A 51863-nucleotide genomic window follows, 5' to 3' on the forward strand; every position below is an offset into this window, starting at 1 on the left:
GGAAAAACCCTAATCGGGTGCGAGCGCTCTATGGCGCTTTTAGTCAGCGAAACCCTAAGCAGTTTCACCGGGCAGATGGTAAGGGCTATCAATGCCTGGCACAGGTAATTTTAACCTTGGATCCGATTAACCCGCAGTTAGCATCCCGATTAATCACGCCGTTGTTGTCTTTTAAAAGGTTTAGCCCACAACGGGCTAAACTGATGCAACAGCAGCTGAGTATGCTTGCTGCGCAGCAAGGAGTATCAGATGATTTATTTGAAAAGTTGCAAAAAGCCTTAGCATGAGCCAGCTATATTTTTTTCGTGCTTTTGTCAGTGTAGAAGATTGTGAACGCTATTATCAGGGGCAAGTGATACAGGTCATTGTTACGACTGAACAAGGACTGCGTATTCAACTGCCCTTTAAGTATTTTCGGCCTTTTATCAGTAAAGTGGGGATCCGCGGTTATTTTCGGTTAAGCCTGGACTCTAATGGCCGCTTACAGCGCTTAGAGAAAATTAGTTAGAGTATTTACTTTAAACAGAAGATTAAAACATTTACTTGCATATCTATCTGGTTTGACCTTTAATTTCATTAGCTTACAACAGGTCAGATGATTAAGGCTTATGCTGGTTAAACTTTTATTCTGCTTCAGATGAGTATCAAGACAATGTTTTTACAAAAAATGAATACAAATCAACAGATTTACGCAGCAGCAAGCCTTGCTTACACCTTAAAATGATGTAATTATTTTAGTGATGCAAGCTGAGCTCCGAGCAGTTGGCTTAGCCTTATAATTAAAAAGACACATAAAATACCTGCAGGGACAGGGGGGGAGATAACAAGATGAATAAAAGGTCTGATACCTTTAGAAAAAGTCCGTTAGCTTTAGGAGTTGCCTCAGCATTGCTGGCTTTATCAATAGCCCCAGTGCAGGCAGCAACGTTTAATCTTGGTGATGTCGAAATTATCTTCGATTCCACCTTTTCTTATGGCGCCAGCTGGCGTACCGAAGAGCGCAACTGGGATACTATCGCCAAAGTAAACCATCCTCGTTTTGATTGGAATGGTTACAACGCTGCCACTAACGTAATTTACCCGCCATCAGATATCTGGGCTCAGCCTGGCGGTTATTCCAGTAACGGTGATGCCGGTAACCTTAACTTTGATCGTGGCGACATGTTCTCCAGCCTGTTTAAAGGCCTGCACGAGTTATCAATTAAAAAAGATAATATCGGCTTTTTTGGCCGCTTTATGTATTTTTATGATTTCACCATGAATGACGGTAAATTTGCTTATAGCAATCCGCTAAGTGGTGAGAAAGTTGATCCTTGTGCTGATCGCGGCTCGCGCGAGCTGGCCTGTAAAGATTTCAGGGTGCTGGATGCTTACCTCTATGGTAATTTTGCTTTCAATGATGGTATGAATCCGGTCGCTATCCGGGTAGGTAATCAGGTACTAAGTTGGGGTGAAAGCACCTTTATTCCACATGGTATTAATATCACTCCGGTGGACGTCGGTATTTTACGCGCTCCAGGCTCAGACTTAAAAGAAGCCTTTATTCCGACAGGGATGGTGACATTAGCTGTTGGTTTAACAGACAACCTGTCAACTGAGCTGTTTTATCAGTATTCCTGGCAAGAAAGTTATTTACCTCCTCCTGGGACTTATTTTTCGACGAATGACTTTGCCGGACGTGGCGGCTATGCCCAAAATATTCAGCTAGGTTTTTCTGGCAACCCGGATATTGATTTGGCCTTTTTATTACAAAACTTAAATGGCATTGGTCAAGCTGTAGCAGCAGGTCAGTTACCGGCAGCTACTGCCGCGCAATTGTATCTGGCATACCCAACCAAAGTTGCTTTGCGCCCCTTTGGTGATGCAGGTGAAATTAAACCGCGTGATGGTGGTCAGTACGGTATCAAATTGGAGTATTTTGCACCAAATCTGAATGATACAGAATTTGCATTGTATTATATGAACTACCATAGTCGGGTACCGGTGATTTCTGGTATAGCATCTGATTTCCGTTCAGCAGCAGTGCAGCAGGATATTGGCTATCTGGTGCAAAACGCTGGCAACTTAACTAAAGAAAACGTGCAAAACTTACGGGCGTTCTCTAAAGGGCAGCTGGAATACCCTGAAGACATCAAACTTTATGGCTTTAGTTTCAACACGACTATTGGTACCACTTCAGTAGCGGGTGAGATTGCTTATCGTCAGGACGAGCCGCTGCAAATTGATGACGTGGAAATTCTGTATGCAGGTATGCCTGAGCAGCTGGCTATTGCCGGTATTCGTCCAGACTTAGCCGGTATTTCGCAAATTGGCCGTGAAATTGGCGTAAAAGTACAACCGGGCCAACCCGCTCAAGGTTTTATTTTACGTGACACCATCCAAGGTCAGGTAACTTTTACCCACTTGTTTGGTCCAACAGCCTGGTTAGCAGCAGATAACTTTTCTATGCTAGCTGAAGTTGGCGGTGTGCGTATTAACAATATGCCGGCTGAAGATGTGCTGCGTTTAAACGGCCCGGGAACAGACCGTAGTGGTGCGCCTCTGGTGGGTGTAAATGGTCCTTCACCAGGTTTACACACCGGATTATCTAATGGCGCTGAGCCTAACCCATTTCCAACAGCATCCGCCTGGGGTTATCGGATTCTTGCAAAGGCCGATTATAATAACGTCTTTGCTGGTGTAAACTTGTCACAACGTATTGTATTTGCACATGATGTTAACGGTATTACACCGGATCCGCTATTTATGTTCGTTAAAGATCGTAAATCAGCGTCTTATTCGGTAAGTTTTGATTACCTTAACAAGTGGTCAGGCGAATTAAGTTATAACTGGTTTTGGGGCGGGGTGGGTACAACAAATAATATAGCCGACCGCGATTTTGTTTCTTTTAACATTAAATACTCTATTTAAGGGACGAGAGCTTACTATGAAAAAACTCACCCTGTTATCTACTGCAATTGCTTTGATTATCAGTACCAGTGTGTTAGCAAAAATCACACCGGAGCAAGCAGCTCGATTAGGTCAGGATTTAACTCCGGTTGGTGCAGAGCGTGCAGCTAATGCCGACGGTTCAATACCTGAGTGGACCGGCGGTATTACTGCTGCGCCTGCAGGTTATAAGCCTGGGGATCACCATCCCAACCCTTTTGCTGATGATCAAATTTTATTTACAATTGATAAAGGCAATGTTGATCAGTATCGCAATTTTTTAAGCCCTGGCCAGATACAGTTGTTTGATATATATCCTGAAACTTTCAAGATGAATGTCTATCCAACACGTCGCTCAGCGTCTTATCCACAATATTTTTATGACGCAATCAAAGAAATTGCGACTAAAACTGAGCTGGTACAAGGTGGTAATGGCTTAATCAATGCTGCTATTGGTATTCCCTTTCCAATTCCTGCCAATGGTTTAGAAGCGATATGGAACCACATCGTCCGTTACCGTGGTGTTGCGGCTAGCCGTAATGGTGGTCAGGCAGCACCTACTGCAAACGGCGCTTTTACTGTAATCGGCTTCGATGAGCAGATTATGTTTAAGTATTCTCATCCGGATGCGACACCTGAAGCTTTACAAGCTGAAAACATTCTATTCCGTTTTAAACAAGCAGTAACGTCTCCAGCGCGTCTTGCGGGTACGGCACTACTGGTTCATGAGACGATGGATCAGGTTGCTACTCCTCGTCAGGCATGGACTTATAACACAGGTCAACGCCGTGTGCGTCGTGCGCCTAATGTTGCTTATGATGCGCCAGGAACTGCTTCAGATGGTTTAAGAACCACTGATGACTTTGATATGTTCAATGGTTCTCCGGATCGTTACAATTGGCAATTAAAAGGTAAGCAAGAAATGTTTATTGCTTACAATGATTACAAATTGCACAGCAAAGACGTGAAATATGCCGACTTATTAATGGCAGGTCATATCAACCCTGACTATGTACGCTGGGAGAAGCACCGCGTTTGGGTAGTTGAAGCGACGTTAAAAGACGGTATGCGTCATGTGTATGGTAAGCGGGTGTTTTTTATCGATGAAGACAGCTGGCAAATCCATGTTGCCGATCTGTACGATAACCGCGGCGATATGTACCGGGTGGCCTTTGCACATGGCCTGAACTATTATGAAGTACCTACCCACTGGAGTACTCTGGAAGTATATCATGATCTGAATTCACGCCGTTATATTGCCATTGGCTTGGATAATGAAGACAGAATGTATGATTTCTCAGTGGTATTATCGGATAACGATTTTACACCTGCCGCCTTACGGCGCGAAGGTACCCGCTAAGGGGCTGAGCTTTAAAGGGCTGGCTTTGGCCAGCCTTTTTACTTTTAGGTGCAGACACTAATACCTTAGCCGGTCTGATGTTTGCCGCTGTATCCTGATAACCTAACCTAGAGTAGTAAGACGATTTATGCGTAAAAGTCACTTAACCCTAAGCAGTGTATGTTTGCTGCTGCCAATGATACTGCTGGCTGATACCGAACAGCCAACCGTTTCAGAACACCCGCAAGCTAAAGCGGCTTATATGGTGCCATTAGCGCAACATTCGCTGTTAACCGACGTATTCAAAGTGTCTGATAATTTTTTTGCAGTAGTCGGAGAACGGGGCCATATATTGACCAGTCAGGATGCGGTTAACTGGCAACAGGCGACAGTGCCTTCCCAATCTAATTTAACTGCGCTGTATTTTATTGATCGTGAGCGAGGTTGGGCGGTGGGCCATGACGCCAGTATTCTCGCAACAACAGATGCCGGTGTCAGTTGGCATTTACAGCAATTTAAACCTGAAACAGATAAACCCTTATTAGATATCTATTTCAGGAATGCACAGCAAGGAATAGCCATAGGTGCCTATGGTATGTTCTATCAGACTGAAGATGGTGGTCAGCACTGGCATAAAGTGTTTCATCTGGATTTAGTGTCAGAAGATGATAAAGAATTTCTGGAAGAGTTAGCCGAAACGGATCCAGAGAGTTATCAATTAGAAACCGAATCCGTGTTGCCTCATTTCAATCGACTGTTGGCTGACGGTAAAACCCTTTATATCGTCGGCGAATCAGGCTTTATAGCTAAAAGTAATGATTTTGGCGAGTCCTGGCAGCTGTTAGAGGCGTTTTATAACGGCTCTTTATTTGATATTCATCGTACTCCAGAAATGAGTTTACTGGCGGTAGGCTTGCGCGGCCATGCATTCAGAAGCACTGATAATGGTTTGAGCTGGTCGGAAATTTCGTTACCAGTCAATGCCACTCTGAACAGCGTATTTAGTGATCAGCAAGGCCGCATTTATATCACAGGAAATGCCGGAACCTTACTGATCAGCAGCGATGATGGCCAAAGCTTTCAGGATGGATCTCTATCTGATGGCCTGGCCATTCTTAATGGTACCGTACTGGCCAATCAGTTATTACTGGTGACAGAGGCTGGTGTCTCAATACAACCTATAAGTAAGTCTAAATAATATGAGCGTAAACTGGCTGGTTAATAAATTTGAATATGCGCTGTTCCGGCATCGTATGACGGTATTGGTACTCTTTGTACTGACCACTTTATTTTTGTTGTTCAAAGCAACTGACATCAAACTTGATGCGGCTTTTAGTAAAAATATCCCGCTAAAACATGAGTATATGCAAACATATTTAAAGCATGCCGATGATTTTGGTGGTGCTAATAATATTTTAATTGCTATGTGTGATGCGACTGGTGATATTTTTAACCCGACGTTTTTTGAGTCATTTCGTCAGGCGCATGATGATGTGCTTTATACCTCAGGCATAAATCGGGTCTTGGTTGCTTCTTTGTTTAGCCCCAGCACTCGTTTTATTGAAGTCGTTGAGGATGGGTTTGCTGGTGGGCCGGTTATTCCAGCTGACTTTGTTGCCGATCGTCAGGGCCTGTCCCGGGTAAAAGAGAATATAGAAAAAGCGGGTATTGTTGGCCGGATGGTTGCTGACGATTACAGCTGTGCCATGATTACCGCTCAGTTACTGGATATAGACCCGGAAACTGGTCAGCCCATAGACACCATTGCCTTTGCCGCGACTCTGGAACGTGATATCCGCGACAAACATCAGTCTGAGCAAATCTCATTACACATTATTGGTTTTGCTAAGATGGTGGGTGATGTAGCTGACGGGGCGAAAGGGGTTATTACCTTCTTTGCCATTGCTATCGCCATTACCTCGGTTATGGTGTTCTTGTTTTCTAAATCACTGATGTTAACAGTATTGCCTATTGCTTGTTCGCTAATAGCGGTTATCTGGCAAATGGGCCTGCTGACGGTGCTCGGTTTTGGCATAGATCCGATGTCGATATTAGTGCCGTTTCTGGTGTTTGCTATAGGCGTCAGTCATGGTGTGCAGATGATTAATTCCACCGGCAAGCGCGTGGCCGCCGGAATGGATGCTAAATCTGCTGCTCAGTCCAGTTTCCGCAAATTGATGGTGCCGGGTGGTGTGGCCTTACTTTCTGATACGGTAGGCTTTTTAACACTGTTAATCATTGAAATTGGCGTGATCCGCGAATTAGCCATTACTGCAAGCTTAGGTGTAGCAGTGATTATTCTAACTAATCTGATTTTACTGCCGGTATTGATGTCCTATGTGAAATTCAGTGACGCTTACAAACAACGTGCGGCGGCGCCTTCAGTTAAAACTGACAAAATTTGGTACGCTTTATCAGCTTTTGCCACTAAACCTTATGCTACCGTGATATTACTGGCCACAGCGATATTGTTTGCGCTGGGGTATTGGCAAAGCCAGCAGTTAAAAATCGGCGATTTACATGCGGGTGCTCCGGCGCTGCATGAGGATTCACGCTACAACCAGGATACTTTTTTAATCACTGACCGTTTTGCCATCTCGGTGGATTTTATTAATATCATGGTGGAATCTGTACCCAGTGCCTGTACTGAGCATGACATTATGAACCGTATTGATCAGTTCCAGTGGCTAATGCTCAATGTCCCAGGTGTGCAATCAACTGTATCTTTAGCGTCAGTCTCTAAAAACATCAATGCTGCTTATAATGAAGGCAATCCGAAATGGCGGGTACTACCACGTAATACGCAAAGCCTGGTGCAGGCGTCTTCCAGGGTGGAAACCAGCACTGGCCTGCTGAATGCCGATTGTTCAGTGATGCCGGTGATGCTGTTCTTAGAAGATCACAAGGCTGAGACTATTGAGCGGGTAGTATCAGCAGCGAAGCAATATGGTGCAGAGCTGGGTGATGATTTAACCCGCTTTAAACTGGCTACAGGTCCGGCAGGAGTAATGGCTGCCACCAACGAAGCGGTTGCGGCGGCACAACAACCCATGATGTGGTATGTCTATGGTGCGGTGATTATCCTCTGCTTATTGAGCTTCCGCTCGCTGCGGGCGACGGTGTCGGTTGTAGTGCCTTTATACGTAGTGTCGGTTCTTGCCACTGCCTTGATGACTAAACTGCAAATTGGTCTGACAGTGTCGACCTTACCCGTCATTGCGTTGGGGGTAGGTATAGGTGTCGACTATGGCATTTATATTCTTTCAAGCATGAGTCAACAGTTACGCGATGGTATGCCGCTGCGTCAGGCGTATTTTGAAGCGTTAAAAGAGCGGGGCAGTGCTGTGCTCTTTACCGGTATTACCTTAGCGATTGGTGTTAGTACCTGGGTCTTCTCGGCCCTGAAGTTTCAGGTGGACATGGGTATATTGTTAACCTTTATGTTTATCGTCAATATGCTGGGTGCCATAGTGGTGTTACCTGCGCTGGCAGCCTTTTTCTGGCGAAAAAATAAATAAACTGCAAATTATTTTTTTGCATGTTTAAACACGAAAATGGCCGAAAGGCCATTTTCTATTTAGGGCAACTGAATAAGTTGTCAAAAGCCTTAAAAACCACTGGTTTAACCAGCATAAAAGCCAGAAATATCGCTTCAAAAGCGCTACAATAGTCACTACACTGCGCAGCTGACAAGACCTTGTATGTTAGCTAGATCCAGCTGTAATGCTGTGCTCTGAAAAAGGATACAATAATGGCACTGATAGATGGTCAACCCTCTGTTCTACTACAAAACGTCAGCAAACTGATAAAACAAAAAGTTAAAGATCAGGTCAACCTGGTTGAAAAGTTTGCTTTTACTCTCTATGGCAACATGTCTAATGAAGATCTGGTCGGTCGTAATGACAGCGATCTCTATGGCGCTGCACTCAGTTTATGGCAAACCCTGAACCAACATGCTGAGCCTGCGGCGCGGATCCGGGTTTTTAACCCTGAAATTGCCCGTCATGGCTGGGAATCAAAGCACACTATTGTAGAAATAGTCGTGCAGGATATGCCGTTTTTAGTTGATTCAGTGCGGATGGCCTTAAATCGGCAAAGCATTACCGCGCATTTATTACTTCATTATCCGTTGCAAACGCTTCGTAATGCTCAGGGCGCGATCACTGAGTTTTACAAATTAGGGGCTATTGATAATGCCACCACGCAGCAGACAGTATTTCATATTGAAATTGATCGACTGACCGATGAATCTGCCATAGCTGCCCTTAAAGCTGAATTATTGTCGGTGATGGAGGATGTGTCGCTGGCAGTGCAAGATTGGCAACCCGCACGCGATAAGTTGAAAGCGGTAATTGCAGCCTTACCTAATCAAGCCGGCAAAGCCAGTGCTGAGGAAGTCACTGAAGCTTTGGAGTTTTTAAACTGGTTAGTAAAAGACAACTTTACACTTCTTGGTTATCGTGAATATAAAATAACCCCGGTAAAAGGCGATTATAAAATTGTTGGTAATACCGACAGCGCACTGGGCTTAATGCGGCGTAGTGAGTCACGTGACTTATTGTTGTCTGATTTACCTGAATCGGGACGTAAACAAGCGCTGAGTGAGCGGTTGTTAATCCTGACTAAAACTAATAACAAATCGACTGTGCATCGCCCGGCTTATGTTGATTACATTGGTATCAAAAAGTTTGATAAAGACGGTAAAGTCATAGGCGAAGATCGTTTTATTGGGTTGTATTCTTCTTCGCTATATAACAACAGCGCTGCCGATATCCCCTTATTAAAAAGCAAGTTAAGCCGTGTTATGGCGATGTCAGAGTTTGCTGCCGGTACTCATGCTTATAAAGCCTTACTGAATATTCTGGAAACCTATCCGCGCGATGAGCTGCTGCAAGCTACGGTAGATGACTTACTGCATGTCGCCATGGGTGTGTTACAGATGCAAGAGCGAGACATGACGCGCTTGTTTATGCGTAAAGATGCCTTTGGTCGTTTTGTTACGGCCATGGTGTATGTGCCGCGTGAGCGCTATAACACCCAACTGCGTAAAGACACTCAGCATATTTTACAACAAGCGCTGGGTACTACTGAGCCGGTAGAGTTTACTACCTATTTTTCTGAATCTGTGTTGGCACGTACGCATTATCTGGTGCGGGTCAGCGATAGCCATGTCGAGTATAAAGTGAAAGATATTGAACGTAATCTGGTTGAAGCGGCCCGTACCTGGGAAGACAAATTAGAAACGGCTTTAATCGGCGTTTATGGTGAAGCCCGGGGGCGTGAGCTGGGTCGTAAATACGTTAATGCGTTTGCCCGTGCTTATAAAGAAGATATGTTACCTAATGATGCGCTGGTCGACATTGGTAAGCTGGAATCATTAAACGATGAACACCGGCTGGAAATGTTATTTTACCGGCCACAGGAAGAGGGTAAAGACAGTAAAGCGGTGCGCTTAAACCTGTTTCACAAAGGTCACCCCATCCATTTGTCTGATGTACTGCCCATTTTGGAAAACTTTGGCTTGCGGGTTATTGGTGAAACGCCTTATGCAGTTAAATGCCCCGATGGCAGTGTCAGTTGGATTTTAAACTTTGCCATGGAATTAAATGGTGAGGTACCACAGGATTTTGTTGCGGCTCAGCAAAGCTTTCAGGAGTCATTTGCTAAGGTATGGCAAGGGCAACTTGAAGATGACGGCTTTAACCGACTTATTTTAGGCGCGGGTTTATCTGGCCGCGAAGCCTCCATTTTACGTGCATATGCCAAATATAAACGGCAAATTGGCGGTACCTTTAGTCAGAGCTACATAGAGAGTACCTTTGCCCGTTACGCTGAATTGGCCGGCTTGTTGGTACAGTTATTTACTAAAAAATTCTCGCCTAAGTCACGCGCAACAGCCAAGGTGATTGAGAAACTGGAGGAGCAAATCATTGCTCAACTAGAAAATGTGGCGAACCTGGATGATGACAGAATTATCCGCCGCTTTGTCGATATGATTAACGCGACCTTGCGAACTAACTATTATCAGAAAGATCAGCACGGTAATGATAAGAGTTATATCTCGTTTAAGATTAAACCTGCTCTGATCCCTGAAATGCCGCTTCCCATGCCGATGTTTGAAATTTTTGTCTACTCGCCAAGAGTAGAAGGTGTGCATCTGCGTTTTGGTAAGGTAGCCCGCGGTGGTTTACGTTGGTCAGACCGTCGTGAAGACTTCCGTACTGAAGTACTGGGTCTGGTAAAAGCACAACAAGTTAAAAACACAGTAATTGTTCCCTCCGGTGCTAAAGGTGGTTTTGTTTGTAAAAAGTTGCCTGAAACAGGTGGTCGTGAAGCCTTTATCAATGAAGGCAAAGAATGTTACCGCACCTTTATTCGTGGTTTACTGGATATTACCGATAACATTGTTAAAGGCGACATTTTGCCGCCTGCTGATGTTGTTCGGTTGGATGAAGATGACCCATATCTGGTTGTTGCGGCAGATAAAGGGACTGCCACCTTCTCTGATATTTCCAACGGTATCTCTGAAGAATACGAGTTCTGGTTAGGTGATGCTTTTGCCTCTGGTGGCTCAAATGGATATGACCATAAGAAAATGGGTATTACTGCCCGTGGTGGCTGGGAGTCGGTTAAACGACATTTCCGCGAAATGGGCATTGATTGTCAGACTACCGATTTCACCTGTGTTGGCATTGGTGATATGGCCGGAGATGTATTTGGTAATGGCATGTTGCTGTCAAAGCATATTCGCTTACAGGTAGCCTTTAACCATATGCATATATTTGTTGATCCCAACCCACACGCCGCCAACAGTTTTGTTGAGCGTGAAAGGTTATTTAACTTACCCACCTCAACTTGGGATGACTATGATAAAGCGCTAATTTCTGATGGCGGCGGTATTTTCTCGCGCAGCGCCAAAGCAATTAAGCTGTCTCCGCAAATGAAGGAGATGTTGGGTACGACTAAAGCCAGCATGACGCCAAATGAATTGATCCGTGAAGCGCTGATGATGCCGGTAGATTTAATCTGGAACGGTGGTATCGGCACCTACCTTAAAGCCAGTACCGAGACCCATGCCGAAGTGGGCGACCGTGGCTCTGAAGCCCTGCGTATTAATGGTAAAGAAGTACGGGCGCGGATTTTTGGTGAAGGCGGGAACCTGGGCGCAACGCAACGTGGTCGTATTGAATATGCTGCAGCCGGTGGCCGCATTAACACCGACTTTGTCGATAACGTGGGTGGCGTAACCTGTTCAGATAATGAAGTTAACATTAAGATTCTGCTGAATGCGCTGGTCACCAGTGGTGATATGACTATTAAGCAACGTAATAGTTTGCTGAACGACATGACGGATGATGTGGCAGATTTGGTTATTAAAGATTGTTACCGGCAAACTCAGAGCATCACCTTGTCTTCGTTGCTGGGTGCTGAACAAATTAAAGAATATACCCGCTTTATCCACGCGCTGGAAAAAGATGGCAAGCTCAACCGCGAGCTGGAGTTTTTACCGTCAGACGATGAGCTGGCAGAGCGTATGGTTAAAGGTATTGGTTTAACTCGCCCAGAGCTGTCTATATTGACAGCCTATGGCAAGATGGTGTTAAAAGAGCAGTTGGTATTACCTGAAGTATTTGATAACAGCTATTTTAAACGCCAATTGGTTAATGCTTTCCCTAAGGTATTGCAGCAGCAATATTTAGCTCAGATGGAAACGCACCCGCTAAAAGCAGAAATTATCGCCACTAAATTAGCCAATATGCTGGTTAATGAAATGGGCCCTAATTTTGCGCAGCGCATGCAGGAAGAAACCGGTGGCAATATTGCTGAAGTTGCGCAAAGCTATGCTATTGTACGCGACTTGTTCGATGTATCTTCAGTCTGGCAACAACTGGAATCCTTGGATAACCAGATTTCTGCCGCACTGCAAAGCCGCTTGCTGTTTCAGTTACGTCGCACCATGCGTCGTGCCACCCGTTGGTTCCTGCGTCACCGTAACAAAGCGCTGGATATTCAGCAAACCGTGGCCTTTTTCAAACCGGCTTATCAGCAAATTTCAGCCGATTTGGGCAAATACCTGGCAGAAGCGGAACTGACTGACATTCGTAACAACGAACAAGAGTTGGTTGAGCAAGGTATAGGTCAGCCACTGGCGCGTTATTTAACACAGCTGTCTACTGTATTCTCGGTAATGGACTTAGCTCAGGTGGCTGATGCACAGCAGGTGCCATTAGCCATGGTGGCCGAAATTTACTTTAAATTGGGCGACAAGCTGGATTTACACTGGTTCTTACAGCAAATTACTCAGCAACCGGTAGCCAACCACTGGCAAGCATTGGCGCGGGCTTCTTACCGTGAAGAGCTGGACTGGCAACAACGCTCATTAACCTCTGTCGTGGTTCATAGTTGTGGCAGTAGTTGCAGTGCCGATGAGGTGATAGGTAGTTGGTTGTCACAGCATGATACCCTGGTCGCTCGCTGGCGTTTAATGCTGGCCGAGTTTAAAACGACTAAGAGTCATGAGTTTGCCAAGTTCTCAGTGGCCATGCGTGAATTAATGTTACTTAGTCAGTCTGTCTGATACTGTAAATTCAATGCTGAACTGTTTACACTAGTTTAGTCTAAGCACTGCCCCGGTTTATCCGGGGTAGTTTTATTTAAGGGCTTGCTATGTTCTATTCATTATCCAAGAAAATCTTGTTTGCCTGTGATGCGGAACGTTCTCATGATCTGGCGCTGGGCACTTTAAAACGTCTGGCGCATAGCCCGCTAGCCGCCTTGTGGTCTCAGCAAATTCCAGCTAAGCCTAAAACTGTTGCTGGTATCTTGTTCGAAAATCCGCTTGGTTTGGCGGCAGGTCTGGATAAAAATGCCGATTGTATTGATGCCTTTGGTCAAATGGGGTTTGGCTTTATTGAAGTCGGCACCGTGACGCCAAAGCCTCAGTTAGGTAATGACAAGCCAAGGCTTTTTCGTCTTCCTGAGGCTGAAGCCATTATTAATCGAATGGGCTTTAACAATAAAGGCGTTGATTATCTGGTAAACAATGTACGGCAGTCACGCTTTAAGGGGGTGTTGGGTATTAATATCGGTAAAAATAAAGATACGCCTAATGAGCAAGGTAAAGATGACTATGTCTATTGCATGCGTAAGGTCTATCCTTATGCCAGTTACATTACCGTGAATATTTCATCTCCGAATACACCAGGCTTACGTGATCTGCAATTTGGTTCAGCCTTACTGGACTTGCTGCAAACAGTTAAAAATGAGCAGTTAGATTTGCAGGCGCAATATGATAAATATGTGCCAATTTTTGTGAAAATAGCGCCAGATATGGATGCGTTAGCTGTGCAACAGGTGGCAGACACGCTAATGCAAAGTAAGATGGATGGGGCTATTGCTACTAATACCACTTTAGATCGCAGCCTGGTGCAAGGTTTAGCGCATGCCAGCGAAGCGGGGGGCTTAAGTGGTGTACCCTTGCAACAAAGCAGCACCCAGGTGTTGTCGCAGTTAAGAGCAGCGGTAGGGCCTGGCTTTCCCATTATTGGTGTCGGCGGTATTAACTGTGCTGAATCCGCTAAGGCAAAATTAGCGGCAGGCGCAGATTTATTGCAGCTGTATACTGGCTTTATTTATCACGGACCGCGCTTGTTAAAATCGATCTCCTCGGCCTTATAAGGATCTTGTCGCGATCCTGCATGCTTATGCGTAAATAATCTTTCATAATGTGATCAGCGTGCTATATTGAGTCGAAGTTTGAAGTTTATCAATAAGTTGAACGCAATCAGCCGTATGGCAAGGAAGAAACAATGTTAACGCCGACAGAGCATTGGAGCTGGCAATACTGCCCCGTGAGAGACCGCTTACTATTAGATATCAGTGAGCAACTACAGTTTTGTTCTGTTCTCAATGGCAGGCAGTTACGCGAAAAGCCAACAAAACAGCTTTTTTCAATGGCTGATGCTGCGGCTTATTGGGATTATCATGACAGCCTTGCTTTACTAAATTTACCGGCAGCAGAACAACTTGAGCTATGTTTACATGCTCTTGCAGCTCGTTATGCTCAGCAAGGCGCACACAAAAGCTGGTATTTTGCTGAGCAACCGGCTAGTGCTGTTACCGAAAACCAATTGATTGAAGTGGTAGGCGCACAAGGTGCTATTCCTGCGTTGGTGCTGGCAGCGGAGGCTGATTGTGTGACCTGTATATTACTTGATGCTGGAAACAGTTTAAGCGGAAAGCCGTTAGCACGTTGCACAGTGTTGCGCTTGTTGCGAAGCAGAGTTAGGCCTTTATTGCTAAATAACAGTTTTGCTCGTAGTGCCTGAAGTCAGCAATGGGCAGATGACCATAGCTCACTGCAATTAGCTGTTTCTTATGGTATGCTGTAGCCTGTTTTATGCCAACAACAGGCGCACATGTTTAAAATAAAATCCCTTTTGCAACAAGTCTTTACCAGTGAACGTTCTACTACTGTCACTGTGCCGCCTGTGCTGGGTAAACGTCGTCGGTTTTTAATCCTGCTGCTGGCGTTGTTTCACACGCTAGGAGCTATTTCGTCATTAGATGCCTTGATGTCATCCCGAACATCTCAGGGCAGTATTGCCTGGATTATCTCACTCAACACCTTTCCTTATGCTGCGGTGCCGGCATACTGGATTTTTGGTCGCAGCCGTTTCCAGGGTTATGTCATATCCCGACAGGAAACCGCTAATGAATTGTATAATAAGCATAAAATTAAAGCCGCTGGCGTTGAGCCCTTTGCGCTGCAGTCAGATCGGATCCGCGGTAGTATTCAGGCTATTGAGCAACTGGCGAAAATGCCTTTTTTAACCGGCAACCAGGCTGAATTACTGATTGATGGAGAACAAACTTTCAATAGTATTTTTGAGGGCATCCGTCAGGCGAAGGATTATGTGTTTGTACAATTTTACATAGTGCGGGACGACAATCTGGGCCAGCAATTACAGCAGCTGTTGATTGAAAAAGCACAGCAGGGTGTCGCGGTGTATTTTTTATATGATGAAATTGGCAGCTATCGTCTGAGTAAGCGCTATATTCGTCGCCTGGCAGAGGCGGGGGTTATGGTAAGACCATTTCATTCCACTAAAGGAGCCGGCAATCGATTTCAACTGAATTTTCGTAATCACCGTAAAATTGTTATTACTGATGGTTTGCATGGCTGGCTAGGTGGACTGAATGTTGGTGATGAATACTTGGGCCTTAATCCGCGTTTTGGCCAATGGCGCGATACCCATTTAAAGCTGACGGGGCCCGCTGTAATGGGTATGCAACTGTCATTTGTCGAAGATTGGTACTGGAGTAGTGATGATATACCTTTGTTACATTGGCAGGCAGTGGCCAGTGAGCAGGATATTCCGGTTTTAATTGTACCTTCTGGCCCGGCAGATCGCTTTGAAACAGCCAGTCTGATGATACAACATGCTTTACACAGTGCAGTTGAGCGAATATGGATTGCCAGCCCTTATTTTGTTCCTGATGAAGGCACTCTAGCTGCGCTAAAACTGGCAGCCTTGCGCGGGGTGGATGTTCGGGTGCTAATCCCGGAACGAACAGATAATATATTAGTGAGTTTAGCGGCTTACGCCTTTATTGGTCCGCTATTGGATGCCGGTGTTAATATTTATCGCTACGATCGTGGTTTTTTGCATGCTAAAACCTTTATTTTAGACCACCATATCAGTGCTGTTGGCACAGTGAATCTGGACAACCGATCATTTCGGTTAAATTTTGAAGTGACGGCTTTGCTGGCAGATGAACAACTTAACCAGCAAATGGCGACACAGTTTATTGAAGATTTTAGCCATGCTCGTGAGATGAACTATGCCGATGTGCTGAATCGTGCCTGGTATTTGCGAGCAGCCTCTCGTGCGGCAAACCTAATGGCACCAGTATTATAAATAGGAGATACGCATTGTTACAGGTGAATGCAGCAGCGGTGATATCGCCGGCCGATCGTTTTTGTACTGTGCTAGAAAACAGTATCCGCTTACATCAATTCAGCCGTTTGCTGCTAACTAAATACTTGGGTTCTGAGCCATTACAACGCATTGAAATAACACCTGTTGAAATAAGACAACAAATACAATTGCGTTTTGTTTATTGCTATCAGACAAATCATCAAACTAAAAATATGGCATTTACCGAGGGGATGCAGCTTATTACACAGTTGTTGGGTACTCAGTTTAAACATGCTCATCTCGAAACTTTGCTTGAAAAATGTCAGTTAAGTTTCAGTAAGAAAGGTAAGCCTTTGTTCAGCAGTCAAACACTACCACCAGGTAAGGTACAGACAGAGACGCATTCACATAACCGGCAAAAACACCGGTTTATTGAACAAAGCCGCCCCTTTTTACAGGCTTTAGGCGTCACAGACAGTAATGGCGTTGTGATCCCTAAAATGTCAGATAAATGGAAGCAAATAAATAAATTCATTGAAGTTTTAGCCGCAGCAGTGAAAGAAACTGGCCTGACCGAGCGGCAGGTGTTGCATGTTGCCGATTTTGGATCTGGTAAAGCTTATCTGACTTTTGCCATGCATGATTATTTTTGCCAGACTCTGGGGTTAAATGCCAGTATTACCGGTGTAGAATTACGGCCAACGCTGGTGGATTTATGTAATGACGTCGCTGCTAAACTGCAGTTTACTCAACTGCAATTTGAACAAGGTGATGTACAGCATTTTAAAGCGCGTGGCATCAATGTCATGGTGGCCTTACACGCCTGTGACACGGCAACAGATCATGCCATTCATATGGGTATTCGCACTGGTGCTGAAATTATAATGTGCTCACCTTGTTGTCATAAAGAGTTACGGCCACAACTGCAACTACCACAGATTCTGGCACCTATGCTGGTACATGGTATTCATTTAGGTCAGCAAGCTGAGATGTTGACCGATAGTTTAAGGGCACTATTTCTGGAAGCACATGGTTATCAGACTAAAGTGTTTGAGTTTATTTCACTGGAACACACCAGTAAAAATAAAATGATCCTGGCCACCAAAAGACGTCATCCTAAAGACCCGCAAGGGGTGTTGGCACAGATTGCACAGCTTAAACAGTTTTATGGTGTTAAACAGCATACTTTGGAACGATTACTGCAGCAGTCTGTGGATGCTTTGTAATGATATCTGGCGCTTAGATTGCTTTGTTGTAAATATTATATTCATAATGTACACAAGGCAACCTTGATATTTACGGATACTTTGCTATTGTAATTAAAGTAATATTTACAATAACAGGTGTAATGGTGTTTAAAGCGCTGTCGGTGTTTGATTATACTTTCAGTAAGGTCATATCTCTGACCTTTGTGCAAGATGGTAGTTCAATGACAGCCTGGTACAGCCATTTTTCTGGCAAAGAAAAACTTTTTATAAATCATAAACTCATAAGCTGCAGTCGAAACTATGGTTATTTTTCAAGGCAGTATTTTGAACATTATGGCCATCAATACATTATCAGACTGGAAAACACTGTACTTTCTGGTGCTGAGCTATATTGTACTCTGAGTAAAAATGGTCAAGACGTGCAACGAAAAAGAGTAAAGCTTGAGCAACATCTTCCAGTGTTAAATTGGTATTGTTATAGCCTGTTACAGTTAGCAGCGATCAGTGCTTTAATACTGACTCTATGTTTAGCAGTTGGCGTATTGGCTGCGTACTTTCAATGGAGTAGCTGGCTTAGTTATTCTCTGGTGCTGACCATTATCGGCTTTGGTCTGAGCCAGCTGTGTCTCAATATATACCGGCAACAACTATTAAAGGCAAATATTGAAGATGATACGCTGAGATAACACATTTATTTATGCCTATGGTCAACTAAAATGTTTTATTTCACTGTTTACACAACCTTTTTTTTATCCTCTGCTAAACTTTTATCAGCTAGCTATACTCAGTTAAATGCCTCTCCTGCATTTGACTTCGGTTCAGCTATTCATGCTAAGTGTGCTAACTTCGTTCGAAGAGAGGTTCTATATGAACAAACGCTGTATTCCTATACTGTTGCTTACCGGTCTTGTCAGTTTTTCAGCACTGGCTGATTTAACCATTAATGGTTTCGCCTCAATCAAAGCCGGTATGACGACCAAGAGTGATCGTACCCTTTATGGTTATGACGATAAAATAGATTTTAAAAATGAAAGTTTAATAGCATTACAAATTCGCTCAGATCTTGGAGATAAATTGTCTGTGACCGCTCAGTTACTTGGTCGCGGACAAGAAGATTTTGATGTCGGTTTTGAATGGGCGTTTATCAGTTATCAGCTTAGTGACAATATGACAATTAATGCTGGTCGTTTGCGCACTCCATTTTATAAATATTCTGACTTTAAAGATGTAGGTTACGCTTACGATTGGTTAAGAGTGCCACAAGGAGTGTATGGGCTTGGGTTTGACAATATAGAAGGTATTAGCTTTTATCGTACTGCACAATTAGGTGGAATGGAATCCAGTTTACAATTAGTGGCAGGTGGATATAGCGGAACGACCAGTTTTAGTGGCACTGAGGTCAATGCTACTATTGACAGCATTGCCGGTATTACCTGGGAGTTATCGGCTCAGGCTCTGAGTATGCGGTTAGCTTACTTAACAGGAAAAACCAGTATTGACGTATCCCCCATTGTACTAGCACCAGGGTTTAACGTAGGTAACCTTTTCACCACCTTGGATTCAGTAGGTGTCAGCGCCTTAAGACGAGACATTGATATTGTAAATGAAAGTGCACAGTTTTTGGGCGGTGGCCTAACTTATGATGATGGCGACTGGATAGCGGTTACTGAACTGACTCAGGTAAAAGTGAATAACAGTTTTATCGCGACACAGCGAAATTACTATTTATCTGTAGGTAAGCGTTTCAACAGTTTTACCCCTTACATATCTTTTGAACGTGAAGATAACAAAAGTAAAAATGAAATCTACCAGCCATACGCTTCAGCCTTACCACCTGCGCTTTTTCAACCCGTTGTTGGCTTGGTCACTAGTCAGGCTCGTAAAGCTGATACTATGAATCTAGGGTTGCGTTATGATTTTCATCCATCTGCAGCCTTTAAATTACAATATAGCTCAGAGGACAATAAACGCTTGAACCGTCAAAGTGATTTAATTGCCTTGGGCATCGATTTAGTATTTTAGGGGGTGTTTATGCTAAGAATATTGAGTATGTTAATGGTATTAGGCTGGACCAATCTGGCATGCGCCGATATAGTGGTGATAGTTAACCCCGCTTTCACGGGCTCAGTCACCACGGATGAACTGGCCAGACTTTATACTGGCCGATCCAGTAGTTTAACGGCAGTTAACTTAGCTGAATCGCAAGCTATTAGAGCTGAGTTTGACCAAAAAGGAGTGGGACGCTCTTCGGCGCAACTAAAAGCTTATTGGTCAAAATTGGTGTTTACCGGTAAGGGGTCTCCTCCAAAAGAGCTGACATCTGAAGCGGAAATGCTGACGTTGATTGCCAGCGATCCACAGGCGATTGGCTATGTAAGCAGCGCTAATGTGAATGACTCAGTGAAAGTCATCCTGACACTGAATTAGTATTAGTTATTGTGGGGCAGCCTTCAGGTTGCTCTGCTGAGGTTAGCAATGAACAGCTTGTCTATTATTCAAAAAATCTGGAGCATCATTGCTCTGGCACTCTTAGCTTTTGCAGCAGTGGTAACGGTTAGTGTCAATTTTACCAGTAAGAATAACTCCACTATAGAGTCTATGCGCGACTATATGTATGAGTCGTCTAAACTGGCAACCCAGGTGAGGGTGGGGTTTGAGTCGCTAGATGAGTTTTTCACTCAGGCCGTGACCTTATCCGATCCGGATATCCTTTCAACGGCACAACAGCACCTGGCCTCGTTGCAGCGGAATTTACAACGATTACTGCAATTAAATCCGGAACAACAATCGCTATTGCAGCAGTTGGCGAGGGGAGTAGAGCAATATGCCAATACTTCTAGCGAGATTGCCGGTGAATTTATTGAGGGCACAGCTGATTTTGCGGTCATCTCAGATAAAATTAGCAGTAAAACCCAACAATTTGAATCTTTAAAACAGCAATTTACAGTCTTTGAGCAACAGTCTGATCAGCGTTTCACTACTGCTGTACAGGATGTCTACGAAAATATGCAATTTTCTTTGCAATTCATTTTGTTACTCGGCGGAGTACTCATGCTGATCTTGGCCGGGCTAGGTCACTATATAGCGCGACAAATTAGTCTGTCGGCCAGGCAGTTAGGTGAATCTATGGCCGAATTAGCCAGTGGAAAAGGCAACTTATCTAGTCGGCTAGAGGTAGTGTCTAAAGATGAGCTTGGTACAGTTGCTACAGAATTTAATGCATTTATCAGTACCTTACAGGCTTCATTTGCCGAAGTAACCCGTATCATTGAACCTTTGACCAATAGCTCGCGGCAACTGGCTGAAGGCATGTCTCAATTGGAGTCTCTAACGAAGGATCAAACAAATGATTCGTCTACGGTGACCCGAAGCATGACCGAGTTACAACAGTCGGTTCAGGAAATAAGCTCTTCGGCGGGTTATGCTGCTGATAGTGCCAATAAAGCTAATGAGTTGGCCAAAAATGGCTTTAGTAAAACTCGTGACGCGGTCAATTACTCTCAAGGCCTGGCAGATGAAATTAAGCAGGCGCAGCATGTAATTACTGAATTAGAAGAGAAAACCCGTAATGTCACAGCAATATTGCAAAGTATTAATGATATTGCTGATCAAACCAATTTACTGGCATTGAATGCTGCCATTGAAGCGGCTCGTGCCGGAGAACATGGTCGGGGCTTTTCGGTGGTTGCTGATGAAGTACGAAATTTATCTACTAAAACCGCAGAGTCAGTCACTACTGTGCAACGTGTGTTAGGGCAATTGAATGCTAATGTCAGTAATGCTGTTCAAATTATGAAAACCGCTGTGGGCAATGCAGAGCATTCTGCCAGTCTGGCAACGGATGCTGGCTCAGCTATTGCCAGTATTAGCGAGGAGATAGAACAAATCAATCAGTTAAACTCGCAAATAGCCGCAGCTACTGGCGAGCAAAGACAAGTCGCCGATCGTATAGCCGCTAACACTGAAAAAATGGCGTTATCTTTTGAACATACCAAGGGTGTACAAGAGAGTGTGCATGACATTTCGGATGGTCTACGTGGGTTATCGGTAGATTTAAGCAAGGTGAGTGCTAAGTTTAAAACCTGATGCAACTCATTTTGCATTTTGCTACCAAGGATAAGATAAATATTCCAGATAACGGGCACTGTCCAGCGTTTTTGGCAGTGCCTGCCACAAGGCCTCTGCCTGTTCGGGATATTGCTGATAAAACTGCTGACTGAACATTAAATAACCGATGGCATGGTATATAGGTGGACGTAATAACACCACGGGCATCAAATCCAGCTCTTTAGGATGAGCGGGCACACCATTTATTTCACAGAGGCTGGTGGTAGCATCAACCCTACCTAAAACCACTAACTCCATGGCTTGCTGAATCGAAAACACATCAACCTGAATATTATTTAGCGTTAAGGGCAAAAGTCTGTAACCTACCGGGCGAGCTAGCGTCACTGTTTTATCTTCTGCCAATTTACTGCTTAAATCATTATCATGCCGGTGTAACAGACACAACGCATTGCGGTTAATCGCCCTGCCTGTATCTGGTTGGCCTGATGTGTCTTTCGGGTAAATAGTGTAATGAGCACGTTCCGGACTGTATGCGGCGACTAAAGCATCCGTTTCATTACTTTCCAAAAGTTGCAAACACCGTAACCAGGGTAAACGTTGTAGTTTTAGGTTGATGCCTACAGCAGCAGTAGCAGCTTGTAAATGCTCTATTGTTGCTCCCGGTTCAGATGGTATTTCACTAGTATTGCCAGCATAGTAGGGCAACAATTGTTTGTCTTCATAACAAAAACGCAAAATAATGGCCGAGTTGTCTTGCCGTTGGGGGGCCGCCATAGCTATAGAGGACGACATGGCCAGTATCATTGCCAATGGCAATTGAAGAGTACCGATGCATAATAAACATCGTCTAAAACAGTGTGAGGTATTAACCATAACTGTACCCTAACCCCTGACAGCTTCAAAGTCTAGAAAAGTCTGCAGAAAAAGCGACACAGAGCATCTTAGATAAAAAGATTAATCTGTTGCCCCAATCTTGATTGATCCGTTGGAATTAACGCAGTATTTTGTTGCCCGCTTGGGCTGAAAAACGTATCAAACCCTATAATATTGTCAGTTTGTACAGGGTTTTTGTTTTGTTCAGCAGCAGGTGCGGTCTTGTTTTGAATAGCCTCAAATAAATTGTTACGATTTTGTGCAGTACCTTGCTCAAGGCGTTCTGCGGCCGTTAAATTCGTTCTGAGGTTGTTAGCCTGACTATCAGCCTGGCGAGCTTCGCTATCAAAACGCTTTGCTTCTTCGTTAGCTTGTCTAGCTTCGCGGCGTTTGGCTGAGGCCTGATTCTCCAAGGCCTTCGCCTGTTGCTCAGCTTGCTCCGCCCGTCGCTCAGTTTGTTGGCGGGTAAAGGCGTTCAGCGCAGGTGCTGAAACTGATAAGAGACTAGTCATCATTACCTTCTTGCTAAAATGGCTGGTTAGCTTTAGGGGCAACTGTAAATATAGCGTTATTTGCTTAATTTTCAATATCAAGCAGCCTGGCTGCAAAGATTAAGCATAATTAAAACAAATTTTCTCGGAAGCAGATTTTTAGGTCATACTGATAATGTTTCATTTCGTCGGAGCTATATTTTGTTTGCTGCTTTTTTAACTAACAACGGCCATTTTACAGTGACCGATCCTAACTACCGCAGAGTGTACCTTATAAATAGTATGCTGCTGGGTATAGCGCTGATCTGCAGCATTTTTTTTGTAATAAATCTGGCCTTTTTTCAGTTGTACAGTGTGGCACTGGTGGATTTTATTGGCGCTTTATGTGCGGTACTGGTATGGCGACGATTTCAGCAACAACCTGAGGTAGATAGCTCTGCCTGGCAAACGGTCATTTTACTTGCACTAGTGTTGTTAGCTTATCTGGCGGTTACTGCTGCTGAGTTTTACTCGCTCAGCTGGGCAATGGTGTTTCCGCCAGTGGCATTTTTTTTATTAGGTCGGCAAAAAGGGTTAATTCTAACAGTGGCTTTTTTTGTACTGGCCTGGTTATTGTTAAGGTTAGTGAAGGTCAGTTTGCCGGTCGAGGCCTGGTTTAATATTGGGGTCAGCAGTATTTGCCTGGTTTTCCTCATTCGTTATTTTGAAGTAAGTCGCAATGAAGCATTTAAAGCTTTAGCCCGCGAGCATCGTAAAAGTCAGCAATTATCTATTACAGACAGCCTAACGGGTATTTATAACAGGGCGAAATTAGATGCCTTACTCGAAAGTGAAATCAACCGGGCCGTGCGACATCATAGCCGTTTTAGTGTGATCCTCTGCGATCTGGATTTTTTTAAAAGGGTTAATGATCAATTTGGTCATATGGTGGGTGATCAGGTATTAATTCAGTTTGCTGCCATACTGACTGAGAGTTGTCGGGATCTTGATATTGCCGGGCGCTGGGGCGGTGAAGAATTTTTAGTGTTATGCCCTCATACCAATTTAGCCGGCGCGGTGCAGCTGGCTGAGCGTATCCGCAGCAGTGTAGAAAATGCCCGTTTTGAGCATCAGCAACGTATTACCCTAAGTCTGGGGATTGCCGAACTTAGCGCTAATGAAGATAGTAGCAGTTTGTTAAAACGCGCTGACGATGCCTTATATCGCGCTAAAGCAAAAGGCCGCAATAGGGCTGAGTATTAATCTGTATGCTGAAGAGTATAATTGGCATGCAATTGTTGCCGGGTGTATAAAAAAACAGTACCTTAGCATTATGTTTATTTTTTCTGCGCTAAAAGCGTAATATAATGGACTCTATGCAGGTTTCAGCCAATTTACTTTCAAGTGTTTTTCCATATTCCACTGTCACACTATTACTACTATTGGTCGGTTTTATTGCTTATTGGCTGGTGACTAACCGTAAGCATAGCGCTGCCGTTTTACAACAAGCATTACTCGAGCAACGCCTGGCTCAGCTTATAGCTGATAAACAACAGTTATTACAGCTGCAGCAGCAACTGCAGGGTGATTATCAGCAATTACAGCAGCGCCATGTGCAATTACAAACCAGCCTGCAAGAAAAACAACAGCATTTTACGGAACAGTTAAGCCTGATCCAGCAGAGTAAACAGCAACTCAAGCAAGAGTTTGAGCTTTTAGCCAATGAAATATTAGAGCGCAAAGGTAAAGCCTTTAACCAGTTAAACCGTGACAGCATGACTCAGCTGCTAACGCCGCTGCAGCAGGAGATGCTGGGCTTTAAACAAAAAATTGACCACTTGCATACCGAAGATACAAAGCAGCGCAGTGAATTAAAAGCGGAATTAAAGCTGCTACAACAGCTCAATGCCAAAATAACCGATGAAGCCAGTCAGTTAAGCCGGGCCTTGCTGGGGCAGCGTAAAGTTCAGGGTAACTGGGGCGAGTTAATGCTGGAAAACGTGCTGGACAATAGCGGCCTGCGCCTGAATATCGATTATCGGCGAGAGGCCAGTTTTAATGCTGAGCATGGCCGGCAACGCCCAGATGCCGTAGTGTTTTTACCCCAGGGCAAGCATCTGATTATTGATGCTAAAACTTCACTCTCGGCTTACACCCGTTTTGTCAATGCCGAGCATGAGCCTGAACGCCAGCTGGCACTGAAGGCTCATGTCGCCGCGGTTAAAGAACGCATTACCGAGCTGTCTGATAAAGCCTATTTTGATATTGCCGAATTAAACTCGCCAGAAGTGGTTTTTATGTTTATTCCGATTGAATCCGCCTATGTGTTAGCCTTACAACACGACGCAGCGTTGTTTCAGCAAGCTTTAGAGCGTAATGTACTGGTTACAACGCCCACTACTTTACTCACCAGCTTAAATATTGTGCGCCAGCTATGGCGTTTTGAAGATCAGAATAAGCATACCGCAGAACTAGCCAATCGGGCAGAGCGGTTTTATCAGAAATTGAAAACCTTTGTCGATAGCATGCAGGGCGTAGGACGCCAGTTAGACAAGGCGCGTGAAAGTTATGATAAAGCGCTGGGGCAACTGGTCAGCGGCAAGGGCAACTTAATAAAACAAGCGGCTGAATTTAAAGAGCTTGGTGTAGCGGTTAAAACTGAGCTGGATCCTGAGTTGGTTGAGCGGGCCCGATTGGAGCTCGGCACGGATCAGTTACCCGTTGAATAATAAATTAATAACTAAAGAGGTGTTACATGAAAGCGATTTTTTGCAGTGTGCTGCTATTGGCATTTAATTTGCCAGCGCTGGCTGCCCATCCCATTGGTATAGTGATTCACGGTGGGGCCGGTACAATAAATCAGGCACAGATGACAGCTCAGCAACAACAAGCCTATGAGGCCACATTGCGACATGCGGTCGACCAGGGCTATCTGGTACTGGAACAAGGCGGTAGCAGCCTGGATGCGGTGACGAAAGCCGTGACCATCTTAGAAGACTCACCCTTGTTTAATGCTGGTAAAGGTGCGGTCTATACCTGGGATGAAACCCATGAGCTGGATGCTTCTATTATGCTGGGTCAGGATAGAAATGCTGGCGCTGTTGCCGGAGTCACTAACGTGAAAAACCCGATTTTACTAGCCCGGGCAGTGATGGAGCATTCTGCTCATGTAATGCTGGCTGGCTCCGGCGCCGAGTTGTTTGCCAAGCAACAACAATTAGAGCTGGTTGAAAACCAGTATTTTAATACCGAGTTTCGCCATGAAGCGCTAAAACGTATGAAACAATCGCAGCAAGCGTTGCCGCATCAGGCGGCGGTATTGCAAGATCCGAACTGGAAAATGGGGACTGTGGGCGCGGTAGCGATAGATAAAGCCGGTAACCTGACGGCGGCTACCTCTACCGGCGGGATGACGGGTAAACGTTTTGGCCGTATTGGTGATGTGCCGGTACTGGGGGCCGGTAACTTTGCCGATAACACTAGCTGTGCGGTATCAGCAACGGGCCATGGTGAGTACTTTATTCGTTATCAGGTGGCCTCAGATATTTGTGCAAGAGTGAAATATAAAGGCATAACTGCAAAGTTAGCCGCTGAGCAAGTATTGGCGGAATTAGCTTACGTAGGCGGTTTAGGGGGCGTTATAGTGGTAGATAAAGCCGGCACACTAAGCTGGGCATTTAATACCGAGGGCATGTATCGCGCTATGCGTGGCGCAAACACACCGACACTTGTGGAAATTTTCCAATCGACTAAAAATTGAACAGCAAACTCAGGCTAATAGGCTAATCTTAAACAGGATGACAAAGCTGATTAAGACGTGGCAGCTTTTTGCAGGGGGAAACATGGATTTACTAAAAGTAGCAGATTATATGAACCGGCACCCGGTGACCTTTAGTGTCGAAATGCCGGTAGAAATGGCCGTAGACAGACTAATAAAAGGGCATCAAACCGGCGGGCCAGTGGTGGATGCGGATAAAAAAATTATCGGCTTTTTATCAGAGCAGGATTGCCTGGCACGCATGCTGATGTCAACCTATCATGATCAGCAATCTGCAAGAGTAGGCGATCTGATGCAAACCGTGGTACTTACAGTTAAGCCCTATGATGGCATTATCGATTTGGCGCAAACCATGTTGCATGCTAAACCTAAACTTTATCCGGTAGTGGATGATGATGGTTACTTACAGGGGATTATTACCCGCTCGGACGTATTGGGCGCGATTGATAAAGAATTGCACTCGCACTACGGTAAAGTCGGCTAACGCTAAAGCTGGATTTATACCCCGCTAACTTGATAGCATGGCGCCCTCTGAATGTTGAGGGCGTTATTTTGTCTGTTGAGACTGTTATTTCTGCTGCATCTTTATATGCGTTATTAACTGATTGCCTGTTACAGGACAGATTTCGGCTGCGCCGAAAACTGACTAACAGCAAGCAGATCGCCGAGCCAGATAAGCTACAGCAGGCATTAGAGTACATTGCTAAAGAGATCGCGCGCTCGAAAGCGTTACGCGATACCCGATTGGCTGCCATGCCAAAGATAAGTTACCCGCCAGAATTGCCGGTTGCCGCAAAACGAGAGCAAATCAAATCGGCAATAGCCGAGCATCAGGTGGTGATTATTGCCGGTGAAACTGGCTCGGGTAAAACCACACAAATTCCGAAGATTTGCTTAGAGTTAGGCCGTGGTATCACTGGCACTATTGGTCATACTCAGCCGCGAAGGCTGGCTGCGCGCAGTGTGGCTGATCGTATTGCTCAGGAGCTTAACTGTCAGCTGGGGCAACAAGTCGGATATAAAATTCGCTTTGGTGATCACACCAGCGAGCAAACCCTGGTGAAACTAATGACAGATGGTGTCTTGCTGGCGGAAATGCAGCAGGATCGTTTTTTAAACCAGTACGATACCCTGATCATCGATGAAGCACACGAACGCAGCCTGAATATCGACTTTTTGCTGGGATATTTAAAGCAGCTGCTCCCCAAGCGGCCTGATCTAAAACTGATTATTACCTCGGCCACTATTGATCCCCAAAGGTTTTCACAGCATTTTTTTAATGCGCCAATCATTGAAGTCTCTGGCCGTACTTTTCCGGTTGAAACCCGCTATCGGCCTTACAGTGAACAAATTGATAAAGATGCTGATCAACTGCAGGGTATTTTTGATGCGGTAGAGGAGCTGTACCGCGAGCCACCGGGTGATATTTTAATTTTTTTAAATGGTGAGCGTGAAATTCGCGACACTGCTGAAGCGCTGGACAAACTCAAGCTGCCCCATACCGAAGTGTTGCCACTGTATGCCAGACTCAGTGCCGCTGAGCAAAATCGCATTTTTCAAGGGCACAGTGGCCGGCGCATCGTGCTGGCCACTAATGTGGCGGAAACCTCGTTAACAGTGCCAGGTATCCGTTATGTCATTGACCCGGGTACAGCACGCTTATCGCGTTATAGTTACCGCTCTAAAGTGCAACAACTGCCAATAGAAGCAATAAGTCAGGCCAGTGCCAATCAGCGGCAGGGCCGTTGTGGTCGGGTAGCTGCGGGTATTTGTATCCGGCTGTATAGCGAAGAAGATTTTAACGGCCGGCCAGAATTTACTGATCCGGAGATTTTGCGCACTAATTTAGCCTCGGTCATTATGCAAATGCTGGCACTGGGGCTGGGCGATATTGATGCTTTTGACTTTCTACAAAAGCCAGACAGCCGCTTTGTTAACGATGGTATTAAATTACTCGAAGAGCTGGGCGCTATTGAACCCCAGCGGGGCCGCCAGCAACTGCGTTTAACGGCGCTGGGTAAGCAACTGGCGCGTTTACCGATAGACCCTCGCCTGGCACGGATGGTGGTTGCAGCGGCTGACAATAATGCCTTGCAACAGGTATTGGTCATAGTGTCGGCATTGTCTATTCAGGATCCGCGGGAGCGACCCTTAGATAAGCAGCAAAAAGCCGATGAAAGCCATGGCCGCTTTGTCGATACCGATTCTGATTTTAGTAGCTGGCTGAAGCTCTGGGCTTACTTACAACAACAGCAAGAAGCCCTGAGTAACAATCAGTTCCGACGTTTATGCCGCCTGGAGTTTTTAAATTACCTGCGGGTACGTGAGTGGCAGGATTTAGTCAGCCAGTTAACCCAGTTATGCAAAGAGCAGGGTCTGACGCTCAATAGCAGTACACCCGACTATCAACAGTTACACAGTGCCTTGCTGACGGGTTTACTGGGACAGGTGGGGGTAAGAGACAGTGATGCTGACTATTTAGGCCCCAGACAAACCCGTTTTTATGCATTCCCGGGTAGCCATTTATTTAAACGCAAGCCCAAATGGGTGATGGCGGCAGAGTGGGTGGAAACCAGCCGCTTATATGCCCGTAGTTTGGCCAAAATTGAGCCGGAATGGATAGAGCCCTTAGCCGGGCATTTGCTTAGCCGCAGTTATCATGAACCGCACTGGGAGAAAAAACACGGGGCAGTGATAGCCTACGAACAAGTGAGTTTGTATGGGCTGGTGATCGTCGCGAAACGCGCTGTGCTGTACAGCAAAATTGATGCTGCTGTTTGTCATCAGCTATTTATCCGCGAAGCCCTGGTTAATCAACAACTGGGCAAAGAGGAAGCTTTTTTAGCCTATAACCAACGCCTGATCGACGAGGTTATTGCTTTAGAAGAGAAATCGCGCCGGCGCGATATTCTGGTGGATGAAGACAGCCTGGCCGCATTCTATGCTGAAAAAATTCCACTCTGGGCCAATAACCGCATCGATTTTGCTAAGTGGTGGAAAAAACAGCGGGCCTTAGATGCACAGTATTTACATTTTGATCCGCAAAGCCTGCTTAACCGTGATACCAGTGATATTACCGCCGATAAGTTTCCCGGTAGCTGGGCTCAGGGCAATCTGACGTTGCCGTTAAGTTATCACTTCGCACCTGGCGAGAGTGATGATGGTGTCAGTGTCATTATTCCGCTGGCACTGCTTAATCAGGTAGAAGACAGCGGCTTTGACTGGCTCATACCGGCACTACGGCATGAGTTATTAGTGGCCCTGATTAAATCGCTGCCCAAGCAATATCGGCGCAACTTTGTGCCTGCACCCAATTATGCGGATGCATTGATGCAACTGATAGCACCAGAGCAAGGCCCGTTACTTGAGGTGGTCACTCAGCGTTTAAAGCGCATGTCGGGTATCACTATTGCTGAAGATGCCTGGGATCTGAACAGTATTGCCCCGCATTTAAAAATGAATTTTAAAGTGGTGGATGAACATGGCACAACGTTGCAGCAGGGCCGTTCATTATCCTTATTAAAACAAGGCTTACAGGGTCAGGTGCAGCATAGTTTAAGTCAGGTAGCTGAGCAGGGCATTGAGCAACAGCAGTTAACCGACTGGAGCTTTGGCCACTTGCCTGCTGAGTATGTCAAATTACAGGCTGGCTATGAAATTAAAGCTTTCCCGGCTTTGATAGATGAGGGCAGCTCAGTGGCGATTAAGCTGTTAGATAATCCACAGCAAGCGCAGCTGAGCAGCCGACAGGGCTTAAGACGTTTATTACTGCTAAATGTGCCTTCACCGGTAAAATATTTGCAGGATTCCCTCCCAAATAAAGCCAAGCTTGGCCTGTATTTTAACCCTTTTGGCCGTGTGATGGAGTTGATTGATGACTGTATTGCTGCCGGTGTCGATGCATTGATTGCAGCTGCCGCCATACCGCAAAATCAACAGCAGTTTACTGCGCTGCGCGAAACCGTCCGTGCTGATTTGGCCGAGACAGTGCTGCAGATTGCGCTTAAGGTAGAGCAAATATTAACGCTAAGCCATGACATTCAAAAGCGCTTAAAAGGCAAAGTTGATTTAGCACATTTTCAGGCGCAGGGAGATATAAAACAGCAATTATCTGAGCTGGTATTTAAGGGCTTTGTCAGTCAACATGGTGCCGCCAGGCTTGATGATCTGCAGCGCTATCTTACTGCAATGCAAAAGCGCTTAGATAAATTGCCTGTAGATCCACAACGCGACCGCTTATTGATGCACGAGTATCAAAAAGCAGCCGATGCCTATGATAATCTGTTAGGTAAATTTGCCGGTGCTAAGTTGCTACCAGAGCCGGTTCTGGCTATTTACTGGATGTTGCAAGAGCTTAAAGTGTCATTACATGCTCAGCAATTGGGTACACCTTATCCTATATCAGTGAAACGTGTGCTGCATGCGGTTGCCGAGAGTAAAGGTAGCGGCAATTGATTCGCTGAAGCTATGTTTGATGCGGCTTTACACAGCGTGTGGAAAGTTCTATAACTAGTGCACAGGCTTTAATAAAAAACGACGTAGTTTTGACAGGGGAGTGTTATGTTAACTAAAGGCGATGGTCGGCATTATTACCGGATGATGGTCAATGCAGATGTGAAACTGATGATCAATGATCCGGAGGCGGGTCGGTCAATTGATGGCATTTGCCGTGATCTGAGTGCTTCAGGAATGTCGGTTGAAATTGACGAGCCACTGGAGATGGGCACGTTAATTAAAGTACGTTTGGAGTCCGCCAATAGCAGTGTACCACCATTGGATGCCACGGCTAAAGTGATGCGTTGTGCCCAGGAAAGCGAAGATTGTTACCAGTTGGGCCTGGCCTTTATGGAACTGAATTAACCGATTGGCAGCTCATCTGGTAAAGGCCGTCCCGCGGCCTACCAAATTTTACACACCAGGCCTTTTAAGTAATAGCCTTCCGGGAAAAAGCTGGCCACCGGGTGATCACTGTCTTGTTGCAGTTTTTCAATAAACAAGCAATCACGATTGGCATCGAGCGCTGCATCTGCCACCACTTTTTGAAATAAACTGTCTTCCATCAGGCCAGAGCAGGAAAAAGTAAATAACAAACCGCCAGGTTTAACTAATTGCATTGCCAGGCGGTTTATATCTTTATAGCCACGACAGGCGCCCATTAGCTGTGATTTACTCTCGGCAAATTTCGGTGGGTCCAGGATGATAATGTCAAACAGCTCACCTTGTTCATGGTACTGGCGTAATAACTTAAATACATCTGCTTTAACATTGGTCAGTTTGCTGAGATCTAACTGGTTCAGTTCAGCGTTACGGCTGGCGGTGCTTAGTGCCAGTTCAGACATATCGGCATTAATCACTTCACTGGCGCCTCCTTGCAGTGCGGCCACAGCAAAGGTACCAGTATAGCTAAAACAGTTTAATACTCTGGCGCCACTGGCCAGACGTTTAACGGCAGCACGACTGGCACGCTGATCCAGATAAAAGCCGGTTTTATGGCCTTGTATCACATCAACCAGCAACGTCATGCCATGTTCTTTAATCAATACTTCGCCATGTTCACGCTCTGCAGCCAGCCAGCCTGTTACGGGTTTTAAACCCTCTTTTTTACGCACATCCACATCAGAGCGTTCGTAAATGCTATGCGATGGAAACAACTGTATTAACGCCGCCAACAGATTTTTACGTTGCGCGTCAGCGCCAGCGGACACTAATTGCAATACCAGCACATCGGCATATTTATCAATAGTAATACCGGGCAGGCCATCAGATTCGGCCGCAATCAGCCTGATGCCATCCGTGCTTTGGTCAAAAAGGCTTTGGCGTAAGGCCCAGGCGCGGCTTAAGCGGCGGCTGAAAAATGCCACATCAATGGCTTCATCCTGTTGGAATGTCCAAATACGGGCGCGAATTTGCGAGGAAGGCGAATAAGCTGCCCGCGCCAGCCACTGGCCACTACTGCTGTAAACCTCAACGGTATCACCGCGGTTTGGGGTGTTGATCACTTGCTTAATGGCATTGGAGAACAACCACGGATGACGGCGATTCAAAGCTTTGTCGCGACCATCTTGCAGGATAATGGCAGGGGATTTGGTATCAATATTCATCAGGAGTCTTACGCTTATTGGCTAAAGCAGGCATTTTAGAGAAGCACCGACCAAAAGAGAAGCGCTACGCCAGATTAACGCGATGATTAACCATGATTTACGCTATTAGTGATACCGTCTGACATTTATTCGTGATAAAAACGGCTTTAGTAAATGAGTTTTCAGCCGTTAATGGAGTAATGATGACAACCCTGCCTGATACTATGGCTGCCGCCATACTTGAATCTTCTGCAGATGGCGGTACTGCATTACAATGGCAACAGATCGCTGTGCCACAACCAGCTGCGGGTCAATTATTGTTGCAAGTCGCTGCCGCGGGTATTAATCGTGCAGATTTAATGCAGCGGCGTGGACAATACCCGCCACCCGCCTCAGACAGTAACATTTTAGGCTTAGAGGTCTCTGGTGTTGTGGTGGCCGTGGGCAGCAATGCTGATCATCATTGGTTGGGTAAAAAGGTGTTTGGCCTGGTTAATGGCGGCGGCTACGCCGCTTATGCATTGATGCCATCAGCTCAGGCGATGCTTGTACCTGATAGCTGGAGCCTGACAGAGGCGGCCGGTTGTGCTGAAACCTTTTTAACTGCCTACCAATTATTGTTTAGTTTGGGTCAGTTGCACCTAAGCAAAGCGCATTTAACCTCTGTCCTAAGCGGTCAAAAAGTATTAATTCATGCCGGCGCCAGCGGGGTAGGCACTGCGGCTATTTGTTTAGCTTCGCTCGCCGGAGCAGAGGTCGCCGTAACGGCATCGTCAGACGAGAAGTTGGCGGTGTGCCACTCGCTGGGAGCTCGCCATGGCTTTAATTATCAGCAGCAGGATTTTGTCAGTGTCTTAAAACAGCTCTGGCCTCCGGGCTGCCAGCTTATTTTGGATCCGGTGGCCGGCGATTACATCGCAAAAAATATACAGTGTCTGGCCATAGACGGAAAAATAGTGGTTTATGCGTTGATGGGAGGACGGCGATTGGCTGAGCTGGATTTAGCTCCGTTATTTCAAAAACGTGGTCAAATACTTTGCAGCACCTTGCGTAATCGCAGCCCAGACTATAAAGCAGAGCTGAGTGCCGCCTTTTATCGGCGTTTTGCTGCAGAAATGCAGCAGCGGCGTCTGATCCCACTGATACATCGGGTGTTTTCATATGAAGAGGTTGAGCAAGCGCACCAGCTAATGGCATCAAATCACACTATGGGCAAATTGATTTTACTTTTTTAGCTGGTTGGCTAACTGGGCTGGGTTGGTTACACTGCAACCTATCTGTAAAAATGGCGACTCAGGTTGCGTCTGACATAACACAGGATTGGCTATTGCATGAATGACACCCTTGGACAATCAGCATATACCAGAACAATTAAAAGCCTGGTGAGTCGGATCAGCGATACCACGAGCGGACAGCAATCTTTTTATGAGCAGGCAGCGAATTGGTTCTTCGGCCACAAAGCCAGAATTCAACAAGATATTGAGTATCAGCAACAGCTTTTTTTATTAGAACGACGAAAAGAGCAATGCGCTCAACGTGATTTAGGCTTAGTAGAGCGGCAATTAGCTCAGGAACAGCAGCATTACGCGGATTGGCAACATACACAGCAACAAATGGGTATTAAACATTATTTAAAATTACAGCAGTTGTGTTATGACATTCTGGCGGTATGCCAGGGGGAGAGGCCTGAAGACACATTACAACTGTCTGCAAAACTGCTGGGGACAATTCAATTAATGTCACCTACCCAGGGTAAGAACATCGCCGTCAATAATCAGAAAGTAAAGCATTTATACAAGGCGGTATTGTGTTTGCGCTTGCTGGATAAACTCATTGAAGACGAAAATTTACAACATAGCTATATCCGGCAGCGCTGGCAACAAAGCCAGACAGCAGATCGCCAAGCTGGCTATGATGCTTTTCGGGATGATGTGCAGGTGCCATTACTAATGGCAGCTTTACTGCAAGACATTGGCTCCCTGGCGCCTGAAGCACAACGTATTTTAAAAGGGGCAGATGGCACAGCTGATGAGTTTCGGGTATTAGAGCAAGATGAACGAGTGGAATTGCTGCAAATCAGTTTTGCACAAAGCGTAGAGTTTTTGCAAAAAGCGCTGGCTATAGCGCCATATCCTGGGCGTGATTTGCTGGAGCAGCAACGCCATATGCAGCGCGAGCGCGAAAAACTGAATTTAGCGCTTTTCTTATTAAAAAATGCTGTTAAGCCAGAACATGGTATAGGTAATGTGCTAAAAATACCGCAAATTTATACCTCAGTAGTGTTATCAACGAAAGCGAATTACCAATATGAAGATTTGCCTAAGGCGGCTTTAGTTCTGGAAAAAGGCGCGGAAAAGGGCTTATATAGCCCGGTGGCTGTGCGTGCGTTGTTGACGATTACCGGTACTTTCCCGCAGGGTTTTGGTATTGTTTATATTCCAAAAGATGCGGAACAGCGAGATCTGGACCGTTATGAATATGCTATAGTCAGCGGCCTTTATCCTCCTGACACAAAGGTGGCGTTGTGCAGGATGGTTACCCGTAACCTGACGTTTAATATATCTTCGCAGGCCTGTACTATCAGTGTTGATAATAATATGTTTTTCCCGTCTGCCAGAAAAAAATTGTCGGTAATAAGTGAGCAACGCCTTAGCGAAATACTTAGTAAACTTGTGTCAAATTTTGAAGAGCGCAAGTCAATGAGCTTATTGCCTAAATACTGGCATCCTGATGATTATTTTCAGTATGTTAAAAATCAAAATTTATGGATTAAAGTGGTGATGCTGGAAAACTAATGTCTGGCAGCCTAAAGGAAAACTGGTATGGCATCTGTCTACTCCGGCCACGCGATAGCGACCAAAGCCGTAGCCCATTTAATTAATCGTATCAGCGATCAAACACCGGTGGCGGACTCTTTGTTTGAGCGTGCAGCGGCCTGGTTTATCCGTCAGCAACAGCGTGATGGCCGCCAGTTAGAACTCGAGCAACAGATTTTATTATGTGAAAAACGTCAGGCTGAATGTAGCCGCGGGCAACAAGCGGATATTAAGCGCTTACTGGATGATGCCCATAGCCAGATTGAGACCTTACAGCAGCAACAGCAGGAGGATGCTGCGACGCTGACCATTTGGTTTCGGGCATTGGTGCACGATATTCTGACACTTTGTCATGGCGACAATACAGAAGATACCTTAAACGCCTCTGCCAGGGTGTTGGGTACTATACAATTGCTTTCACCCACCGAGGGTAAATATATTGCTGAGGTAAATAGTCGGCATCGTCATTTGTACAAAGCAGTGCTTAGTTTACGTTTACTGGATCAGCAACTCAAAGACGGTCAGCTACAGGATAGCTATATTTTGGAGCGATATAATGCCAGTAAAGCCGGGCCACCATCTGCTGATAATCACTATTTTTCCTTTTATGACGATGTTCAGGTACCGCTTGTCATGGCGTCATTACTGCAAGATATAGGCAGTGTTCACCCGGATGGCTTAGCCATTTTAACCGGCGCTGATGGTAAAGCTAATCCATTGCGTCCGCTGGATAACGAGCAACGTACTGAATTATTGAAGGTTTTTTTTCGGGAATGTCTAAGTTTTGCGCAAAAAGCCCTGGTCGCGGCCCGCTATATGGGGCGTGATCGGCATGAGCGCGATTGTTTTGTTCGCAATGAAGAGCAGAAAAAAGCCTTTTTGCTAAAGCTGCTGCGCTTTTCGTTTAAGAGTAATGAAGAAATTGGCAGCTTACTGAAAATCCCGCAAATTTATACTGCCTTTGTGCTTTCTACCAAAGAACAATATCAGTACGAACAATTACCCAAAGTAGGCATATTACTGCAAAAAGGAGTTGATAAAGGCATGTATCATGCCTCGTCAGTGACGGGATTAATCAAAGTGACTGGCCATTTCCCACAGGGCTTTGGCGTTGTCTATGTGCCCAAGGACTCTGATGGTAATGATTTAGAGCGCTATGAGTACGCTATCGTGACCGGCCTATGCCCCAAAGATCCTGAGCAGCCTGTTTGTCGCCTGGTGACCTACAGTATGACATTTAAAATGTCCGTGCACGGTATGGTGTTAAGCAAAGCTAATAACTTATATTACCCAGAAGGCCGTAAAAAACTGGCTACAGTCAGTGAGGAGCGCTTACTGGAAATTCTGGAGCGGCTGGTATCCAATTTTGAAGAACGCAAAAACATGCCGTTACTCCCCCAATATTGGTTACCAAATGATTATTTTAGCGTCAGTCGTAATCAAAACTTGTGGAATAAAGTAGTCAACCAACACATTTAGTCTGGTGTCTTAGGGGGCGATGCTTTATTGGTTTGCTCTGAACTGTCACCTGCGTTGCAGCATATCCCATCAGCGTCGATAGCCGCAGGGTTGTCATGCTCAGCCCCCCGATGATCACTGTTGTTATCAGCATTAATATTGTCTGCCACAGGCTCTGCCCGCATTTGCTGTTGCACCGATTGCTCATCCACTCTGGGGTCCAGCGCTGCGGCTAAGGGCGAGGAGACTAAGTCGCCTGAAGCCAGTTGATAATCAGATGACGCTTGTTGAGCTAATAATTTATTTGCCATTTTTTGGTTGTAATTGACCCTCTGTAACCGGATAAACAGCAGCAAACAACAGACTGCCATATAGCCATACAGCATACTGTTCCCCAGTAATTGCATAAAGGCAGAGGCAATCAGTGGCCCTATGGTTGCACCAATACCAAAGGTCAACAAGATGGTGGCAGACAGTGCCACCCGATCATTTTGATCAATATGCTGGTTAGCCAGCGCTGTGGCTAGCGGGTAGAGGGTAAAGGCAAGAATACCAAAGCAAAAGGTCGCGCCAAGCAGAAAAAAACCCGAGAGCGGCAGTATTGCCATCGTTAACACTATGACACCAAGTAGTGCACTGTTGATCCGCAATAAGCGGCTGCGCGGGATTTTATCAGACAACTTGCCCATCGGATATTGCGCCAGTAAGCCGGCTAAAATAGTCACCGACATAAAGCTGGCAATGCCGGCGTTAGATAAGCCACTGTTGGCCACAAAAGCCGGTGCCAAGCCATAGAAAGAGCCGGAGATGCCGCCGGCAATTAAAATAGTGGTTAATGATTGCGGTACCTGGCGCCAGAATGGCAGAATTTTTAACGGTGCCGGATGCAGTGGTGCCGGGTGGATACGCCGGGTCAGTGCAATTGGCACAATACAAAGCGCATAACAAATACCCACCAGCAGCAGTGGCTCCAGCCCCAGCTCAGGAAACAGCGATAACACAGTTTGACCACCAATCATGCCAATGTAGGACACAATCATATAGGCAGCAAACACGGTACCGCGTTGCTGGGTTTCAGCTTGCTCGTTTAACCAGCTTTCCAACACCATGTATTGGCACATCATGCCAGTACCGACCAGTAAACGCAGTACCAGCCAGACTTCCAGTTGTAAGGTGAGCGCATGCCCCAATGCCGATGCGGTAACAATACCGGCGCTGGCGACAAAGGTACGGATATGGCCAACCCTGGCAATTAAGCGATGGCCGAGTTTTGAACCCACCACCAGCCCCAGGTAATAACAGGACATCATGGCGCCAATCCACAACGGCTCTACCTGATTAGCAGCTAAGGACAACCCCAGGTAGGTGGTCAGCAAACCCGCTGCCAGCACCATCACCAGGGTGCTGCTGAACAGCGAGGAAAAACTGCGAAATGGGCTGGACATGAAGCTGGGCTAACTCCTTATTTAACGCGCATACCGGCTGTTGCACCGCTGTCTGGCGACAAAATAAATAAGTCGCTGCCACCAGGCCCTGCAGCCAGTACCATACCCTCTGATAAACCAAAGCGCATTTTACGAGGTGCCAGATTTGCCACCATTACCGTATAACGACCAACTAAATCCTCTGGGGCATAGGCAGCTTTAATACCAGCAAATACCTGACGTTGCTCACCGGCACCAATATCCAGTTGTAACTGCACCAGTTTATCAGCCCCTTCTACCGCACTGGCACTGATGATTTTAGCCACCCGTAAATCCACTTTCATAAAGTCTTCGATGCTAATGGTTTGGGCAATAGGCTCGCGCGCAGCTGCAGAGTTATCAGTGTTATTATGCTTATCTGCTAATGGTTGCGTCTGATTGCTTGGTTGCAAGTGTTCGGTAGACGCCGAGACCATCGCATTGACTTTTACCGGATCAACCCGCTGCATCAGCGGTTTAAAGGTATTGATGCTATGGTTCAGCAATGGCAGCTGGTAACTATGCCAGTTAAGTTCATCATTTAAAAAGGCTTCTACTTCGCTGGCCATTAATGGCAGTACCGGCTTTAAATAATGCATCAGTACGCGGAACAGGTTTAATCCCATAGAACAAACATCATGGGCTTCTGTCTGGCGCGTGTCATCTTTGACCAGCACCCAAGGCGCTTTGGCATCAATGTACTGGTTAGCTTTATCGGCCAACGCCATAATGTCGCGAATAGCCCGGGCGAATTCACGCTTTTCAAAGCTATCAGCAATACTATCGCCTGCGGCGACAAATTCCGCCAGTAAGGCCGGCTCAGCCACAGTTGCGGCAAGCTTGCCATCAAAGCGCTTAGTAATAAAGCCGGCGCAACGACTGGCGATATTCACCACTTTACCGACTAAATCGGCATTCACTTTTTGGCTGAAATCATCCAGATTTAAATCCAGATCGGTAATGCCGCTGGTCAGCTTAGAGGCGAAGTAATAGCGCAGATATTCCGGGTTTAAATGATCTAAATAGGTGCGGGCTTTAATAAAGGTGCCGCGCGATTTAGACATTTTCGCGCCGTTAACGGTGACAAAGCCATGGGCAAAAACGGCATTGGGCTTTCTGAAGCCTGCGCCATGCAGCATGGCTGGCCAGAATAGGCTATGAAAATAAATAATGTCTTTACCAATAAAGTGATACACCTCGGCGCTGGAGTCTTCGCGCCAAAAGCTGTCAAAATCGATTTGCTGCTTATCACAGAAGTTTTTAAAGCTGGCCAGATAACCAATGGGCGCATCCAGCCAGACATAGAAAAACTTACCCGGTGCGCCTGGAATCTCAAAACCAAAGTAGGGCGCATCACGGCTGATATCCCACATTTGCAGGCCATCGGTAAACCATTCCTGCAGTTTGTTGGCCATTTCTTCCTGCAAAGCGCCACTGCGGGTCCAGTCTTGCAGCATCTGGCCAAAGGCCGGCAAATCAAAAAAGTAATGCTCGCTGTCTTTTAAAACCGGGGTAGCACCAGATACTACTGAGCGCGGGTTTTTAACGTCAGTGGGGCTATAGGTGGCGCCACAAACATCACAGCTGTCGCCGTTTTGATCAAGGGCGCCACATTTAGGGCAATCCCCTTTGACAAAGCGATCGGGTAAAAACATATTTTTCTGCGGGTCATACAGCTGACTGATAATTTTACGTTTGATATAACCGCGCTCATCCAGCCGCTGATAAATCAGACTGGCAAAGGCGCGGTTTTCGTCGCTGTGAGTAGAATAATAATTATCAAAAGCAATACCAAAACCGGCGAAATCGGCTTCGTGTTCAATTTTAGTTTGCGCAATCATCTCTTCCGGGCTAATACCCTGTTGCTGCGCTTTGAGCATAATAGGGGTGCCATGGGCATCATCGGCACAGACATAATAACATTGGTGACCGCGACCCTTTTGAAATCGGGACCAGATGTCCGTTTGAATATATTCCAGCAGGTGTCCCAGGTGAATAGGGCCATTGGCATAAGGCAGGGCTGAGGTGATCAGAATTTTCCGTGTTGACATCAATAGTCGCTCTTGCATAAATAACTGAAATTAAGTTGCTTAATGATACAATACCCAGCAACAAATCGCATCCGGCAAACGAGTATTGTCAGGAAATAACCGGGGTTAACACGCCTTTTGGCGTATGTTTGGAGTCAGTATGTTCGGCTGGTTAAAAAATGCGGGGAAAGCAACCACAGCCAATACCGCTAATACATTGTCAATAACGGCTGATGTATCAACAATAATATCACTGTTAAGGCAAGCTCCTGCTCGTTATGGCAGTATTAAGCATCTGGTGTTGGTAGCCTCAGGTAAAGGCGGAGTAGGTAAATCTACTACGGCGGTTAATCTTGCGGTGAGTCTGGCGCAACTGGGCGTTAAAACCGGTTTATTGGATGCCGACATTTATGGCCCCTCTATTCCCACTATGCTTGGGCTCAGTGGTCAGAAAATACAGTCACCTGATAATAAAAGCATGTTACCAATGCAGGCTTTTGGATTGGCGGTCAATTCAATAGGCTTTTTAGTCGACCCGGATAAAGCCTCCGTCTGGCGCGGTCCTATGGCCAGTCAGGCATTATTGCAGCTGTTGCAAGAAACGCAGTGGCCTGAACTGGATGTGTTGATAGTCGATATGCCGCCGGGCACTGGCGATATTCAGCTTACGTTGTCACAAAAATTACCGGTCAGTGGCGCGATAATTGTCACCACGCCGCAGGATGTGGCGCTGGCTGATGCGAAAAAAGCCATAGTGATGTTTGGTCAGGTGAAAATTCCGGTACTGGGCTTAATTGAAAACATGAGTTTTTACCAGTGCCCGCACTGCGGTGAAACCGATGATATTTTTGGCAGTGACGGTGGGGTGGCGCTGGCCCAACGCTATCAGTTGCCGGTGCTAGGCCAGCTTCCATTGCTGCGTGATATCCGGTTACAGGCCGATGACGGTGTGCCTTCGGTGTTAAAACAGCAGGCAATTGCTGATATTTACCGTACAATGGCCGGGCAATTGTTAACTAATCTGGCAAGTTTAACCGCCACGGCGGGGCAAGCAGTAGACATTATTATAACGGATGATTAAAGCATGAGATTGTGTGATCGTGATATAGAGCAGCATTTAGCTGAGGGGAAAATCCGCATCGAGCCGATGCCGGCGCAGGATATGATTAGCGGCGTCAGTGTCGATATCCGGCTTGGCAACAAATTCCGGGTATTTCAGGCGCATGCTGCACCCTATATTGATTTAAGTGGCCCCAGAGCCGAAGTGGACAAAGCCTTAAACTCGGTAATGAGTGATGAAATTTACATTGCTGATGACGCGGTGTTTATTTTGCACCCCAGTGAGTTGGCGCTGGGGGTGACCCAGGAGTCAGTGACCTTACCCTCTGATATTGTCGGTTGGCTGGATGGCCGTTCTTCACTGGCACGCCTGGGGCTGATGGTGCATGTCACTGCGCATCGGATTGATCCGGGTTGGTCGGGCAATATTGTGCTGGAGTTCTATAATAGCGGTAAGCTGCCTTTGGCGCTGCGGCCACATATGAAAATTGGCGCACTGAATTTTGAATTAATGACAGGTGCTGCCGACCGGCCTTATAACAAGCGCACCGATGCAAAATACCAGCAACAAACCGGGGCAGTGGCCAGCCGTATTGGCCATGATGACAAAGGGCTTTAAGCCGGGATTTGGCTAAATAAAAAGCCCATGTAAAAACATGGGCCAAAGCTATAAAGCAAAAATGAAGCGAAATGATTATGCAGTAAAATTGCATAGCTTGGCAATAGACAGCGCAAATAATTTTCTCATTACACCACTGTTTTGGAGAAACTATGAAACTGTACGGCTCTCAAACTTCACCTTATGTGCGACGTATTCGCCTGTTACTGGCCAATGAGGCCTATCAGTTTGTTAATTTAAATATCTTCGACGGCCCGGATCGGGCGACACTGATTAATTATAACCCGGCGCGCAAAATCCCTATGCTGTTAGATCATGAACAGGTTATTTATGACTCCGGGGTGATTTTCCGCTATCTGGCCGATAAGTTTGGTTTTGCCGCGCTAAGTTGGGCTGAAGAAAATCAATTAACGCTGATTAATGCTGCTAATGATTCGCTGGTTGAGCTGCTGCTGTGCAAACGCTCGGGCTTTAATATTCTGGAAGATAAATTGTTTTTTAGCCTGCAGCATGAAAGAGTGAGCGGTGCGCTGGCGGCATTAGAGCAGTTAGTGGCCGCAGGGGAGTTTAGCAAATGGCAGTATCCGGCCATCGCTTTATACTGCTTACTGGATTGGATTAGTTTTCGGGAGCTAACATCATTAGCGCATTATCCAAAACTGCAGGCCTTTTTGCAGCAACATCAATCAGAAGCCGCCGTGGCCTTGTCGGATCCACGGATCCTGTGAGACGCTAATCCATATATAAAGGCTGGCTTAATAGCCAGCTAAAAGGAGCAACGGATGAAGTTAGAGCAACTTGAAAAACTCGCCAAATTAAAAGAGCAGGGTATGTTAACAGAAGAAGAGTTTGCCGAACAAAAGGCCCGCATTCTGGCACAAGCCGATATCAGACTCGCATTAAACCGCTTTATTGAAGATGAAAAACTTTACTCCATGCTAATGCACTTTGCGTTGTTTTTTGCCTTTGTGCTTCCGGTTTTAGGCTGGGTGCTGCCACTGGTGATGTGGTTATATAAAAAAGAAACCCCCTATATTGATCAGCAAGGCCGCATTATTGCTAACTGGATAATCAGTGCCTTTATCTATTTGCTGGTATCACTACTGTTAACCTTTGTGTTTATTGGCGTTGTGATGTTGCTGGTGCTGTTAATTTGCTCCATCATTTTTATTATTCAGGGGGCAATAAGAGCAAAAGAAGGGCGCATCGAAAACTACCCGCTGGCTTTTAATTTTTTCTCGGTAGCCGAAGCTGGCATGGTGGCCGATACCAGCAGCGACTAGCCGAGAATACCACCTAAAGAACTTCAGCAAATCAAGCCGGTTACTGCGCTTGTTTCAGGCATACCGGCTCTATTAAGACACTGTTTTGCTGATCAGACAGCCAGATTTGCCCTTCGCTAATACTGACCTGCAGCTGCATATTGCGGCTGACCAGGCTTGCCATGGCTTTTACCGCCTCTTCTGGTATGTCATAAACGCTGAGGTTTTGATACCGCTGTAGCGCCTGCTCGCTGTTTTTCCACCACACCGGTACACTGCGCCCGCCATAACAATACAACTGCACTTGTCTGGCGCGGCCGCAGGCTTTGCGTAGCCACTTTTCATCGCTTTGGCCAAATTCAACCCAAAGGTTAACTTCGCCGCTTAGGCTGCAATCCCATAATTCAGCTTGCTCATCTTCACCACTGAGGCCCTTGGTAAAGGTCAGGGTTTCAGAGGCATTCAGCGCAAAGGCCAGCAAGCGTACCATCATGCGCTCATCATTTTCTGACGGATGCTGCGCCAGGGTTAAACTGTGATCCTGATAATAGTGTCGGTCCATATCTGCTATTTGCAGCTGAACCTTAAATACCGTTGCTTTTAACGCCATATGTTCAGATGCCTTACGCTACTTAGCTTTAAAATCTTGCTGTAGGTGTTGTATTTTAAGTTGCTCTGCCAGCAGCGGCAGATAAAAAAACGCAGTGTACTCTGACACTGCGTTTGCTGCAGCACAATTATCTGTGCTCGAAGCACGCCTTAGCGCGTCGCCGAAGGGCTGGGTTTAATGGGTTGTGGTCATTGCCTCTGCAAACAGTCTATTCACTTTATGCCAGTTAACCACAGTCCACCAGGCATCAGCATAGCTGCCACGGCGGTTTTGGTATTGCAGATAATAGGCATGCTCCCACACATCCAATGCCAGTATTGGCGTGCCGCGCACCGGGTTAATATCCATTAGCGGGTTATCCTGATTAGCCGTAGAGGTAATCTGCAACTGCTGTTTGTCGTTAACGATTAACCAGGCCCAACCTGAACCAAAGCGGGTGGCCGCGGCCTGATTAAATTGTGTTTTCATGTTATCAAAGGAGCCAAATTGCCGATCTATGGCTTCTAACAAGGCTTTTGATGGCTCACCGCCACTGCCTGGTGCTGCCATTACCTGCCAAAACAGCTGGTGGTTATAGTGGCCGCCGCCATTATTACGCACAGCGTCATTAAACTCAGACATACGTTGCATCATGCTGACTAAATCCAACTTAGCCAGTTCAGGGTACTCGCTTATCTGGGCATTTAAATTGGTGACATAGGCCTGATGGTGCCGGCCATGGTGAATTTGCATCGTGGCTTTATCAATCACCGGCTCCAATGCATCATAAGCGTAGGGCAAAGGCGCCAGAGTAAAGGCGGCAAAAGCGGGCAGGCTGCTGGCCAACCACAGTAAGCTGCTCAGGCAGAGGGTTTTTATCATCGTCACGGCTCCATTGTTGCAAAATTATGACAAGCCTAAAGCTTATCAGGCTATATGTACAGCCCGCGGCAGCATTGGGATCGGTTTGTACTAAAACCCTGGCGTTACGCCAGGCATATTTGCTAACAATTTGTCTGTGATAATCGCATCACTATCAAGCAGATTTAGGTATGATATTTCATTTTGGCTAGCCGCTTGCTTGCAGCTTGGGTGTAGGCAGCAATTTTTACTAAAGGAAAACTATGAAGCGTTTGTTAATTATGGCAACTCTGGTTTTTTTCAGCGCGATAAGCGTGGCTGAAGTAGACCCAGAATGGATACGTTATCCGGCTATTTCACCTGATGGCCAAACCATCGCTTTTACTTATAAGGGTGATATTTATGCTGTACCGGCTCAAGGCGGCCAGGCCACTCGTCTGACATTTCATAAAGCCCACGATTACAGCCCGGTATGGAGCCATGATGGCAAACAGATTGCGTTTGCCTCGGATCGTTTTGGCCATTTTGATGTGTTTGTGATGGATTCGCGTGGTGGACAGGCAACCCGGTTGACCTTTCATTCTACCAATGAACAACCTTATGCCTTTAGTGCAGATAATACTCAGGTAATTTTTTCGGGGCAACGGATGGATCTGGCGACACATCGTCAGTATCCAAGTGGCCGCCTGCCAGAATTGTATCAGGTACCGGTAACCGGCGGTCGGGTTGAGCAGATTTTTACGGTTCCAGCTGATGATGTGCAAGTAAGCCTTGATGGTAAAACGCTGATTTACCATGATCAAAAAGGGGCGGAAAACCCCTGGCGCAAAAAACATAAAAGCTCAGCAACACGCGATATCTGGCGCTATGACATGGTGAGTAAAGAACATAAGCAAATCACTACCTTTGCCGGTGAAGACAGAAACCCGGTGTTTGCCAAAGACAATAATATTCTGTTTTACCTCAGTGAAGAGAGTGGTAGCTTTAACGTGCACCGGCTGGATATGAATAGACCTTCACGCAATACCCAGCTGACGCACTTTACCTTACACCCGGTACGCTTTTTATCGCACGGTAATGGCACCCTGGCATTTAGTTATCATGGCAAGCTGTACACCATCCCCGAGTCTGGCCAGCCGCAGCAAGTGAAGGTGAGCATCCGTACTCAGGATGTGGATAATAACCAGGAAATGTTACCGGTTAACGCGAAAATATCTGAGATGGTATTGTCACCAAACGGCAAAGAAATTGCGTTTGTGGCGCATGGCGATGTGTTTGTATCGTCGGTTGATGGCGCCTTTACCAAGCAAATTACTCACACCGCCAGTAGAGAAGGTTTTGTCAGCTTTTCAGCCGAGGGCGATTATTTACTCTATGGCGGTGAGCGTGATGGTCGCTGGAGTATTTATAAAGCAACTAAAGTGCGTTCAGAAGAGCCATTTTTTTATGCTGCGACCTTAATCAATGAAACGCCGCTAATTAGTAATGACAAAGACAACTACCAACCGCAAATGTCGCCTGATGGTAAAAAATTAGCCTATGTTGAAGATCGCCGCACCCTCAAAGTAATGGATCTGAGCAGCGGCAACAGTGTGACCTTGCTCACCCCCGACAGCGCTATTCACTTTAGCGATGGTGATAAAACCTTTAGTTGGAGCCCGGATAGCCAGTGGATATTGTTTGAATATCGCAAATGGTTACACAATTCTGATGTGGCGATGATTAATGCCAACGGCGGTGAGCCTATGCGGGTGCTCATTCCCAGTGGTTACAATGATGTGTCGCCGAAATGGGCCAATGCTGGCAAGCAAATCCTCTGGTTTAGTAATAGAGATGGCTTAAGAAGCTATGCGACCAGTGGTCGCGCTGAGTTTGATGTGTACACTTTGTTTTTCACCCAGGGAGCCTGGGATGAATTCCGCTTAAGTGAAGATGATTTTAAACTGATGCAGGCCATTAAAGAGGCGGCCAAAGCCAAAGAAAGCGATGACAAAGCCAAGGATGACAAGGACAAAGAAGACAAAAAGAGCAAGGACAAAACGGTCGCACCAATAGCGCTGGAGTGGGATAGGTTAGACGAACGTGTTGCTAAACTGACTATTCACTCATCGCAGTTGGCAGATGCGGTGCTGAATAAAGCAGGCGACACCTTGTACTACTTATCGCGGTTTGAAGATAAGCACGATTTATGGATGACCAACCTGCGCACCAAAGAAACTAAAAAGGCCATTACTTTGGGGGTGCGTGGTGGCGCTTTACAGTGGGATCCGGCCATGGAAACCCTGTATTTATTGGCAGAAGGCAGCATGTCTAAGCTGGACCTGGCCGCGGGCAAGCGTGAAGGTATCAGTATTAAAGCTACTACGCAGATTGACTACGATGCGGTACGGCAGTACGCCTTTGAGCATGTGTGGTTACGCAACGCCAAGGTGTTTTACGAACCCAGCTATCATGCCGTCGATTGGGCGCTAATGCACACTGAATACCAACCTAAAGTAGCGCACGTTAGCAATGAATGGGAGTTTACCGAGTTACTCAGTGAAATGCTCGGCGAGTTAAACGTGTCGCATTCCGGCGCCAGTTACCGGCCAAATAACAGCAAGGGTGATGCTACCGCCGCTTTAGGTGTGTTTTATGACTATAGCCACCAGGGTGTGGGCATAAAAATTACTGAAGTGATTGCCGGTGGCCCCTTAGATAGAGCCGCCTTTAATGTCACCACAGGCATGGTTATTGAAAAAATTGACGGTGAGCCGGTTGCCACTGATATTGACTGGGCGGCCTTATTAAACCGCAAAGCCGGTACTTTTGTGTTATTGTATATCAGGAATTTGCAAGGCGAGACTAAGCAGTTGGTGGTAAAACCCATCACTCTGGCTCAGCAGCAAGCCTTACTGTACCAACGCTTTGTTAAAATCAATGAGCAAGACGTTCTCAAGCGCAGCAATGGTCAGCTGGGATATGTGCATATTCCGGGTATGGCTGATGGCCCTTATCGTGATGTTTACAACGATATGATGGGCCGTTTTTCAGATAAAAAAGCCATGGTCATTGATACCCGCTTTAATGGTGGCGGTGATTTGGTTGCCGATTTGGCGATGTTTTTTACCGGTAAGCCCTTTTTAACTTATGCCACTGCAGATCGGGTAGTGGGTGGTGAGCCAACATCGCGTTACACCAAACCCATTATTACGCTATTTAACGAAGCCATGTACAGCGACGGCCATTGTTATGCCAGTGCTTTTAAAGATTTAAAGCTGGGCAAATCAGTCGGCATGCCGGTACCCGGCACCTGCAGCTTTGCAGGTTGGGAAGCCTTGCCATTAGGCGGTCGCTGGGGCACGGTGCCGGTTAGTGCTAAAAATATGGCCGGTGAGTGGTTGGAGAATAACCAAACACCGCCAGACATTATGATTCAAAACCAACCCGGCATCATAGACTTTGGCCGTGACCAACAGCTAGAGCGTGCAGTGCAGGAGTTAATGAAACAGCTGCGCTAACAAAGTGTTGTTAGCAGCCGCCAATCCAGCTGTTAGTCAGAGTAGGGGCGCATTATTGCGCCCCTTTTATCTGAACTTAATCCCATTAACCCATGCGGGTAAGGCGATTTTTCGCGGTGTTGTGAAACCTGCTTGTTGCTGGTACTTTGTTTGGTAAGTTATAGGCTGCTTAGTGCCAAAAGCAGACATGTGCATTTCAGTTTTCAAAAGTTCGCTTTTAACTAAAAGCAGACAGACTGAACAGATAAAGATGAGTGACTCTGAGATTCTAAGACATTAGAATTTTTCAACTTCATTTAATGGCATGTATCTTCTTTGTCATACATAAATAGAGTACAAATGATGCGTTTATTGCAGTTGGCACTTTGATAGCTGCTCCAGATACTGATTCGAATCAGATCCTCAATGGGCGCAGTGTGCTAATCATAAAAAATTTGTAATCCAGGTTGAGGTTATGCAATCACTAAATACTTTTTCACTCCAATACCTGCAGGCTTTTGTACTCAGTGCTGAATTAGGGTCAATTTCTGCTGCGGCCAGAGTATTGGGTAAACGACAATCGCAATTAAGTGGTTGGATTGCAGACTTGGAGGCAGAGCTGAATTTAGAGTTGTTTACTCGAACTGGCAACAGTCTGCAGCTAAGTCCAGATGGCCATACTTTATTACCGTTAGCTCAGCACACCGTGGCACAATCAAATCGCTTACAAGCGGCAGCGCATGCTTTACAACAACATAAGCAACTGGTACTTGTGGTCGGTGTTGCGCCCCACATTCCACAACAACTTTTAACCGATGCCATTGTCGGCTTTATGCAAAAGCAACCGCAGGTTCAGGTCCGCATCATTACACAGAATGAAGAAGAGTTAGCACAAGGCCTGACCGACGGTTTATTTGATGTGGTGCTGTTGCATGAGAGCATCGAACTGCATAGCAGTCGTTACGACTATTGCCGCGTTGGTTTTTATGATGAAGTCTTCACGGTAAGAAAGGGCCATCCGCTTGCCGGAAAACCAAGTATTGGGGTCGCAGACTTAGCGCCATTTCGCGAGTTAATTTGGGCGGAGGATTATCAACAGTCTGCCGATGAGAGCGGTTACAGTGGCTATTCTAGTCAGATTGCAGACTTTAGTACGCTCAAAGGTGTGCTATTAAAAACTGACTGCGTTGCCTTACTCCCAGCCTTGATGGTGGCATCTGGCATACAAGCAGGTCAATTAGCGTTGTTGCACGTGAACACTGAGTTATCGACAATGCGCCGTCGTTTGGAATTACGCTGGCCTCTGGGAAGCCAGCACAAAACTATCATCAGCAGTTGGTTAAGGTTAGTTTGTCAGACTCTTAATAATCTGGACTCTGATACACCACCTGACCGTTGAGCATTGTTAATAAGAACTTCGCCTGACGGATTTTAGCGGGTTTAACCCGACTGATATCCTGATCAATCACCACCAAATCGGCAGCTTTACCGACAGTCAGTGAGCCCGTTTGTTCAGCGAGACCTAAAGCTTGTGCAGCATTAATTGTATAGGCCGCAATCGCTGTATCAACGTCTGGGAAGGACTGACCTTTTAACTCCAATGCGTTGGCAATACTAATGAGCGGATTGAGCTGATTGACGTTCCAATCGCTACTCAGGGTAAGGTTTGCACCGGCAGCAAGAAATGCTCTCACCGGCATTAAATGAGCGGCGCGCTCGTGACCTAACCATGTATCAGCCCAATGATGATCTGCATGCAAAGTACCTTCATTGCCAATTTGCATGTCTGCATCAACAGATAATTGTTTAAATCTACCGAAGTCTTCAACTTGCACTAATTCAAGATGGGTTAAGCCATACAATTGCTCCGAACCTGCTTGGCGGGCAGATTCAACAGCGTCAAGTGCATTGCGTGTCCCACCATCACCGATGGCATGGATGTGAGCACCATAACCAATTTTATCCAGTTCCACCAACCACCACTTCATTTGATCCGGCGCGATGTAATCTAACCCTGTCGGTAAGTCAGGATTAATCGTTTCACGGTATGGCTGCAGTAATCGAGCGGTGCCGTTTTGTAATAAACCATCGCTGTATAGCTTCACTTGATTGATAACCAGCAACCGGGTTGCATCCGGTTGATAAACTTTGCGGAAAAATTCCAGCTGCGGTGCTGCAGGGTCGGCAGGATAAATCCATGGGCGGATACTGACACGCGCAGTTAACTGCTTTTGTTTTTCCAGCTGTTGCCAGGTATCCAGCCAACCACGCTTCCAATACAGTCGTCCATCACCAACAGTCGTAATGCCATTCTCAGCCAATTGGCGAAGTCCGTTGCGTAACCCACGCTTGTGCGCATTTTGTAAATCCGGTTGCTGATTCCAAGCGATCTCAAACAAGCGGTCGCCAGCATTATCCAGCAGAATTCCGCTGAGACTGCCATCGGTTTCACGTAAGATGCGACCACCTTGCGGGTCGGTGGATTTGTCATTGATCCCCGCAAGTTTAAATGCTGTGCTATTCACCCACATGGAATGCGAAGTTTGTTCCATGATCACCACCGGGTTGCTAGGGAACAGGCGGTCGAGCATTTCTAATGGGGATTCATCTGACAGAGTAAGCAGCTTAGCTAGCTCATGGCCATAGCCCATTAACCATTCATCTGTTTGGGGGGCCAATTCGTGCTTGCATTGAACCAGCACTTGCTCGTAACCACGGATACTTTGAGCATCAGACAAATCACAATCACCGCCAATCTCAGCATCAGCTTCAAACACATGATTGTGGTTATCGATAAATCCAGGGCCGATAAATGCCCCTTCTAAATCCTGCCAGTTACCCAAGTTTGGATACTGTTTCTGCGCAGCTTCTGCTTTACCAATAAAAGCGATACGGCCATCTTTGATCACCAGTGTGTCAGCCGTTTGATGCTGATAAATAATGGCGTTGGTGAAGACCATCGCTGAAGGTTTTGCATGAACAGCAGTCATTTCTGCATCTTCTCCTGCGCCAGCAGGTTTGCAGCCGAATAGAAACCCGCTGGCAACGAGCATAGATAAGTAACTAAATTTCATTTCGTGGTTCTCAGCTTGATTAAACTTTAATCATTGTAGCAGGAGGGGGTGAGTCTAAAAGTTAGTCACTATCATGAATCAGTGATAGCAATCGGTGTTGCGAATGGCTATGTACATGAAATTAGTATTTATATGTTTGTGGTAACTGCTTTGATGAAGACAATCAAGTGTCTGAGAGTGCGATAAATCTACCTCTGAATCGGATTTTTTCTAATGTTCAGAGGTTACGAAAAATGAATGTCCGCCATGCCGACTAAGCCGACATTTGTTTCTCTTAAGAGCCCAATTGTTGAACAGCTGCAATTCGCTCATAGCGCTTTTGTGCCAATTGCTGACATTATAGTTTTCCACATTAAACGTCTGCTTTCAGATGCAGAGCTGAATTTACTCGAAATTGCTGCCATGCCCACATTTAGTTCATCCTTACCCCAGGGTGAGATTACGAGTGATCATTTAATCACCACGCTCATCCCAGCCTCCAACACTGC

39 protein-coding genes are annotated in these 51863 nt (G+C 46.0%); 31 read left to right on the forward strand and 8 right to left on the reverse strand.

Annotated features, from left to right (window positions below; all coding sequences use genetic code 11):
• The 15 genes from V7D78_RS04780 to V7D78_RS04850 all read left to right on the forward strand — a co-directional run.
• Positions 1–287: aminopeptidase N C-terminal domain-containing protein (locus V7D78_RS04780; protein ID WP_333607291.1), on the forward strand; the 287-nt coding region annotated here is incomplete at its 5' end.
• Positions 284–508 carry a DUF2835 family protein gene (locus tag V7D78_RS04785; protein ID WP_333607292.1) on the forward strand — a complete coding sequence of 75 codons (225 nt, stop codon included), beginning with the start codon at positions 284–286 and terminating at the stop codon, positions 506–508. The genes V7D78_RS04780 and V7D78_RS04785, both read left to right, overlap by 4 nt.
• 320 nt (positions 509–828) lie before the next feature.
• Positions 829–2910, forward strand: a complete 2082-nt coding sequence (locus V7D78_RS04790) for a DUF1302 domain-containing protein (RefSeq protein ID WP_333607293.1) — start codon at positions 829–831, stop codon at positions 2908–2910.
• Between the two features lie 16 nt (positions 2911–2926).
• Positions 2927–4288, forward strand: a complete 1362-nt coding sequence (locus V7D78_RS04795) for a DUF1329 domain-containing protein (RefSeq protein ID WP_333607294.1) — start codon at positions 2927–2929, stop codon at positions 4286–4288.
• 127 nt (positions 4289–4415) lie between these two features.
• On the forward strand, positions 4416–5465 hold the full coding sequence (locus V7D78_RS04800) for a WD40/YVTN/BNR-like repeat-containing protein (protein ID WP_333607295.1): 1050 nt from the start codon (positions 4416–4418) through the stop codon (positions 5463–5465).
• Position 5466: 1 nt separating this feature from the next.
• The gene (locus V7D78_RS04805; RefSeq protein WP_333607296.1) at positions 5467–7785 is read left to right on the forward strand and encodes an efflux RND transporter permease subunit; all 2319 of its coding nucleotides are present in this window, start codon (positions 5467–5469) and stop codon (positions 7783–7785) included.
• Between the two features lie 233 nt (positions 7786–8018).
• Positions 8019–12845, forward strand: coding sequence for an NAD-glutamate dehydrogenase (locus V7D78_RS04810; RefSeq protein ID WP_333607297.1), 4827 nt, complete (start codon positions 8019–8021; stop codon positions 12843–12845).
• Positions 12846–12934: 89 nt separating this feature from the next.
• Positions 12935–13945: a quinone-dependent dihydroorotate dehydrogenase gene (gene pyrD, locus V7D78_RS04815; RefSeq protein WP_333607298.1), complete on the forward strand. Its 1011-nt coding sequence runs from the start codon at positions 12935–12937 to the stop codon at positions 13943–13945.
• A gap of 131 nt (positions 13946–14076) precedes the next feature.
• Positions 14077–14595 (forward strand): cell division protein ZapC domain-containing protein, encoded by a 519-nt coding sequence (locus V7D78_RS04820; protein ID WP_333607299.1) that lies wholly within the window; start codon positions 14077–14079, stop codon positions 14593–14595.
• Between the two features lie 90 nt (positions 14596–14685).
• The gene (cls, locus tag V7D78_RS04825) at positions 14686–16188 is read left to right on the forward strand and encodes a cardiolipin synthase (RefSeq protein WP_333607300.1); all 1503 of its coding nucleotides are present in this window, start codon (positions 14686–14688) and stop codon (positions 16186–16188) included.
• A 23-nt stretch (positions 16189–16211) separates the two neighbouring features.
• A complete protein-coding gene (locus V7D78_RS04830; protein WP_333607329.1) occupies positions 16212–17414 on the forward strand; it encodes a class I SAM-dependent methyltransferase in 1203 nt (400 codons plus the stop codon).
• 125 nt (positions 17415–17539) lie between these two features.
• On the forward strand, positions 17540–18082 hold the full coding sequence (locus V7D78_RS04835; RefSeq protein ID WP_333607301.1) for a hypothetical protein: 543 nt from the start codon (positions 17540–17542) through the stop codon (positions 18080–18082).
• A 181-nt stretch (positions 18083–18263) separates the two neighbouring features.
• Positions 18264–19418, forward strand: a complete 1155-nt coding sequence (locus V7D78_RS04840) for a porin (RefSeq protein WP_333607302.1) — start codon at positions 18264–18266, stop codon at positions 19416–19418.
• Between the two features lie 9 nt (positions 19419–19427).
• A complete protein-coding gene (locus V7D78_RS04845) occupies positions 19428–19823 on the forward strand; it encodes a phosphate ABC transporter substrate-binding protein (protein WP_333607303.1) in 396 nt (131 codons plus the stop codon).
• Between the two features lie 48 nt (positions 19824–19871).
• The gene (locus tag V7D78_RS04850) at positions 19872–21482 is read left to right on the forward strand and encodes a methyl-accepting chemotaxis protein (RefSeq protein WP_333607304.1); all 1611 of its coding nucleotides are present in this window, start codon (positions 19872–19874) and stop codon (positions 21480–21482) included.
• A 21-nt stretch (positions 21483–21503) separates the two neighbouring features.
• Here V7D78_RS04850 and V7D78_RS04855 read toward each other — a convergent pair whose 3' ends face one another.
• Both V7D78_RS04855 and V7D78_RS04860 read right to left on the reverse strand, forming a co-directional pair.
• On the reverse strand, positions 21504–22256 hold the full coding sequence (locus tag V7D78_RS04855; RefSeq protein WP_333607305.1) for an amino acid ABC transporter: 753 nt from the start codon (positions 22254–22256) through the stop codon (positions 21504–21506).
• A 149-nt stretch (positions 22257–22405) separates the two neighbouring features.
• A complete protein-coding gene (locus V7D78_RS04860) occupies positions 22406–22849 on the reverse strand; it encodes a hypothetical protein (RefSeq protein ID WP_333607306.1) in 444 nt (147 codons plus the stop codon).
• A 180-nt stretch (positions 22850–23029) separates the two neighbouring features.
• Here V7D78_RS04860 and V7D78_RS04865 point away from each other — a divergent pair, with 180 nt between their 5' ends.
• From V7D78_RS04865 to V7D78_RS04890, 6 genes are all read left to right on the forward strand, one after another.
• The gene (locus V7D78_RS04865; RefSeq protein ID WP_333607307.1) at positions 23030–24070 is read left to right on the forward strand and encodes a GGDEF domain-containing protein; all 1041 of its coding nucleotides are present in this window, start codon (positions 23030–23032) and stop codon (positions 24068–24070) included.
• 113 nt (positions 24071–24183) lie between these two features.
• Complete coding sequence (locus V7D78_RS04870; protein ID WP_333607308.1) at positions 24184–25536, forward strand: DNA recombination protein RmuC; 1353 nt, start codon at positions 24184–24186, stop codon at positions 25534–25536.
• A 26-nt stretch (positions 25537–25562) separates the two neighbouring features.
• On the forward strand, positions 25563–26567 hold the full coding sequence (locus V7D78_RS04875; RefSeq protein ID WP_333607309.1) for an isoaspartyl peptidase/L-asparaginase family protein: 1005 nt from the start codon (positions 25563–25565) through the stop codon (positions 26565–26567).
• An 82-nt stretch (positions 26568–26649) separates the two neighbouring features.
• Positions 26650–27069, forward strand: coding sequence for a CBS domain-containing protein (locus V7D78_RS04880; RefSeq protein WP_333607310.1), 420 nt, complete (start codon positions 26650–26652; stop codon positions 27067–27069).
• Between the two features lie 68 nt (positions 27070–27137).
• Positions 27138–31040: an ATP-dependent RNA helicase HrpA gene (gene hrpA / locus V7D78_RS04885; protein ID WP_333607311.1), complete on the forward strand. Its 3903-nt coding sequence runs from the start codon at positions 27138–27140 to the stop codon at positions 31038–31040.
• Between the two features lie 105 nt (positions 31041–31145).
• Entirely contained in the window at positions 31146–31445 is a 300-nt protein-coding gene (locus V7D78_RS04890) for a PilZ domain-containing protein (RefSeq protein ID WP_333607312.1), read from the forward strand.
• Between the two features lie 38 nt (positions 31446–31483).
• Here V7D78_RS04890 and V7D78_RS04895 read toward each other — a convergent pair whose 3' ends face one another.
• Positions 31484–32686: a class I SAM-dependent methyltransferase gene (locus V7D78_RS04895; RefSeq protein WP_333607313.1), complete on the reverse strand. Its 1203-nt coding sequence runs from the start codon at positions 32684–32686 to the stop codon at positions 31484–31486.
• 182 nt (positions 32687–32868) lie between these two features.
• Between V7D78_RS04895 and V7D78_RS04900 the strand changes: the two genes are divergently transcribed.
• The 3 genes from V7D78_RS04900 (at position 32869) to V7D78_RS04910 (ending at position 36960) form a co-directional block, all read left to right on the forward strand.
• Complete coding sequence (locus V7D78_RS04900; protein WP_333607314.1) at positions 32869–33900, forward strand: NAD(P)H-quinone oxidoreductase; 1032 nt, start codon at positions 32869–32871, stop codon at positions 33898–33900.
• Between the two features lie 96 nt (positions 33901–33996).
• On the forward strand, positions 33997–35460 hold the full coding sequence (locus V7D78_RS04905; RefSeq protein WP_333607315.1) for a hypothetical protein: 1464 nt from the start codon (positions 33997–33999) through the stop codon (positions 35458–35460).
• 27 nt (positions 35461–35487) lie between these two features.
• Entirely contained in the window at positions 35488–36960 is a 1473-nt protein-coding gene (locus V7D78_RS04910) for a hypothetical protein (RefSeq protein WP_333607316.1), read from the forward strand.
• On the opposite strand, the gene V7D78_RS04915 is transcribed toward V7D78_RS04910, so the two are convergent.
• Positions 36957–38384 carry an MFS transporter gene (locus V7D78_RS04915; RefSeq protein WP_333607317.1) on the reverse strand — a complete coding sequence of 476 codons (1428 nt, stop codon included), beginning with the start codon at positions 38382–38384 and terminating at the stop codon, positions 36957–36959. The two genes, V7D78_RS04910 and V7D78_RS04915, sit on opposite strands and share 4 nt — an antisense overlap.
• A 17-nt stretch (positions 38385–38401) precedes the next feature.
• A complete protein-coding gene (gene metG, locus V7D78_RS04920) occupies positions 38402–40453 on the reverse strand; it encodes a methionine--tRNA ligase (protein WP_333607318.1) in 2052 nt (683 codons plus the stop codon).
• A 139-nt stretch (positions 40454–40592) separates the two neighbouring features.
• On the opposite strand from metG, the gene apbC reads away from it, so the two are divergent.
• The 4 genes from apbC to V7D78_RS04940 all read left to right on the forward strand — a co-directional run bounded on the left by apbC (position 40593) and on the right by V7D78_RS04940 (position 43393).
• Entirely contained in the window at positions 40593–41513 is a 921-nt protein-coding gene (apbC, locus tag V7D78_RS04925) for an iron-sulfur cluster carrier protein ApbC (protein ID WP_333607319.1), read from the forward strand.
• Positions 41514–41516: 3 nt separating this feature from the next.
• Entirely contained in the window at positions 41517–42110 is a 594-nt protein-coding gene (gene dcd / locus V7D78_RS04930) for a dCTP deaminase (RefSeq protein WP_333607320.1), read from the forward strand.
• Positions 42111–42262: 152 nt separating this feature from the next.
• Positions 42263–42838 (forward strand): glutathione S-transferase family protein, encoded by a 576-nt coding sequence (locus V7D78_RS04935; protein WP_333607321.1) that lies wholly within the window; start codon positions 42263–42265, stop codon positions 42836–42838.
• 54 nt (positions 42839–42892) lie between these two features.
• Positions 42893–43393 carry a DUF4870 domain-containing protein gene (locus tag V7D78_RS04940; RefSeq protein WP_333607322.1) on the forward strand — a complete coding sequence of 167 codons (501 nt, stop codon included), beginning with the start codon at positions 42893–42895 and terminating at the stop codon, positions 43391–43393.
• A gap of 40 nt (positions 43394–43433) precedes the next feature.
• Here V7D78_RS04940 and V7D78_RS04945 read toward each other — a convergent pair whose 3' ends face one another.
• Together V7D78_RS04945 and V7D78_RS04950 are read right to left on the reverse strand one after the other, a co-directional pair.
• The gene (locus V7D78_RS04945; protein WP_333607323.1) at positions 43434–43982 is read right to left on the reverse strand and encodes a YaeQ family protein; all 549 of its coding nucleotides are present in this window, start codon (positions 43980–43982) and stop codon (positions 43434–43436) included.
• 174 nt (positions 43983–44156) lie between these two features.
• Complete coding sequence (locus V7D78_RS04950) at positions 44157–44843, reverse strand: superoxide dismutase (RefSeq protein WP_333607324.1); 687 nt, start codon at positions 44841–44843, stop codon at positions 44157–44159.
• 242 nt (positions 44844–45085) lie between these two features.
• Between V7D78_RS04950 and V7D78_RS04955 the strand changes: the two genes are divergently transcribed.
• On the forward strand, positions 45086–48322 hold the full coding sequence (locus V7D78_RS04955; protein WP_333607325.1) for a S41 family peptidase: 3237 nt from the start codon (positions 45086–45088) through the stop codon (positions 48320–48322).
• A 454-nt stretch (positions 48323–48776) separates the two neighbouring features.
• A complete protein-coding gene (locus tag V7D78_RS04960; RefSeq protein ID WP_333607326.1) occupies positions 48777–49700 on the forward strand; it encodes a LysR family transcriptional regulator in 924 nt (307 codons plus the stop codon).
• Here V7D78_RS04960 and V7D78_RS04965 read toward each other — a convergent pair.
• Positions 49663–51375, reverse strand: coding sequence for an amidohydrolase (locus V7D78_RS04965; RefSeq protein WP_333607327.1), 1713 nt, complete (start codon positions 51373–51375; stop codon positions 49663–49665). The two genes, V7D78_RS04960 and V7D78_RS04965, sit on opposite strands and share 38 nt — an antisense overlap.
• Before the next feature lie 246 nt (positions 51376–51621).
• On the opposite strand from V7D78_RS04965, the gene V7D78_RS04970 reads away from it, so the two are divergent.
• Positions 51622–51863: hypothetical protein (locus V7D78_RS04970; protein ID WP_333607328.1), on the forward strand; the 242-nt coding region annotated here is incomplete at its 3' end.

This window comes from Arsukibacterium sp. (assembly GCF_036735525.1).
GTDB lineage: Bacteria > Pseudomonadota > Gammaproteobacteria > Enterobacterales > Alteromonadaceae > Alishewanella.

Coding starts and splice junctions, on each gene's coding strand:
- V7D78_RS04785 (WP_333607292.1), top strand. CDS start 284: ATGAGCCAGCTATATTTTTTTCGTGCTTTTGTCAGTGTAGAAGATTGT.
- V7D78_RS04790 (WP_333607293.1), top strand. CDS start 829: ATGAATAAAAGGTCTGATACCTTTAGAAAAAGTCCGTTAGCTTTAGGA.
- V7D78_RS04795 (WP_333607294.1), top strand. CDS start 2,927: ATGAAAAAACTCACCCTGTTATCTACTGCAATTGCTTTGATTATCAGT.
- V7D78_RS04800 (WP_333607295.1), top strand. CDS start 4,416: ATGCGTAAAAGTCACTTAACCCTAAGCAGTGTATGTTTGCTGCTGCCA.
- V7D78_RS04805 (WP_333607296.1), top strand. CDS start 5,467: ATGAGCGTAAACTGGCTGGTTAATAAATTTGAATATGCGCTGTTCCGG.
- V7D78_RS04810 (WP_333607297.1), top strand. CDS start 8,019: ATGGCACTGATAGATGGTCAACCCTCTGTTCTACTACAAAACGTCAGC.
- pyrD (WP_333607298.1), top strand. CDS start 12,935: ATGTTCTATTCATTATCCAAGAAAATCTTGTTTGCCTGTGATGCGGAA.
- V7D78_RS04820 (WP_333607299.1), top strand. CDS start 14,077: ATGTTAACGCCGACAGAGCATTGGAGCTGGCAATACTGCCCCGTGAGA.
- cls (WP_333607300.1), top strand. CDS start 14,686: ATGTTTAAAATAAAATCCCTTTTGCAACAAGTCTTTACCAGTGAACGT.
- V7D78_RS04840 (WP_333607302.1), top strand. CDS start 18,264: ATGAACAAACGCTGTATTCCTATACTGTTGCTTACCGGTCTTGTCAGT.
- V7D78_RS04845 (WP_333607303.1), top strand. CDS start 19,428: ATGCTAAGAATATTGAGTATGTTAATGGTATTAGGCTGGACCAATCTG.
- V7D78_RS04850 (WP_333607304.1), top strand. CDS start 19,872: ATGAACAGCTTGTCTATTATTCAAAAAATCTGGAGCATCATTGCTCTG.
- V7D78_RS04855 (WP_333607305.1), bottom strand. CDS start 22,256: ATGTCGTCCTCTATAGCTATGGCGGCCCCCCAACGGCAAGACAACTCG.
- V7D78_RS04860 (WP_333607306.1), bottom strand. CDS start 22,849: ATGACTAGTCTCTTATCAGTTTCAGCACCTGCGCTGAACGCCTTTACC.
- V7D78_RS04870 (WP_333607308.1), top strand. CDS start 24,184: ATGCAGGTTTCAGCCAATTTACTTTCAAGTGTTTTTCCATATTCCACT.
- V7D78_RS04875 (WP_333607309.1), top strand. CDS start 25,563: ATGAAAGCGATTTTTTGCAGTGTGCTGCTATTGGCATTTAATTTGCCA.
- V7D78_RS04880 (WP_333607310.1), top strand. CDS start 26,650: ATGGATTTACTAAAAGTAGCAGATTATATGAACCGGCACCCGGTGACC.
- V7D78_RS04890 (WP_333607312.1), top strand. CDS start 31,146: ATGTTAACTAAAGGCGATGGTCGGCATTATTACCGGATGATGGTCAAT.
- V7D78_RS04895 (WP_333607313.1), bottom strand. CDS start 32,686: ATGAATATTGATACCAAATCCCCTGCCATTATCCTGCAAGATGGTCGC.
- V7D78_RS04900 (WP_333607314.1), top strand. CDS start 32,869: ATGACAACCCTGCCTGATACTATGGCTGCCGCCATACTTGAATCTTCT.
- V7D78_RS04905 (WP_333607315.1), top strand. CDS start 33,997: ATGAATGACACCCTTGGACAATCAGCATATACCAGAACAATTAAAAGC.
- V7D78_RS04910 (WP_333607316.1), top strand. CDS start 35,488: ATGGCATCTGTCTACTCCGGCCACGCGATAGCGACCAAAGCCGTAGCC.
- V7D78_RS04915 (WP_333607317.1), bottom strand. CDS start 38,384: ATGTCCAGCCCATTTCGCAGTTTTTCCTCGCTGTTCAGCAGCACCCTG.
- metG (WP_333607318.1), bottom strand. CDS start 40,453: ATGTCAACACGGAAAATTCTGATCACCTCAGCCCTGCCTTATGCCAAT.
- apbC (WP_333607319.1), top strand. CDS start 40,593: ATGTTCGGCTGGTTAAAAAATGCGGGGAAAGCAACCACAGCCAATACC.
- dcd (WP_333607320.1), top strand. CDS start 41,517: ATGAGATTGTGTGATCGTGATATAGAGCAGCATTTAGCTGAGGGGAAA.
- V7D78_RS04935 (WP_333607321.1), top strand. CDS start 42,263: ATGAAACTGTACGGCTCTCAAACTTCACCTTATGTGCGACGTATTCGC.
- V7D78_RS04940 (WP_333607322.1), top strand. CDS start 42,893: ATGAAGTTAGAGCAACTTGAAAAACTCGCCAAATTAAAAGAGCAGGGT.
- V7D78_RS04945 (WP_333607323.1), bottom strand. CDS start 43,982: ATGGCGTTAAAAGCAACGGTATTTAAGGTTCAGCTGCAAATAGCAGAT.
- V7D78_RS04950 (WP_333607324.1), bottom strand. CDS start 44,843: ATGATAAAAACCCTCTGCCTGAGCAGCTTACTGTGGTTGGCCAGCAGC.
- V7D78_RS04955 (WP_333607325.1), top strand. CDS start 45,086: ATGAAGCGTTTGTTAATTATGGCAACTCTGGTTTTTTTCAGCGCGATA.
- V7D78_RS04960 (WP_333607326.1), top strand. CDS start 48,777: ATGCAATCACTAAATACTTTTTCACTCCAATACCTGCAGGCTTTTGTA.
- V7D78_RS04965 (WP_333607327.1), bottom strand. CDS start 51,375: ATGAAATTTAGTTACTTATCTATGCTCGTTGCCAGCGGGTTTCTATTC.